General features: G+C 45.6%; 52 protein-coding genes (1 of these 52 cut by a window edge). 30 read left to right on the top strand and 22 right to left on the bottom strand.

Going from position 1 to position 57,671, the window contains the following annotated elements:
- Positions 1-434, top strand: the 3' end of a protein-coding gene (locus A596_RS15490) for a polysaccharide deacetylase family protein (protein ID WP_052417575.1). 487 nt of this gene lie to the left of the window's left edge; the window shows 434 of its 921 coding nt (coding positions 488-921); the start codon falls outside the window, past its left edge; it ends in the stop codon at positions 432-434.
- A 16-nt stretch (positions 435-450) separates the two neighbouring features.
- Complete coding sequence (locus A596_RS15485) at positions 451-1,329, top strand: alpha/beta hydrolase (RefSeq protein ID WP_052417574.1); 879 nt, start codon at positions 451-453, stop codon at positions 1,327-1,329.
- Between the two features lie 61 nt (positions 1,330-1,390).
- On the opposite strand, the gene A596_RS15480 is transcribed toward A596_RS15485, so the two are convergent.
- From A596_RS15480 to A596_RS15470, 3 genes are all read right to left on the bottom strand, one after another.
- Positions 1,391-2,116: a TrmH family RNA methyltransferase gene (locus A596_RS15480; protein WP_039916404.1), complete on the bottom strand. Its 726-nt coding sequence runs from the start codon at positions 2,114-2,116 to the stop codon at positions 1,391-1,393.
- A gap of 19 nt (positions 2,117-2,135) precedes the next feature.
- The gene (locus A596_RS15475; protein ID WP_039916402.1) at positions 2,136-3,764 is read right to left on the bottom strand and encodes an NAD(P)/FAD-dependent oxidoreductase; all 1,629 of its coding nucleotides are present in this window, start codon (positions 3,762-3,764) and stop codon (positions 2,136-2,138) included.
- Between the two features lie 105 nt (positions 3,765-3,869).
- Positions 3,870-4,799, bottom strand: a complete 930-nt coding sequence (locus A596_RS15470) for an NADP-dependent oxidoreductase (RefSeq protein WP_039916401.1) — start codon at positions 4,797-4,799, stop codon at positions 3,870-3,872.
- Between the two features lie 209 nt (positions 4,800-5,008).
- On the opposite strand from A596_RS15470, the gene A596_RS15465 reads away from it, so the two are divergent.
- Both A596_RS15465 and rlmE read left to right on the top strand, forming a co-directional pair.
- Positions 5,009-7,510 (top strand): esterase-like activity of phytase family protein, encoded by a 2,502-nt coding sequence (locus tag A596_RS15465; protein ID WP_084128427.1) that lies wholly within the window; start codon positions 5,009-5,011, stop codon positions 7,508-7,510.
- Between the two features lie 141 nt (positions 7,511-7,651).
- Positions 7,652-8,272 carry a 23S rRNA (uridine(2552)-2'-O)-methyltransferase RlmE gene (gene rlmE / locus A596_RS15460; protein WP_039916399.1) on the top strand — a complete coding sequence of 207 codons (621 nt, stop codon included), beginning with the start codon at positions 7,652-7,654 and terminating at the stop codon, positions 8,270-8,272.
- A gap of 382 nt (positions 8,273-8,654) precedes the next feature.
- Here the strand turns inward: rlmE and A596_RS15455 are convergent, their stop codons facing one another.
- Entirely contained in the window at positions 8,655-8,864 is a 210-nt protein-coding gene (locus tag A596_RS15455; protein ID WP_152600204.1) for a hypothetical protein, read from the bottom strand.
- A 637-nt stretch (positions 8,865-9,501) separates the two neighbouring features.
- On the opposite strand from A596_RS15455, the gene A596_RS15450 reads away from it, so the two are divergent.
- Entirely contained in the window at positions 9,502-10,017 is a 516-nt protein-coding gene (locus tag A596_RS15450; protein WP_039916396.1) for a DUF4142 domain-containing protein, read from the top strand.
- A gap of 47 nt (positions 10,018-10,064) precedes the next feature.
- Here the strand turns inward: A596_RS15450 and A596_RS15445 are convergent, their stop codons facing one another.
- Genes A596_RS15445 through A596_RS15435 form a run of 3 tightly spaced genes read right to left on the bottom strand, consistent with a single transcriptional unit; the run spans position 10,065 to position 12,284 of the window.
- Positions 10,065-10,379 carry a DUF3325 domain-containing protein gene (locus A596_RS15445; RefSeq protein WP_039916395.1) on the bottom strand — a complete coding sequence of 105 codons (315 nt, stop codon included), beginning with the start codon at positions 10,377-10,379 and terminating at the stop codon, positions 10,065-10,067.
- A gap of 1 nt (position 10,380) precedes the next feature.
- On the bottom strand, positions 10,381-11,973 hold the full coding sequence (locus tag A596_RS15440; RefSeq protein ID WP_052417573.1) for a PepSY-associated TM helix domain-containing protein: 1,593 nt from the start codon (positions 11,971-11,973) through the stop codon (positions 10,381-10,383).
- Positions 11,970-12,284 (bottom strand): hypothetical protein, encoded by a 315-nt coding sequence (locus tag A596_RS15435; RefSeq protein ID WP_052417572.1) that lies wholly within the window; start codon positions 12,282-12,284, stop codon positions 11,970-11,972. Before A596_RS15435 ends, A596_RS15440 begins: the two co-directional genes overlap by 4 nt.
- A gap of 698 nt (positions 12,285-12,982) precedes the next feature.
- Here A596_RS15435 and A596_RS15430 point away from each other — a divergent pair.
- The 6 genes from A596_RS15430 to A596_RS15405 all read left to right on the top strand — a co-directional run bounded on the left by A596_RS15430 (position 12,983) and on the right by A596_RS15405 (position 19,897).
- The gene (locus tag A596_RS15430) at positions 12,983-13,513 is read left to right on the top strand and encodes a Csu type fimbrial protein (protein WP_052417571.1); all 531 of its coding nucleotides are present in this window, start codon (positions 12,983-12,985) and stop codon (positions 13,511-13,513) included.
- A gap of 32 nt (positions 13,514-13,545) precedes the next feature.
- Positions 13,546-14,079 (top strand): Csu type fimbrial protein, encoded by a 534-nt coding sequence (locus A596_RS15425; protein ID WP_052417570.1) that lies wholly within the window; start codon positions 13,546-13,548, stop codon positions 14,077-14,079.
- Positions 14,080-14,212: 133 nt separating this feature from the next.
- Entirely contained in the window at positions 14,213-14,965 is a 753-nt protein-coding gene (locus tag A596_RS15420; protein ID WP_039916394.1) for a fimbrial biogenesis chaperone, read from the top strand.
- The gene (locus A596_RS15415) at positions 14,952-17,246 is read left to right on the top strand and encodes a fimbria/pilus outer membrane usher protein (RefSeq protein WP_039916392.1); all 2,295 of its coding nucleotides are present in this window, start codon (positions 14,952-14,954) and stop codon (positions 17,244-17,246) included. The genes A596_RS15420 and A596_RS15415 overlap by 14 nt, the downstream gene beginning before the upstream one ends.
- A gap of 2 nt (positions 17,247-17,248) precedes the next feature.
- Complete coding sequence (locus A596_RS15410; RefSeq protein ID WP_039916391.1) at positions 17,249-18,223, top strand: Csu type fimbrial protein; 975 nt, start codon at positions 17,249-17,251, stop codon at positions 18,221-18,223.
- Positions 18,224-18,361: 138 nt separating this feature from the next.
- Positions 18,362-19,897 carry a hypothetical protein gene (locus tag A596_RS15405; RefSeq protein ID WP_039916390.1) on the top strand — a complete coding sequence of 512 codons (1,536 nt, stop codon included), beginning with the start codon at positions 18,362-18,364 and terminating at the stop codon, positions 19,895-19,897.
- Between the two features lie 31 nt (positions 19,898-19,928).
- Here the strand turns inward: A596_RS15405 and A596_RS22215 are convergent, their stop codons facing one another.
- The 3 genes from A596_RS22215 to A596_RS15390 all read right to left on the bottom strand — a co-directional run bounded on the left by A596_RS22215 (position 19,929) and on the right by A596_RS15390 (position 21,616).
- Entirely contained in the window at positions 19,929-20,252 is a 324-nt protein-coding gene (locus A596_RS22215) for an antibiotic biosynthesis monooxygenase family protein (RefSeq protein ID WP_052417569.1), read from the bottom strand.
- A gap of 96 nt (positions 20,253-20,348) precedes the next feature.
- Entirely contained in the window at positions 20,349-21,158 is an 810-nt protein-coding gene (locus A596_RS15395; RefSeq protein WP_039916389.1) for a polysaccharide deacetylase family protein, read from the bottom strand.
- A gap of 86 nt (positions 21,159-21,244) precedes the next feature.
- Entirely contained in the window at positions 21,245-21,616 is a 372-nt protein-coding gene (locus A596_RS15390; protein WP_039916388.1) for a hypothetical protein, read from the bottom strand.
- A 447-nt stretch (positions 21,617-22,063) separates the two neighbouring features.
- Here A596_RS15390 and A596_RS15385 point away from each other — a divergent pair, with 447 nt between their 5' ends.
- Positions 22,064-22,393 carry a hypothetical protein gene (locus A596_RS15385; RefSeq protein WP_039916387.1) on the top strand — a complete coding sequence of 110 codons (330 nt, stop codon included), beginning with the start codon at positions 22,064-22,066 and terminating at the stop codon, positions 22,391-22,393.
- A gap of 9 nt (positions 22,394-22,402) precedes the next feature.
- On the opposite strand, the gene A596_RS15380 is transcribed toward A596_RS15385, so the two are convergent.
- The 5 genes from A596_RS15380 to A596_RS15360 form a co-directional block, all read right to left on the bottom strand.
- Positions 22,403-23,728, bottom strand: a complete 1,326-nt coding sequence (locus A596_RS15380; protein ID WP_039916386.1) for an MATE family efflux transporter — start codon at positions 23,726-23,728, stop codon at positions 22,403-22,405.
- A 16-nt stretch (positions 23,729-23,744) separates the two neighbouring features.
- Positions 23,745-24,155, bottom strand: a complete 411-nt coding sequence (locus A596_RS15375; RefSeq protein ID WP_039916385.1) for an ExbD/TolR family protein — start codon at positions 24,153-24,155, stop codon at positions 23,745-23,747.
- A gap of 3 nt (positions 24,156-24,158) precedes the next feature.
- Positions 24,159-24,875: a MotA/TolQ/ExbB proton channel family protein gene (locus A596_RS15370; RefSeq protein WP_039916384.1), complete on the bottom strand. Its 717-nt coding sequence runs from the start codon at positions 24,873-24,875 to the stop codon at positions 24,159-24,161.
- Positions 24,876-24,937: 62 nt separating this feature from the next.
- Entirely contained in the window at positions 24,938-25,627 is a 690-nt protein-coding gene (locus A596_RS15365; RefSeq protein ID WP_235425749.1) for an energy transducer TonB, read from the bottom strand.
- A gap of 71 nt (positions 25,628-25,698) precedes the next feature.
- Positions 25,699-26,502, bottom strand: a complete 804-nt coding sequence (locus tag A596_RS15360; RefSeq protein ID WP_039916383.1) for a PEP-CTERM/exosortase system-associated acyltransferase — start codon at positions 26,500-26,502, stop codon at positions 25,699-25,701.
- 240 nt (positions 26,503-26,742) lie between these two features.
- On the opposite strand from A596_RS15360, the gene A596_RS15355 reads away from it, so the two are divergent.
- The 10 genes from A596_RS15355 (at position 26,743) to A596_RS15310 (ending at position 40,295) form a co-directional block, all read left to right on the top strand.
- Complete coding sequence (locus A596_RS15355; protein WP_039916382.1) at positions 26,743-28,026, top strand: hemolysin family protein; 1,284 nt, start codon at positions 26,743-26,745, stop codon at positions 28,024-28,026.
- A 90-nt stretch (positions 28,027-28,116) separates the two neighbouring features.
- Positions 28,117-29,211: an acyltransferase family protein gene (locus tag A596_RS15350; protein WP_052417568.1), complete on the top strand. Its 1,095-nt coding sequence runs from the start codon at positions 28,117-28,119 to the stop codon at positions 29,209-29,211.
- 166 nt (positions 29,212-29,377) lie between these two features.
- Entirely contained in the window at positions 29,378-31,237 is a 1,860-nt protein-coding gene (locus tag A596_RS15345) for a hybrid sensor histidine kinase/response regulator (RefSeq protein WP_039916380.1), read from the top strand.
- Between the two features lie 130 nt (positions 31,238-31,367).
- The gene (locus A596_RS15340; protein ID WP_039916379.1) at positions 31,368-32,102 is read left to right on the top strand and encodes a hypothetical protein; all 735 of its coding nucleotides are present in this window, start codon (positions 31,368-31,370) and stop codon (positions 32,100-32,102) included.
- Positions 32,103-32,461: 359 nt separating this feature from the next.
- Positions 32,462-36,424 carry an ATP-dependent RNA helicase HrpA gene (gene hrpA / locus A596_RS15335; RefSeq protein WP_039916376.1) on the top strand — a complete coding sequence of 1,321 codons (3,963 nt, stop codon included), beginning with the start codon at positions 32,462-32,464 and terminating at the stop codon, positions 36,422-36,424.
- 70 nt (positions 36,425-36,494) lie between these two features.
- Positions 36,495-36,821, top strand: coding sequence for an HvfA family oxazolone/thioamide-modified RiPP metallophore (locus tag A596_RS15330; RefSeq protein ID WP_052417567.1), 327 nt, complete (start codon positions 36,495-36,497; stop codon positions 36,819-36,821).
- On the top strand, positions 36,821-37,663 hold the full coding sequence (locus A596_RS15325; protein ID WP_052417566.1) for an HvfB family MNIO-type RiPP peptide maturase: 843 nt from the start codon (positions 36,821-36,823) through the stop codon (positions 37,661-37,663). The genes A596_RS15330 and A596_RS15325 overlap by 1 nt, the downstream gene beginning before the upstream one ends.
- On the top strand, positions 37,660-38,400 hold the full coding sequence (locus A596_RS15320) for an HvfC family RiPP maturation protein (protein WP_039916373.1): 741 nt from the start codon (positions 37,660-37,662) through the stop codon (positions 38,398-38,400). The genes A596_RS15325 and A596_RS15320 overlap by 4 nt, the downstream gene beginning before the upstream one ends.
- Positions 38,401-38,693: 293 nt before the next feature.
- The gene (locus A596_RS15315) at positions 38,694-39,686 is read left to right on the top strand and encodes a porin (protein WP_039916372.1); all 993 of its coding nucleotides are present in this window, start codon (positions 38,694-38,696) and stop codon (positions 39,684-39,686) included.
- A 126-nt stretch (positions 39,687-39,812) separates the two neighbouring features.
- Positions 39,813-40,295, top strand: a complete 483-nt coding sequence (locus A596_RS15310) for a hypothetical protein (RefSeq protein WP_039916371.1) — start codon at positions 39,813-39,815, stop codon at positions 40,293-40,295.
- Between the two features lie 86 nt (positions 40,296-40,381).
- Here A596_RS15310 and A596_RS15305 read toward each other — a convergent pair whose 3' ends face one another.
- The 3 genes from A596_RS15305 to A596_RS15295 all read right to left on the bottom strand — a co-directional run bounded on the left by A596_RS15305 (position 40,382) and on the right by A596_RS15295 (position 46,040).
- Positions 40,382-41,107 (bottom strand): energy transducer TonB, encoded by a 726-nt coding sequence (locus tag A596_RS15305; protein WP_039916370.1) that lies wholly within the window; start codon positions 41,105-41,107, stop codon positions 40,382-40,384.
- A 452-nt stretch (positions 41,108-41,559) separates the two neighbouring features.
- Entirely contained in the window at positions 41,560-44,268 is a 2,709-nt protein-coding gene (locus tag A596_RS15300; protein WP_039916369.1) for a TonB-dependent receptor domain-containing protein, read from the bottom strand.
- Positions 44,269-44,372: 104 nt separating this feature from the next.
- On the bottom strand, positions 44,373-46,040 hold the full coding sequence (locus A596_RS15295) for a hypothetical protein (RefSeq protein WP_039916368.1): 1,668 nt from the start codon (positions 46,038-46,040) through the stop codon (positions 44,373-44,375).
- Between the two features lie 377 nt (positions 46,041-46,417).
- Between A596_RS15295 and A596_RS15290 the strand changes: the two genes are divergently transcribed.
- Positions 46,418-47,155 carry an MlaA family lipoprotein gene (locus tag A596_RS15290; protein ID WP_039916632.1) on the top strand — a complete coding sequence of 246 codons (738 nt, stop codon included), beginning with the start codon at positions 46,418-46,420 and terminating at the stop codon, positions 47,153-47,155.
- Between the two features lie 84 nt (positions 47,156-47,239).
- Here the strand turns inward: A596_RS15290 and A596_RS15285 are convergent, their stop codons facing one another.
- The 4 genes from A596_RS15285 to A596_RS15270 all read right to left on the bottom strand — a co-directional run bounded on the left by A596_RS15285 (position 47,240) and on the right by A596_RS15270 (position 52,095).
- On the bottom strand, positions 47,240-47,548 hold the full coding sequence (locus A596_RS15285; RefSeq protein WP_039916367.1) for a PilZ domain-containing protein: 309 nt from the start codon (positions 47,546-47,548) through the stop codon (positions 47,240-47,242).
- Positions 47,549-47,755: 207 nt separating this feature from the next.
- A complete protein-coding gene (fdxA, locus tag A596_RS15280; protein ID WP_039916366.1) occupies positions 47,756-48,079 on the bottom strand; it encodes a ferredoxin FdxA in 324 nt (107 codons plus the stop codon).
- A 228-nt stretch (positions 48,080-48,307) separates the two neighbouring features.
- The gene (gene mutS / locus A596_RS15275) at positions 48,308-50,968 is read right to left on the bottom strand and encodes a DNA mismatch repair protein MutS (protein ID WP_039916365.1); all 2,661 of its coding nucleotides are present in this window, start codon (positions 50,966-50,968) and stop codon (positions 48,308-48,310) included.
- Between the two features lie 161 nt (positions 50,969-51,129).
- A complete protein-coding gene (locus A596_RS15270) occupies positions 51,130-52,095 on the bottom strand; it encodes a sulfite exporter TauE/SafE family protein (RefSeq protein WP_039916364.1) in 966 nt (321 codons plus the stop codon).
- Positions 52,096-52,352: 257 nt separating this feature from the next.
- Here A596_RS15270 and A596_RS15265 point away from each other — a divergent pair, with 257 nt between their 5' ends.
- The 7 genes from A596_RS15265 (at position 52,353) to tadA (ending at position 57,645) form a co-directional block, all read left to right on the top strand.
- Positions 52,353-52,991, top strand: coding sequence for a peroxiredoxin (locus A596_RS15265; protein WP_039916363.1), 639 nt, complete (start codon positions 52,353-52,355; stop codon positions 52,989-52,991).
- Positions 52,992-53,109: 118 nt separating this feature from the next.
- On the top strand, positions 53,110-53,667 hold the full coding sequence (locus tag A596_RS15260) for a hypothetical protein (RefSeq protein WP_039916361.1): 558 nt from the start codon (positions 53,110-53,112) through the stop codon (positions 53,665-53,667).
- A 230-nt stretch (positions 53,668-53,897) separates the two neighbouring features.
- The gene (pdxH, locus tag A596_RS15255; protein WP_039916360.1) at positions 53,898-54,542 is read left to right on the top strand and encodes a pyridoxamine 5'-phosphate oxidase; all 645 of its coding nucleotides are present in this window, start codon (positions 53,898-53,900) and stop codon (positions 54,540-54,542) included.
- 102 nt (positions 54,543-54,644) lie between these two features.
- Entirely contained in the window at positions 54,645-55,631 is a 987-nt protein-coding gene (locus A596_RS15250; RefSeq protein ID WP_039916357.1) for an NAD(P)H-quinone oxidoreductase, read from the top strand.
- Between the two features lie 14 nt (positions 55,632-55,645).
- Positions 55,646-56,845 (top strand): CaiB/BaiF CoA transferase family protein, encoded by a 1,200-nt coding sequence (locus tag A596_RS15245; RefSeq protein ID WP_039916355.1) that lies wholly within the window; start codon positions 55,646-55,648, stop codon positions 56,843-56,845.
- Positions 56,846-57,115: a DUF1653 domain-containing protein gene (locus A596_RS15240; protein WP_039916353.1), complete on the top strand. Its 270-nt coding sequence runs from the start codon at positions 56,846-56,848 to the stop codon at positions 57,113-57,115.
- A complete protein-coding gene (tadA, locus tag A596_RS15235; RefSeq protein ID WP_459542206.1) occupies positions 57,112-57,645 on the top strand; it encodes a tRNA adenosine(34) deaminase TadA in 534 nt (177 codons plus the stop codon). The genes A596_RS15240 and tadA overlap by 4 nt, the downstream gene beginning before the upstream one ends.
- Positions 57,646-57,671: the final 26 nt, after the last annotated feature.

Genomic DNA, 57,671 nt, shown 5'->3' with positions numbered 1-57,671 from the left:
TTGATTGGTATATCAGTGCATTAATTACCAAAGCTGCAGAAGAAAAAAAACCAATCAATTATGAAAAGGCCCGCGATTTTTATGTTAACAGCCTTTATACATCGATTGAATTTTATGATGGAATTGCTAGGAAATCGTTGAAACGCTCACCGCGACATGTGCTGTTATTGCATGAAAATGATGCCGCCGCATTGTTTGTGGGTGATCTTATCCAGCACTTACGTAACAAGGGTTGGAAAATAATTTCGCCTCAGCAAGCCTATAAAGATCCCATCGCCAGGAATTTTCCCCAGGTAAGTTTTCATAAGCAGGGCAGGGTCGCGGCAATTGCTAATAGTAAGGGTATTCCTGAAGCTGAGTTGCGCCATCCATCGGAAAACGAAGATTATTTAAATCAGGCATTTGTTGCTGCACGTATTGTTGAAATTAAATAACAGGTAAGGAATTTAGATGTGTATTAAGAAAGGGTTTTTATTATATGTGTTATTTTTTATTGCCTGTTTCACGCATTACGTTTATGCAGAAGGGTTTCCCCCGTTTGGGTATCCGCAATTTGATACAGTTAATATTCATGCTAACAGCAACAATAAGGATTATGAGCTTTATATTCAGTTGCCTCCGTCCTACAAAGATACGAAAATTAACTACCCGGTAATCATCGTGAATGATTCGCGCTTTGCTTTTCCAATTACAAATGGCGCTATGGCATTGATGGGGAATAATGTAATTAAAGAAGCGATTGTGGTAGGAATTTCCTATGCGAAGGGTGAAGATCGCACGATTAGCCGTACCCGCGATTACACACCGACTTTTTCTCCTGCTGAATCAAATGGGCATTCATTAGCGGCCCGGAAAGCATCAGGGCATGCGAAAGAGTACGTCGCTTTTTTGGCAGACCAGGTAATTCCCTTACTGATAAAAAAGTACCGTGTAGATCCCAATCATAAAATATTTGTTGGTCACTCATTTGGTGGATTATTGGGTAGTTATATTTTGGTAAACAGGCCAGGCTTGTTTGATCACTATATTATTGGTAGTCCATCACTGTGGTATGACGAGAAAGTTATCTTCAAGATGGAAGAAACATACGCGAAAAATAATAAATCATTGAAGGCTCATGTCATGATTTATGTAGATGATAATAATGGCAGCGCGAAAGACCGGAAGATGGCTGATAATGTACTGCTGTTTGAGAAAATCCTGCGGTCACGCAACTATTCGGGACTAAAACTGGAGGTGGTTGTTATTGCGGACGAAAACCACTTTAGCGTTTTTCCCGGTTTGGTCGCGCGAGGGTTAATGGCCTCTATTCCTTTGAAAAACAAATAGGGCAAAATTTACGGCCTGTAGGTATCGGTTAGCGGTGGGCTTCAGATGAGCCAATTACATTTCATGAACGTTCCAATTCGTAAACACACATATTTACCGCGGAAGCCAGGTTCAGTGATTCAATAGCACCGCAACCGTGAATAGTAAATGGTTGAACGTTCATCGCGTGTAAATTTTCCCGCGGTACACCGCGCGCTTCATTACCAAATAAATAGCAATCAGCTTTTTTAAAACTGGCATCGCTAAGCGGCTTGCCTTGCATATCCAGTGTCGCAATTGAATTGAAGCGGGTATTTATGGATTCCAGTGGTACATCCAATTCCATGGGAACGTGAAAAATTGCACCCATACTTGAGCGAACCACTTTGGGATTGTAGGGATCTACTGATCCGGGGCTGAGTAAACAACGAAAATTACCGAACCAGGCGAGGCTGCGCAAAATGGTTCCCAAATTGCCCGGGTCTTGCACCTCATAAAGATAGATATTTTTTTCATTGGGGGATGCAACACTGCTTGCAGATACCAAGGGTGCTACCGCGATAATTCCTTGCGGTGATTTGGTGTCTGACAGCTGTGCCATGTGTTTTTCACTGACCAGGTGTTTTTTAAAGGAGCTGGAAAAATCTTTATATGATTCGGTGACATAGAGTTCGCAATTTTTTAATGCCGGATTAATCACCGCCGCTTTTTCCAGTTCCAAAACCAGATGTTCGCCCTCCACTAAAAAATGGCCAAATTCAGTGCGGTATTTTTTTTGGTGGAGTTTTTTTATATCGTCAGATTTCATCGCTAGTCGCTTGTATTGATCATGTATTTGTGGCGATTAGGTCTGCCAGCATCGCTTTAGCGACCGCCTCGGCAACTTTAATGCCATCAACTCCGGCAGAGAGGATGCCGCCCGCATAGCCCGCGCCTTCACCCGCCGGGTAGAGCCCACGCGTATTCAGGCTTTGTAATGATTCATGATCTCGTGTGATTCGCACTGGTGACGACGTGCGGGTTTCAATACCGGTGAGAATGGCATCGTTGCGATCAAACCCACGAATTTGTTTACCAAATTCCGGCAGCGCTTCGCGAATCGCCTCGATTACATAATCTGGTAATGATGGGGCCAAATCTCCGAGCAGTACGCCGGGTTTGTAAGAAGGTTCAACTTCACCAAATTCAGTTGAAGGCTTGCCGCGAATAAAATCACCGACTAACTGACCGGGTGCGCAGTAATCTTTGCCACCTAATATGTAGGCTTGCGATTCCAGTTTTTCTTGTAATTCCACACCCGCGAGAGGGCCGCCGGGGAAATCCTCTTCCGGGTTAATTCCTACTACTATGCCCGCGTTTGCATTGCGTTCATTGCGCGAATATTGGCTCATACCATTTGTTACAACACGTTCAGGTTCTGACGTGGCCGCAACCACCGTACCACCGGGACACATGCAAAAACTGTAAACTGCGCGGCCATTTTTTGCGTGATAAACCAGTTTATAATCTGCCGCGCCGAGTTCAGGGTGGCCTGCGTACTTCCCGAGCCGTGCGTGATCAATAAGGGATTGCGGATGTTCAATACGAAAGCCAACCGCAAATGGTTTTGCTTCGATATAGACACCGCGTTCATGCAATTTACGAAAGGTATCGCGCGAGCTATGACCGAGGGCAAGCACCACATAGCGGCTGCGTAATTCCTGTCCATCCGCCAGGGTAACGCCCTGGATGCGATCATTTTCGATAATAAAATCAGCCACTTTATTTTCAAAACGTACTTCACCACCGAGGGTTTTAATTTCTTCACGCATAGCTGCGACAACACCGGTTAACCGGAACGTCCCTATGTGCGGTTTACTCACATACATAATTTCTTCCGGCGCACCGGCACGCACAAATTCGTGCATGACTTTGCGGCCATAGAATTTTGGATCTTTAATCTGGCTATACAATTTCCCGTCGGAAAATAAACCTGCGCCGCCTTCGCCAAATTGCACGTTGGATTCCGGTGTTAATACTTTATTGCGCCACAGCGCCCAGGTATCTTTGGTGCGGCGACGAACATCTTTACCGCGCTCCAGCACAATGGGTTTGAAACCCATTTGCGCGAGTGAGAGTGCTGCAAATAAACCGCAAGGACCAAAGCCAATGACTAATGGTCGCTCGGTTAAATTTTCCGGTGCCTGTGCAACAGGGTAGTAATTAGTGTCGGGTGCGGGGCGAATATTTTTATCATCAGCAAAACGACTGAGGATTTTTTCTTCATTATTTGCTTGCAAATCGATGATATAAACAAACGTGATTTCGCTATTTTTTTTACGCGCATCGTAACTGCGTTTAAAAACAGTGAAATTGAGCAGGTCGGTATCTTTGATTTTAAGGCGTTTGACGATGGCATTACGCAAGTCGTCAGCGGGATGATCCAGCGGCAGCTGGAGTTCGTTAATACGGATCATAAAAGCTCCTGGCCAGTGACTTTCCGGCAAAGGGATGAATAACCTGCACATTTTACGCGGGTTTATGCCATCCAGCCAAGATCAAAAAGTTAGTGCAATAATTGATTACCGGTTATCCACTGCTATTTGCAACACGATCTTCCCACGCGTGCGCCGGGTTTCCGATAGATCCAGGGCCTGTTTAATCTCACTTAGGGGTAACACGGTGGCGATATGCGGAATTAATTGATTGTTATCCACTAACGCACTGATTGCTGCCAAATCTTCCGGATCGGATTTGCAGAATACGCGTGCAAGGCGATCGCCATACGTATTGCGCTGCTCCTCCGTGGGAAATTCGACGGCGGTGACAAAATAGCCGCCGGTTTTTAATGTTTTAAACGCATGTTGATAAGTTTCACCGCCCACCGTATCAAACACCACATCAACGTTATGCACAACTGTTGCGAAATCCTGGCGAGTGTAATCGACGAATTCATCAACACCGAGCTGCTTAACAAAGTTTCCATTATGACCAGACGCTGTACCAATCACATAGGCTCCTTTGGCTTTGGCAAGTTGGACGGCCAGTGAACCTACCCCACCGGATGCGCCAGTAATTAAAATTCGCTGTCCGCTAGTGAGCTTTGCCAAATCAAACATGGCTTGCCACGCAGTTAATGCGGCGAGTGGTATTGCGGCAGCGTGAATGAAATCCAATCGTTGTGGTTTGTGTGCTACCTCATCCTCACGGGCGATTGCATATTCCGCAAAACCGCCAGTGCGAATTTTTCCATAAACGGCATCACCAATAGTAAAGCGGGTTACCTCATCGCCCAGCTTTTCAATTGTCCCTGCGATTTCACTGCCGAGTGCAATAGGCAGTGTTAATCCAAAACGTGTGCCGGCCCCACTGCGAATTCTCCAATCGACGGGATTAACTCCCGCCGTTTTTACTTTTACTAAAACCTCGCGTGCGCCCGGTTGTGGAATTATTGCATCCACTAAATGTATTACATCGTTGTTGCCATATTCATTGATAACGACAGCTTTCATTGTTTTCTCCTGCGATGGCGCGATGAAGTAATTTTTATCGGGTGTGTGCCTTGTGAAGCGAAGAATAGTAGCTCCTGAAAACGGACTCAACGAAATTTCGTCATCCTATTGTCATTAAAGCTTCATAAATCAGCCATGATCCCGTCATAAATCGCCACCATGCTTGCGGGCCAATGTCTTCTTAATCAACCTTTTTGAAGGATAAGCCTATGCAATTTACAAAAAAAATATTGTCGCTGATGTTTGTGGCTTCATTGCCATTATTAATGACCGCCTGTGGTGGTGACGATGGCAAAAATGGCACTAACGGTACGAATGGTACTAACGGCAGCAACGGCACAAACGGAAGTAACGGTGCAAAAAGTTTGATTAGCCAAACTGTGCTGGCAGCGGGCAATGCACAATGTTTTAAAGGCGGCTTAAAAATTGAAAGCGGTGTTGATGCCAATAATGACAACACCTTACAAGCAACTGAAGTTTCGCAAACGACTTATCAATGCGATAAAAGTGTTATCAACACGCAACTGAATTTTAATCGCGTGGCTACCCTGCAAAGTTGCATGCAGGTTAATGCTACCTGTAATACCAACGATGAAACGGCCGCAGAAATTGTTGCTGCCAGCACTGATGGTATGACTCTGGTTTATACCGATGCATTGAAAAAACAGATTGGTTTTGTGGATATTGTGAATCCATCTCAACCAAAACCAACCGGTGTATTGGCGATGGGCGGCGAGCCAACATCGATAGCTGTTAAAGGTCCCAACGCATTGGTTGCGGTAAATACTTCTGCAGACTATGTCAACGTATCGGGCAAATTGACGATTGTTGATATCGCGACTAAAACAGTTGTTCACACGATTAACCTCGGCGGCCAACCGGATTCTGTTGCCGTTAGTCCCGATGGAAAATACGCGCTCGTTGTTATTGAAAATGAGCGCGATGAAACCTTGAATGGCGGTGTGCCACCACAATTGCCAGCAGGCAAACTGGTGATTGTCGACCTGACTGCCGCTGCACCTGCTGGCTGGACTACTCGCGATGTGGACTTAACCGGTATTGCAGCACTTTATCCATCAGATCCGGAACCGGAATTTGTTGATATTAATTCTGATAACATCGCCGTAGTAACACTGCAAGAAAATAATCACATTGCATTGGTTAACCTTGTGACTGGCACTATCGTTCGTCACTTCAGTGCTGGCAGTGTAGATCTGGTCAACGTCGATTTGACTGATGATCGCCCTGCGGTAATAAAACCTGTTGAAGTTCAAAAGGCGCGTTTGCGTGAGCCTGATGGTGTGTCCTGGATTAACAACGAATATTTCGCTACCGCCAACGAAGGTGATTTAAACGGTGGTACTCGTGGCTTCAGCATTTTCAATTCCCAAGGCGAAGTGGTATGGGATTCCGGTTGCGAATTGGATGATTTGGCTATTCGTTTTGGCCACTACCAGGATCGTCGTTCCGATGCGAAAGGTAATGAACCAGAAAATATTGAATTGGGAATTTTCGGCAAAGAGCGCTTCCTGTTTGTAAATTCCGAACGCTCCAGCCTGGTATTTGTGTATGACCTGGCTGATCCGAAAAAACCGGTATTCAAACAAGTGCTGCCAGCGAGTGCGGCACCGGAAGGTGGTTTGGCAATTCCATCGCGTAATTTGTTAGCTGTTGCGTCTGAAAGTGATTTACGTAATGTCGCTATTCGCGCGGGTATAAATTTGTATTCCTACAACACGCAAGCGCAACAATATCCAACGGTTCAATCCGTCAATCGACCGGATGGAAATCCAATTCCATGGAGCGCATTGTCAGCGTTATCGGCGGATGTAAACAACCCTAAAACCTTGTATTCGATTGAAGATAGTTTCTTCGGCCAGAATCGTATTTTTACTCTGGATGTAAGTACTAAACCGGCATTGGTTGTTAGCGAAACCAAAATTTGGGATAGCAAAAATGTTTTTGCAACGTCCGGAATTAATGCAGGCTTGCCAAGTTTCTCCAATGCGGAATTGGCGGCGATGATTAATGCGGATAAATCCGTGAACCTTGATCCTGAAGGTTTGGCGCAAGCATCTGACGGCGGCTTCTGGATTGCATCTGAAGGTTCGGGGGCAGCGGCAGATGCAAAATCCAGCAACCTGATTTTCAAAACTGACGCGTATGGTGTTATTCAATCTGTGATTGGTTTGCCTGCAAGTGTCAATGCATTGCAAACCAACAATGGTTTTGAAGGCATCGCGGAATACAATAATAGTTTGTATCTCGCTTTCCAGCGCGCCTGGGGTACTGAAGCCAATCCGCGTATTGGTATTTACGATCTGGCGAGCAAAACCTGGAAGTTTGTGTTCTATCCATTGGATGCATACAGCTCGCAATACGCCGGGGGCTGGGTAGGTTTGTCTGAAATTACATCAATTGGCAATGGCGAATTTATGGTGCTGGAGCGCGATAACCGCGGTGGTCCGGATGCAGCGATCAAACGTCTCTACAAAATTAATTTACAGACTGTTGCAGGCGGCGAAACTATTACCAAAACCCTGATCAAAGACATCAAACCAGTATTGGGTTCTACCACAGGTACCTTGCTGGAAAAAGTTGAGGGCACTGCGCTCATGTCAAATGGCGATGTTTACATCGTGACTGATAATGACGGTGTCAATGATCACAGTGGTGAAACTCAACTGATCAATCTGGGTAAATTGTTCTAATTAATAATTGTGTGCGCGCATTTTTGTGTGCGGAATACGACGGGGGAGCTTCGGCTCCCTTTTTTTATTGGTGCCGTTTTTGTCTTATAGCGATTAAACCTTTACAATATTTGGGTTTTCCGCATTCACATTGAGTTACCCATGGCCAGATCCAAAAGCAGCAACCGTTGGTTAGACGAACACGTCAACGATCCTTATGTTAAAAAAGCCCAGGTTGATGGCTATCGCGCGCGCGCGGCTTATAAGTTGATCGAGCTGAATGACAAGGACAAACTGATTCGCCCCGGTGCGCTGGTAGTTGATCTGGGTTCTGCGCCGGGAAGTTGGTCGCAAATTGCCGGGCGTTTAGTTGGTGTGAAGGGGCGGGTTGTTGCTTCGGATATTTTGCCGATGGATTCACTGGAGCATGTAGATTTTATCCAGGGCGATTTCACCGAAGAATCCGTATTCAACCAAATTATGGAAAAACTTGGCGAACGCAAAGCCGACGTAGTTATTTCCGATATGGCTCCGAATATCAGCGGTATCGATGCGGTTGATCAATCTTCATCGATTTATCTTGTTGAACTCGCGTTAGATATGGCGCGCCGCGTGTTAAAACCCAACGGTGATTTCGTCGCAAAAGTGTTCCAGGGAGAAGGCAGTGACGATTACATCAAAGATGTAAAATCCTCGTTTGAAAAAGTCATGATCCGCAAACCCAACGCATCGCGTCCGCGCTCACGCGAGGTTTATGTTGTTGCCAAAGGTTTTAAAGAATAATTAAAAATGTTAAGCCCTATAACCCGGGAGCGGATAATTTCAGTACTTTTTCAATTCCCCATCTTTTGTAGGCATTATATTGAATAGTATTTTCGATATATGTCAGTCTTATTTTCTGTAAAAAGTAAATCGGCTGGATTATTTTGCAGCTAAATTGATTGAATATGAAAATTTATTGGCGCGAAGGGAAGATATCTGGAATGGAAAGAACAAGAATAAATAAGAAAGAAAAATTCACAACAAAACATCAGGATTGAATGCACCAGCACATTGAGTGTAAAAGCAGGAGTTTGCGTCGAGGCAGATTCGCAGTCTACGAAAAAGCGTCTTATAAGTACTGCTGTCAATCACACCCAATGTGTTGGTGCACTCAATTTATCGCTTATGCAGCAGAGCGATTTCCATAAATGTTTTGTTGGAATGAAATACTTTCATCCAGTGCTTCGTACCAGCCGTCCCACCATTCAATAAGATGTTTTTTGCGCTCTTCTGCGGTGGCGTTTTTTATCCAGCAAGAAAATCCTGCGTCCAGGCTTGGTGCATTAATGCCAACAGTTTTGGCCCACTTTCCTAATTCTTTTGGTGTCATCATTGGATACCTTCTCTATTCCCGTGTTGATGGAAAATTTAATTTGTTGTCTGTCCTTAAGCAATCGATATGCCATGTTTTTAAAATCATATTTTTGCGTATTTATTAGCAACATAAATGTGACTTTCTTGGGATAAAAAGCAGGTTTGGTAACAGTGGAAATACCGGATTTTCTGTGTTGCACCTTATATAAAGGCGACAGAATCTTTATGGATAGTGATGCGGAAGGCGTGTTGTGAGTAACCGGTAGTTTTTAAATAAGGGAGGTAATAACCCCCAAATCAATCCCAAAATTAGCAATTGCGTTGTAAAAAGTATCTCGCGCCAGTTATAACCATTCCGTAGGGTAGGGAGATAATTAGATATTTATTGTTTGATGGATCAGCCTATCTACCTGACAAATAGCGTTAACCGTGGTTAAAACAGCATTTTTATTTCCTTAAGTACAATTTTGCCTCAAATTGCCCATAAAATATGATTAAAATTGCGCCAATATGGCGTGAAACTAATCTACAATGAGTTTGTAAACCCATTCATGTGTTGTCTTGAATGATACTTTTTACCTATTAATCGCGAGGGACTAAAGGATCGTTGTTTGTTGCTAAGTAGCCGGAGGCACTTGCTTTTTGAGCTTATTTCGATGCGTTATTTAAAGGTGTTGTTAGGGACTTTATTAGTTTTGATCGTGTTTGTTCCATTTGCTAACGCTCATACTGAAAAAGACCTGGATGCCCAATCTTTTATTGATATTGCAATACGTACTACGATTCTGGAAATTAAAACTGCAAAGCTGGCGTTGGTGAAGTCGAATTCAACCGAAGTTAAAGCCTACGCAGCACGGATGTTGAATGAACAACAAATGGTATTGGATAGTTTGAAAAATCTTGCCCGGGTAACTCAAATTACCCCCGTTAATGGTGCAGTATTGGATGATAAACAATTGCTCGCGGGCGGTGTTGCGCCCTGGCTGGAAGGCGAAAAATTTAACCAGGCGTATAGCAAGCGTCGATTGGAAGAACGTAAGAAACTGGTTGCGTTGTTGCAACAGGGCTTGAGGTCGAGTGACGTCAATGTCCGTAATTATGCAAAAGGTGCTTTACCCGTTTCATTACAACAACTTTATCTTGCCCAGCAGTTACCGGCAGGTAATTCATAAGTTTTTCGCCTGTAACCTGTTCGCAAGTGTTGCGAATACATTTGATATTAAAGTGTTAAACCCGCAGCGATGAACAGCACAGTTGTCGCAGGAACCCAACGCGCTGCATAGTTGAGTAAAAGTGCCAACACAAAAATAGCAGCGCTGAATATACCGGCTAAAACGGCCAGGCCAGTGCCAACCCCTTGTTGTTTCATACACAAGGCAGCGGTGATTACTAATAATAGCCAGCCGCTGCTTGCGAGTATTTTAGTACCTGTGGGGGGCAATTTTCGCTCCGGGAAAATCTGTGCGCCGTGGCGGTTCATTGCGATGCTGAACAATACGCAGGTGCAATATGCCAATGCAAAATTGATTAACATGTCAGTAAGCCTCGTTAACCTGGTTTTTCTTGTGGCGCACAGGCGTGGTTGCTTCCTGTTTTACGCGTTGTTGCAATCTGCTTGCGGCAAATGCAAACAGCAGGCCTACTGCAATAAATGTTAAATCCATACCTGCAAAAATCCAGTCGCTTTCTTTGATGCTATTTATTAAATGGCGATCTGTTGTCAGCGCATTTACAACAGGCAATAAGCAATAAATCGCCGCAGCCAGCCAGAGTAATTCATGCCAGCCTTTTTGAATGGGGCGCAGTAGCGGGCTGAGCAAACACATCAGCCACACAATAAACATGGAATGTATTTCCCACTGCGCACGATTTTCCAGATCGACAGGTAATAAACGATTCGCCCAGAAATAAGCAGCAACCGCAATGGGTAAACCGACAATCGTACCGAGGTTTAAACTTTCTACCAGGCGATAGCCAAAATCGGGACCATCGACTTTTTTCAATTGCGCGGGACGACGTTTAACCGACCAGAGAATCATGCCGGTTGCGATCATTGCTGTGCCCAGTAAACCGGAGAAAAAATACAACCAGCGCAAACCAATGTTGGCAAACAAGCCCTCATGTAAACCTAAAAAAGTATCGTATACCGTGTGCGGTACAGTGGTGGATGCTGATTTGCTATTGAGTAATTCGCCGGTCACTCCATTAAATACTAATTCCGGGCTTGAGCGCAGCGGCGAATCCATTTGGCGCGCGATAATTACTCGCGCATTGCTATCACCGGGGTGATTAATTTCCAGGTAGCGCACCTGGCCTTTTCCCCATTGCGCTTCCGCAATAGTAAACATCGCGCTCAGTTCGGCCAGATTGGCAGGTGTGCCGCTCGCATCAAGCGTGTCGGTTTCCGCAAAAAATTCATCGAAAAAAGTTTCCTGTGCCTCTCTACCAAAACCATAAGTGCCGGCAATGATTAATGACATATAAGTAGTCAGGAAAAATATCAAGCCGCTATAGGTAATCATGAAGTGAAATGGCAGGGCACTTACACTGAGCAGATTGTGCATATCCAGCCAGGAGCGCTGACCTTTTTGGCTGCGGAACGTAAAAATATCTTTAAAGATTTTTTTATGGATCACCACACCGGTAATAATCGCTATCAACATAAACATGCTGCAAATTCCCACAACCCAATAAGAAATATTGGCAGGAATGTAGTGCAGCGAATAATGCATGCGATATAAGGTTTGCCCTCCACCGGTAGCGCGACCGCTTAACAGCTCACCGGTTTTTGCATCCAGTGATTCATTGCCGCGCGCGCCGGGTTTGCCATCTGCCTGCTCTGGCATTTGCCAGAAAATACGTAAATTCGGTGTGTCGCGATTACCGGGCGGGCTGATAAACCAGCGCTCGGCGCCTTGGGCTTTTTCATCAAGGCGTTGTTTGGCTACCGAAATGGATTGCTCAATATTGGCAGTTTCCGCGGGGACTTCCGGTTTCATCCAGCGATCGATTTCAGTATCAAAATAACCGAGTGTTCCGGTGAGGAAAACGAAATACAAAATCCAGCCGACGCTTAAACCGCCCCAGGTGTGCAGCCATGACATGGATTGGCGAAAACCATTTTTCATGGTGTCACTCCCATCAGTTTTAACAAGGTAATCAGCGCCGTAAAAATAATGGCGGGAATCCAGATGCCCGCTAGCGCTTTGCGAAACGAGCGTTGGGAAAAAATCCACATGGCTGCACCCGCGTAAATTGCAAAGCTGGATAGCATAGCGGTAGTGACTGCATCGCTTTTGCCCATAGGCAATGCATAAGCCAGCAATATGCCGCTGGTGATTGTGAGTAAATAACCGCCAAAAATGGCAGTAATTACCCGGAATGTGATTTCCCAGCGGTAGCGGGTATCCGTAGAAAGGTTTTTTATTGTTCGCAGCATGATCTGTTTGGTCTTAACGAGGTTACTGGCGACATCTTACATGAAATAGACTTTCAAATGTAAATTAATCTTATTTGAGTGTTGGCGTCGATAGGGTTCATAGTAGCAATTGCCCATCCCCTCTTAAGGTCCAGTGCCAGTCTTAAGGGCCAATGCATCATTAGCAGGGGGCGCAATCTGGCCCGGGTTTGCTAATGGCCAGTTTCGCTGCGGTTTTTGCCAGGCGCGGTAGAACAGTGTTATGCCGGCAATTACAACGGCCACATCCGGCAGTAATAGCCAAGGGGCTTTGAACGTGAATGCAGGCTAATGGTAATCGCCTGGTTCTCTCATTGCGTATTAATTGTCGCGTAAATTTAAGAAGCTTATTTAAGGCGGCGCTTGGATTTTTTGTTTTATGAAAGGCTACATAGGAAGAAAGGATTTGTTTTTTTATTGATGAAAAATTTTAAGAAAATTTATTAATAGAATAATTTTTTTTAAAATTTACTGAATATTCACATTTTAAAATCAGGTTATAAAATTTCGTTATTCATTTTTAAATCCTATCTTGGATTTTGTATAAGCCATGGCAGGCAAAAAATCAATTGTTGTGTAATATCCATGTAATAGCGTTTATTTTTATAGCGACTATGATTATTTCAGGAATTATTTATTGGGTGGAGTGGCGTTCTCATTGGATGTGTGAGGAGTAAAAAATGAAATACCGTTCTTTATTTTTCTGCGTAATTTTTTCAGTTGCATCTCCTGTAACTTACAGTGCAACAGTTAACGGAACTTTAGGTGTCACTGCAGTTGTAGGCGTGGGTTGCTCTGTATCCAGCTCAAGTGTCACAGCCGGTGTTGTTAATTTTGGTTCACTGAATTTCGGTAATCTGGCCACGATAAATGCTTCGAATGTTGATGCACAAACAACAGGGGGCGGTAGTGGCAGCATTGTGATGAATTGTTCAACGGGTACTCCTTTTACAATTTCTTTTGACAACGGCCAACACTTTACCGGCGGCTCGCGCGCTATGGTTAATTCAACAGATCCCGCCGTTTTACTTTCCTATACGCTTTATCAAAATGCTGCACGTACAATTCCGTGGACGACAGCCAGCCCATTATCTACAACCGCAACCGGCGCGACGGATACTTTTAATGTATACGGACGTATTCCCGGTGGCCAAAGTGGCATCACGTCAGGCACTTATAACGACACTGTCCAGGTGGTCGTTAGCTGGTAGCTGGTGACGTTACAGTCAGTGGATGGAACTGCATGAACTCAAATTTGGCAAAAAATATTTCCCTTTTGCTATTGATGATTGTGCTGCCGGTATGGGCTGCTAATGATCAAACTAAAACATCATCTGCCACCTTAATTCGTATCGAGGTGGTGAATGGTTGTTTATTAAATAACACCAGCACTAATGGTTTGAGTTTGGGGGCACTCAACTTTGGCAATATTTACGCAACTACCGCACCGCTTAATGCAAATACTGCGACGGGTAGCGGCAGTATTCAATTGCGTTGTACGCCGGGCACTACTGCCAAAATTACTATTGGTGCAGGTTTGTATGGTACTGGTGTGAATGATCGCAAGATGCGTTTGGGAGTAGGAACCAGCACATTAAATTATCAGCTATATACCTCTGCCGCGCGCTCCACTGTGTGGGATGACGTTACCGGAGTTTCCATATTGTTGAGCGATGACACAACAAGAACATTTCCCGTGTATGGCCGCATTCCGGTGCAAGCAACACCGGCCAATGGCAATTACAGTGATCAGGTTTTAGTGACTCTCAGTTATTAGATTAATTGGCAACATCTGGTAAATGTGTCCATTAGTTCGAATCTGATCCGGGGCAGATTTTCTTAACGCTGTTGTATAAAGAGCCCCGGAAAATATACCAAAGCAAATTACCTGCAACCGATGGATTGATGTTATGCGTCGTTTGAAAATTGGATGGTTATTGTTAGTTTTTATTCCTGTTCATCTTGATGCTGCAAGCCTTGCTGTGTGGCCAATTAATCCCCGTATTGATGCACCTGCCTCTACCACCATGGTGTGGGTAAAAAATAATGATGTGGATGAAGAAATGGTATTGCAGGCCAGGGTGTTAACCTGGCGCCAACAAGATAATAAAGATCACTATGAGGCACAAAATGATCTGGTTGTCAGTCCGCCATTGGTCACGGTAAAGCCGGGTATGCAACAAGTATTTCGTGTAGTGAATCGTAAAGGAGCAGTAACAGCACTTCCACAAGAACTTAGTTATCGATTAATTATTGATGAAATTCCAGTGGCAACGAAACAGGATGGTTCCGTATTAAATTTCCAGATGCGCTATTCCCTACCGTTATTTGTAGGTGTTCCAATTGATTACGAAAATAAAAATTTCATTGATCGCCAAAATGCAATGGCAGAAGAATTGCGCTATCGATTGATTGAAGCACCACAAAAATCTATCGAAATAAGTAATAGCGGTAAAGCAAATGCCCGGTTGAGTAAAGTCAAAATTTTGCACACTAATAGTGCCGAGCCGACGCTCATCAGCGAAGGGTTGCTGGGTTATGTTTTAGTGGGTTCCAGTCGGCAGTGGCCTCTGGATCAAAAACAATGGGATGCACTGAAAAATCCCGATATACGAATTGTGTTTGAAGCGGAGCGACAGGAGTTGGAAATTGCCCCGCACTGACGTACGTTATCTTTGGTATTTATCCAGTGTGATTTTTTTATTGGCTGCATCGGTTTTTGCAGAGAATGTGCTGTATCTGGAAGTTGTTATCAATGGAAGGAATACCAGCAGTGTACTTGCCGTTGTGCAAAAAGATAATGATTGGGAAATACAGTCTTCTGAATTGCAGGCATTGGGGATCAAAATGGATTTTCCGCACGGCGAACGTTTCTTGTTGAGCGAATTCCCGGGGGCGAGTGGTATTTATGATGAAACCACACAGCGCCTGTTATTGACGTTGCCCGGCAGTGCATTACCCATGCAAACCAAGGCTGGTATGGGTACGTTAAAACCAGTGGGCGATGCACGCCGTGATAAGGGTGCCTTTCTCAATTACGATTTATTAATAATTGATGACAATACTGCTGGTAGCCAGGGCTCTTTATGGCACGAGCTTTATTGGTTCAGCCCGAATTTTTTTGCCGTCAATCGCGCCATTATGCGGGGTGGTGATGCTGTTGAAAACGCGCCATCCTATCTGCGTTTTGAAAGTTATTATCAGCGTGATCATGATGCGGGGTTGTGGGGGCTCACGTTGGGCGATGTCATTAATGCGACCCCCAACTGGGGTAGTAGTATTCGTATGGGTGGTATTCGTATTGCGCGTGATTATGAATTGGACCCCAATTTAATTACTTATCCGCTGCCAGAATTTTTTGGGGAATCTGCATTGCCAGGCAGTGTGGATTTGCTGATTAATGATCAACTGCGTTGGCGTGATGAAATCAATCCTGGTCCCTTTTCCATTAATACGCTGCCTTTTCTATCCGGTGCCGGTGTTGCCGAAGTTATTACTACTGATGTGCAGGGCCAGCAGGCGCGACAAAAAATAAATTTTTATATCACTAGCGAAATTTTATCACCCGGCTTACTGGATTATGATTTTACCCTGGGTGTACGTAGAAAAGATTTTGGTTTCTCATCGGATAAGTACGCCAATAACCCGGTTGTCAGTACCAGCATACGTTATGGTGCAACATCGATCTTCACTCCACAATTGTTGTTTCAGGCAGGCGAACATTTGCGGATGGGGGGCGCTGGTTTTTCACTGCTTGCGGGTAATTTGGGGGTGTTTGAAATTTCACATGCTGCCAGTGATTATTTTGATGAGCAGGGATATCAACAATCGTATGCGTACACATACAGCCAGCAGCGTTTTGGGATTAGTAGTCGCTATCTGCAACGCCATGGCACATATCGTGATTTAGGTAACCTGGATCAAAAGGTGTTGCGAGATTCGCAGTTACAAGCGGCCTTATCTTTTTATGATCGAATGCTCGGCTCTTTGAATCTGGGATATGTGCGTGTCAGCGATAAATTAGAGCGCAACGAATTCGCGACCTTGTCATGGAATCGTTATTTTGAATCCGGGTTAACAATTTTCACTAATATCAACCGGCAACTGCAGGGTGAAAAAGATACTTTTGTCAGTATTGCACTGAGTATTCCATTGGGGCGTACCGGGCAAGCCAGTATTGGTGCACAACGCGATGCAGATAATTCATGGCGCAATCAATTTCAGGCCATGAGTAACGCAGACTATTCCGGTGGTTTGGGCTGGCGTGTCGGGGGGGATGATTCGCCAGAGAAAAATGCGTATGCCGCCGTAGATTGGCGTAGCAAAAAATATGAAATGACCGCAAGTGTATTGCGCAATGGTGAAAATCGACAAACGTCTGGCGGGCTTACCGGTGCTCTAATCATGATGGATGATGCAGTGTATGCCAGCCGTTTTGTGGTGGATGCATTTGCGATAATTGATGTTGGGCAGGAGGGGGTCCCGGTCATGATTGGCAATCAATTGGTGGGTAATACTGATCAACACGGGAAATTATTAATTCCGGATTTATCCAGCCACCTGGAAAACCGCGTTGCAATTGATCCCGGCGGTTTGCCGGCGAATGCGGCCATTGAAGCAATTGAACAAATGATTGTGCCTAAACGTAAAGGCGGCGTTCACGTGAAATTTCCTGTGCGGCTTTTATCGTCGGTATTGATTGATGCTTATGATATTAATCAGCAGCCATTGCCGGTGGGGACAGTATTGGGCGCGGATATTACCGAGCGTGAATTTATCGTCGGGTGGAGTGGTGAGGTATATATCGAGCAATTATCAGAGCCAATGCGTTTGTACTGGGAAGAGGGCGATTGCGTGTTAACAATAAATCCACCCCAAAACACGCAAGAATCCTTACCGCGACTGGGAAAAATTATTTGCGAGCCGGTGGCTGGGGTGAATTAATAATGAAAAAAGGGAAACTATTTTTTTTGTTGGCAGTAATAAATATATTTTTTTCCAAACCCGTGTTAGCCGTTTGCAATGCAAGCGCGACAACAACGCCCGCGACTATTAATTACGGCAGCAATGCCAGCCAGGATGTACCCTCTGGTGGAATTTCACCCAATGGAAGCGCAGTTGATGCGCAATTTTCTGTTACCTGTTCAGTTGCATTGACATTGCAACTGCTTAGCCTCTCCAGTTGGTTGCGGTATACCGCACAACAACCATTAACCATGAGCAATGGCACTGACACTATTACCTACACACTGGGTAGCAACAATACCTATACACCGGGAATTACGACGCAAGGCCAAAGTGTGGGAGGTCCTACGGGATTTAACTTGCTGGCGTTGGCGATATTGACCAGTGGGCGAATCGACATTCCGCTCCATGTGAAAACCAATGCAACGACCCTCTGGCCGAGCGCAGGAACTTACACTGGAACCCAGACCCTGGCTGTGGATGGCAACATTTGCACTGGTGTCAGTGTCGCCGTTGTGTGTTTGGGGTACACACCCGTTAGCTCGACAGTCACTGTAGGGATGACGATGGTAGTGAGTAAAAGTTGTGAATTTATTAGCACTCCCACCCTGGTTGATTTTGGAACTGTCAGTTTTATAGAGAATGCTAGTACCAGTACACAACTGAGTGTAAGTATTCGTTGTACCAACCAGGAAGATTATTTGTTTTATGCAGACACAGGCAATAATTATTCGGGCGGAACTCGCCGTTTAAAATCGGTGGCGGGGCAGACCATTGCGTATGGGATTTTTCAGCCTGGTTCCAGCACCCAGGTTCTGAGTGTGACCAATCCATTGAACCGTATGGGAACCGGCATGAACGAGACAATAAATTTACCCGTCAGGATAACGACGGGGCAAGCGACACCAGTGGCCGGCGTTTATACTGATAATGTACGTATGGTGATTGAATATTGACGCTGCTTTTCATTTCAATCCTTTTTCCTTTGCGTCCTTTTGCACTTCTATGCTTTTGCATTACATCTTTTTACATTCAAACGACTAAATTTTTAGGTGTGGTTGCCGATAACAAATTCAGTGAAATGGAGAATTGTTATGCAAGTCACTGCGCCCTCTGTGTTTTTACCAACGAATACACCAGTAGCACCGACCAATAAGATCACGGAATTAAACGTTACAAACACCCCGCCTGTTGTGGTTGATACTACTACCGATAAAGTCAGTATCCAGCAATTCCGTGAACCACCAGTTACTTATGACTATACCCCGGTAGTTTTAAGCGGCTTGCGTGATAGCAAGCCTAAAGGCCAGGCTGCATCGGCTATTTCACAAAATTTATTAAGTTCATTGAACTCGTACGGTTCGGGAAAATCCCCATTAAGCATCAGCGGTATGTTGAATCAGGTTGGCTCCCTAAGTCGCGAAACGACAGAATTTCGTAATGAAGCCCGTCGGGTGCAAGTCTCCCGGGAGGTTGCGGTAAAAAGTCCATCACCAAATTTTGGTGTAAATACCACATCTGATAATCAATCCGCGCACCTGTCAATTAAAACCAAAGACGGCGACACAATTAACATCGAAATAAATCATCGCAAAATCGGGATGGATGGTTCGAGCCTGGAGTTTTCCTTTTCGGTGGATGGTTCACTTTCAGAGGCGGAACAAAAAGCACTGGGTGAGTTGGCCGAAAAATTAGGGCAAATGGGCGATGAATTTTTTCGTTCAGGTACAGCTGAATTGCGTAATCTGAAAGGCATTGATACCAGTGTAATCAGTGGATTCAATTTCACTTTGATGCGGCCCAATGAAAAAGGCGATTTTGTAGAACAAAGCTATGAGTTTAGTGTTGATGACACTAACCAGACACAAACTTTACGTGCGAGTGATGTGCGTGGTTATTCGGTAGATATCACCACCAACCTGGGCACGTTGGTAGAAACCAGCACCGCTGAAGCAAGCATACTGGAGCCTTACCTGGAATTAATTCGCCAGGCGACAGATGATGCCAGGACAGATAATAGATCGCGGCGGTTTATGCTGGATGCGTTTGAATCCATGTTTGAACAATTTATTACTGTCCAACCATCAAAAACATCTGACAGCGCGACAGAAACCACCCTAGCTGCATTCGATTCCGGCTTGCCGGATTTTACCGTTAGTATTCGTTCGAAAGTTGTTCACAATCGTGAATTTTATTCGCAGGCTTCGTCTCTGGTCTTAACCTTCTCACAAGAGACACGTATTGAATCCGATGCGGATGCGACATTGGTGAAGCAGGAATCACGTTATGAATTAACAAATAACCGGTTTGAGGGCATTTTTGATCTGGAAAATCCGAATATCACCAATCCCAATTATCGCTACATTACCGAGCATCGTGAGGGAAATGTCAGCCGTATGCTGTCGATGAAAGATGATAAGGTGAATAATTTGCTAGTAGAGCAAAATGTAAGTAGTGAAAAGGAAGTCAGTAAATTCAGTAACTATAAGCTGGTAGATAAAGACACTGATGAATATGCCGATCGCAAGCTGCAACAGTTCGCTGAAGTATTATCTACATTAAATAAAAACAAACAATTTTCAGCAGTTAACGAATTGCTTGATGATAGCAAAGATAATTTTTTTATTTGATATATAAAGTATGGCGATAATATTGCGGCCTTTAAGCGTTGTTATATTGAGTGTTGCTGAGTAAATCTACCTCAGTCATTAATTTGTAAAGCAGTGTTGGTTTCCCTTCCTTTAAGGTCGCGCGCATCCTGTCCCTGATTTGTAGTAGATGTGCCGGCCATGCGCCGGATTTTTCGTACACTTCATTATTTGGCCATTGCGCATAGGCGATGTAAGAACCATGTTCAGACTTATGCAGTCTGGAGCCGAGGCTGCCAAAATTTTCGTAGATGGCTTTGGTGCATTCAGTCCAGGCACTCACAAATTCTTGTTCTTTTCCATCAATAACATCAAATTCCAATACCACGGATAACATTGGGAGCATCCTTTTATCATTGTTTAATAAATATATTTCATAAAACAAACCCGGCCAAAGCCGGGTTTATTCAAACCATCGGATACGGACAGGAATTTATTTTTTCGCCTGCTGTTCCTTCACATATTTCATAATATTTATAAAAGTGTCCGTCCAATAAATATCTTTGTTATCGGCAAGATATTTCAACAGTTCTTCATGGGCTTCTTTGGAGGTTACCAGATGGTCGCCACCAATGCCGTGAAAGGTGAAGTTAGCCATGGTGCCTTTTGCGGCGGCTTCTTTGACTACGGCAATTAATTGCGCACCGGTGACATTAGACGGGAAGTCCACCCCTACGCGGTAGGGGTCCAGGGTTTTCATATCAGGTGTTACGCCGCCGCCGATTGCTTTGATCGCCACGAACTCGCTTTTTAATCCATCTACATAATTAGCGCCACCTGCATTTAAATCAATACAGGGAGGTGTATACGTACGTTCGGTTTTCCCATCCACTGCATGCAAAAAAGAATTGGCAACTTTAACTTGATCCTGCATTTGGGCAACGCTGACTTTATCCAGATCGCGATCTGCCGAAACCCATTCCCGCCCCGGGCCACTTTTTGCGCATTGATGGAAAATACTGTGATTACCCAATTCATGGCCCGCTTTGGCAACTTTGCGCCAATCTTCCAGGCGGGTATTCAGGGTAGGGCTGACCACATTCAGATAAAAAGTACCTTTCAGGTGGTATTTGTTCAGCGCTGGAATGGCGATATCCAGCTGGCTATCCAGGGCATCGTCATAGGCCAGGTTTACGGCTGCCTTGGCGCCGTTGGGCCATTTAAAGCCGGCATCGGCCGCATACACCTGGGTGCCCATGCCTAGTACCAGGCCAATAGTCAGGGAAAGGGATTTGAACTTCATAGTGGTTAACTCGAGTGGAGGTTATTGTCAGTTTATTTTTGTTCTCAGGATACTAGTCAACCGTGCCAATCCCGGCCAGTGCCTTTTCAAAAATTAAATAAACTCTTTTCAGTATGGCCAATAAGCTCTCCACCACAGTACATGCATTTTTTATGGTTAACAGCGTTCTGCATTTTGCATTTGATACAGGTGAGCCTGGTTTCTTCGCGGGTTTTGCGCGCGTGCACAACCTCCTGAATACTGGCTGCCAGATCTTCATTGGTTAGTTTTGTGCGTTTATTCAGTAGCGACCACAGTGCCTCAGTCACCAGTGATAAATTGGCGAGCTTATCTTCCAGTTTACGGATCCGGTCACCGTTATCGTCGGTCTCATTTTGAGTCTCACGCAATAGCTTGCGGGTTTCCATATCGAGGGTGGGGAGTTCAAAATTACCCGCACCAGAAAAATTATCATTCATCGTTATAGTTCCTGTTTAAAAACCGGGAAGACTATAACGGTTGCCAGTTAGATCGGGAAGTGGTCAGGAGCACTGAGTATGAGGAATGAGACACATATGGATATTACACTAACCAGATACACCAACAGCCAGGATACAGTGTCAGAATCTATTAATAAATGAAGTCGATCATGCAAATGCAATTGATAGAAAACACGCGATAAAAACTTCATGATTCCCTCCTTGTTAATTTCACTACTCCACCCATTCAGGTTTGATACAGATAACGGGAGCTAAGGTTTTTTTACAGGTTCAGTGTATGGCCGGATTATTTTTTTTGTTGTATCGGTTGGCACAGAATTTGTGTGAAAAATTCACACCCAAATGAGTGTTACCCCATTGGCGTAACAGGTAATTGGGCTACACTCAAAAGTGAGGGTGAAACTGGTAACCATACTGAGGTGTTTTATGTATTTGAAACAATTGGTTGAGCATTGGGAAAACCACGCAAATGGAAACCTGACTAAAGAATCCTACCAAGTACGGCTGACTGTAGAGGATGCAGCAAAACTTGATGCACTTGCAGAAATGTATCCCAAACGTTCCAGGGAACAAATTATTAGCGAATTAATATCCGCATCTTTAGGGCAACTAGAGGCCAGCTTTCCTTACATTCAAGGTACCAAAGTCGTTGAGACTGATGAACTTGGCGATGCAATTTATGAGGATATCGGACCAACACCGCGTTACTTGTCGTTGGCCAAAAAATATTTGGCACAGCACAAAGCTGCTAGTTAAAGACAATGCTCAGGTGATATTGCGGCGTAGTTCCGGAAGATAAATACCGAGCGCAATTGCCCGGGCAATGACATAAATTACAAAGGCTATCCAAAGTCCATGGTTATTGCCTTCGGGTATTAATAGCACGGCGCTGGCAACAAAAATTATCAATGCATAAAATGATGCATTGCGCATGGCGCGACTATAGGTCGCGCCAATAAATATGCCGTCTAATTGAAAAGCTACAAATGATGCCAGCACATAAATTGCTGCGTAGGGTAAAAAGTTTTTAGCTTCGGCCTGTATGTCTGTGACAGATGTCAGCGCTGCAACACCAGTAACGCCACCAAGCAAAATAATAAGCATTAAAAGCACTGCAGTACCTGCTGCAATCTGTGTAGAAATTGCAACTACCTTGTCAAAGAAATCGCGATTGCGTGCTCCTTTTGCTTTTCCCACCAATGATTCCACTGCGAAAGCAAAACCATCCAGAAAAAATGCCGAGAAGGAAATAAATTGCAGCAATATATGATTAGCGGCGAGTGTAGTATCACCAAAGCGAGCACCCTGATTCGCAAAAAATGCAAACCCGGCTAACAGAAATAAGGTTCGCAACATGATATCGATATTGGTATTGAGCGTATTGCAAATCGCCGTGCGATTCAGCAGCCGCTTCCATTGCCAGAAATGTTCATTTTTTGGATGTAAATGTTTTAGCACCACTATTAAACCGGCGCATGCGCAACTCCATTCAGCAATCAATGTGCCCCATGCGATACCACGCACACCCCAATCAAATCCGGTGACAAATAAAACATCGAGCAATAAATTTATCGCATTCAAAAACAATTGCAGCCATAACAGCTGGCGGGTTTTCCCCAAGCCGATAAGTGTGCCCATAATTGCATAGCTGGCAAGGGTGGCGGGTGCGGCCCAAATGCGAATATCCCAATAGGTTTTTACCTGCGTTTCTACTGTTTCACTGCCATCCAGCAACCAGAGTGCGCCATGAATAATTGGATATTGCGCAATAATTAATAGCAGGCCAATTCCACTGCCGAGTAAAAATGCGCGACCAAATGCAGCGCGCACTTCAGTGTAATCACCGGCACCGAAAGCCTGGGCGGTAAAACCGGTGGTGCCCATACGTAAAAAGCCGAAGGCCCAGTACACAAAATTAAATACCAGTGAGCCCAATGCAATAGCGCCGAGCGCACTCGCATCACCTGTATGGCCAATCACTGCGGTATCAACCAATCCCAGAAGTGGTGCTGCCATATTGGCGAGGATAATGGGAGCCGCCAAATGTATTATGTAGCTGTGAGTGATAGCTGGATGCGGATGATTGTTCATAAATAAAAAACCCGGCTTAACTGCCGGGTTCTGTTACAAATCCTAATTTTAAAATTCCCGACCGCTGCACAGCAGCCATGGTTTTGATCACATGCTCATAGGGTACCGCTTTGTCACCACGGATATGTACTTCAGGTTGCGGTTGTTTACTGGATTCGAGATTCAAACGTGCTTCCAATTCTTCAAAGGTGATTTGACCTTCGTTCCAGAAAATATTGCCTTCAGCATTTACGGAAAGATTGATGGTTTCCGGTTTTATTTCGTTCGGGGTGTTATCTATGCGCGGCAAATCGATTTTTACCGAATGTGTTAACACCGGAACAGTGATGATAAAAATAATCAGCAGTACCAACATAACGTCCACAAGGGGCGTCATGTTAATTTCACTGATGTCGGCTTCTTCTTCGAGTCCACCACCAAAGGCCATGGTTTATACCTCTTTGCGCGGAGTCAATTTGGTAATGGCGCCTTTATTTTGCATAGGGCGACCGGTAATGAAATAAGCGTGTAACTGGTGTGCAAAGCGATTGAGTTTATTAAGTACACCTTTATTCGCACGATTGAGTGCGTTGTAACCCAATACCGCAGGAATGGCTACTGCCAAACCAAACGCAGTCATAATCAATGCTTCACCGACCGGGCCTGCCACCTTATCAATACTCGCCTGACCGCTCACACCAATACCTACCAGCGCATGGTAAATACCCCAGACAGTACCGAATAATCCTACGAACGGGGCGGTTGAACCAACTGATGCCAGGATTGCGAGGCCGCGTTGCAAGCGTTCGGCGCTTTCATCTATCGATGCGCGCAGGCACGCAGTCATCCATTCGGCTAATGGCAGGTGACCGTGCAAATCAGTTTTATGGTTAGTATGGTGATCCAGCGCCGCCTGGCCTTCTTCAGCCAGATGCCGGAATGGTGTATTGCGATCATCACCCAGTGTGCGCAAACCTTCAGCGTAACTCTGCGCATGCCAGAAATCATTCAGGCCTTGCGCGGGCTTGCGCAAACGCCATAAGCCCCAGGCGCGAATCACAATTACCCACCAACTGGCGATGGACATGATCAACAAAATAATCGCAACACTTTTAATCAGAAAATCGCCTTGTGACCAAATAGAAGCGATACCGTATGGTGAATCCATAACAACCTCGTTGTTTTTCAATAAGTTTTCAATGAGTAACGTCGTAGTCCGGTGTTAGCTGTTTATCGTTGACGAAAGCCAAACTCAAACGGAATTTCATACCAGTAATCTATTGCTATGCCTGCCTGGCTCGCTGGAATAAATTTCCATTTTTTGATCGCATTAATGGCCGCATCATCCAGGCGTTTGTAACCACTCGAACTCTTCATTTTCACTTCGCCAACAGTGCCGTTGGCCTTTACCAGAATTTCCAGCACCACAGTGCCTTTTTCGCCCAAACGCCTGGAGAGATTAGGGTAAGCAGGCGCCGGATTATTTAACTGGCTGGCATCCGCATTCGGTGGTAATACTGGCGCCGGTGTCGGTTCCGCTTCCTTGGCCGGTTGAATTGGTTGCTCTACCGGTTGTGGTGGTGGAGGCTCCGGTGCTTTTACCGCTCGTTCCGATGGTGGTGCTTTAGGCGGCGGTTTGGGAGTTGGTTTGGGCTCCGGTTTTGGTTCCGGTGGTAGTGGAGGTGGCGGCTCTGGTGGTGGTGGCGCCTCTTGCGGTGCCGCAATCAATACTCCCTGAATCGTTGGTTGCACGATAATGTCGGGTTTGGGAGCGGCGGGTGCCAGAACCATTGCTGCCAATAAACTGGCATGAATACCGATCACCAGTAATAAGGCATTTAATGAGGCGTGTTTGGATTGCATTGCGGCAGTTATGATTCGAATAGCGTGAAATTGGATGCCAATGATAATTCTTCTCATTAGCAAACGCAATAAAAATGCCTGTTTATCCCCATTGTTATAATTTAACGATAATCGCCGTGCCGCTGTGGCTATGGATTAAATAACGCCGTTTGAACAATTGCCAATAGCTTGCGATAACCGTCCGAGAGTTCTGCTTTTATAGTGCGCGAATCGATATAGAAGGGGGCACGTTGACCGTGATAATCGATACAGGGACCAATGGGTTGGAAGTGGATGCCAACAAAATTCAGGCTCCGCGCAAGGCGTGGTTCCATCATGACAAACGTATGGAATCGGCGTGTCTTATATGTCATTGCAATCGCTGCCATATATAAGCTGATCGCGATGTAAGGAAAAAAGCGCAGTTCCTGCACCGAAAAGGTAGATTCATTGATTGCCCCGGTTGCCACGCCCGCAAACTGGTCAGTTTGGCGTTTGCGAAATGCCGCAGGCACGGCGAGGCGCGAAATCTCACAGATTTGGCGTGGTAAAAAGTTTCGGGGATGCAATTCCGGATGAGTTAGCGCGGTGCGGCAAAACTTTTGTAGCGGCAATAGCTCGTTGTCATTGTTGGTAGTTATCAGGCGCAAGGTACCCGCGAGTTGTTGGGAGCCCAAATGGCGAATGCAGCAATGGATTGCTCGCGCATCAAATTCATCACATTCAATATGATCCGGTTTTTCATCCTCGAAATGTAACTCCTCGCAATAAACCTGATGGCGTAAACCATAGACTTCTTGTTTGTGCTCATTGGTGAGGGCAATTTGTGGTTGCAGGTATTGGGCAAAGTGCTTGCTTATTGCCAGGGCCTCATCGCTGGCAAGGCTGGATCGCCCTGCCGGTGAGCTGGCAATTTTCCGGGGTTCAGGCATAAATAGCGGGTCTGCTTTCATAAAGTCCTTTCGTCCTTTGCAATTTGTTTCCGAAGTAATGTTATGGTGGCTTGAGGGCGCAATTGACGGCTCAGTCCACCTGTAAATTTTAGAACCCGGGACAAAAAATCGGCAGGATTAAATACTTCTATGAAAAAAAGCGGTTATTAAGATTACCAAAGCTTAACCTTGCCAGGTCTTTGCGTACGCGGTTGGAGTGGTATACTCAGGCCCCCTTATTGATGAAGTCCACAGGAATTCATGGAAATTTTTATATTGTTGGGTCTGATTTTGCTCAATGGCTTATTTGCCATGTCGGAAATCGCCATTGTTACTGCTAAAAAGTCCCGCCTCCAAATTCTTGCTGACAAAGGCAGCAAATCGGCGCAAATAGCGCTCAAGCTGGCTGAAGATCCCACCCAATTCCTGTCCACTGTGCAAATTGGCATCACTTCCATTGGCATCATGAATGGTATTTTTGGTGAATCCATTTTGGCCGAGCCATTTGCACTCTGGCTGCAAACGTTTGGTGTGCCCACCCACTTTAGCGATAACTTCGCCACGATTCTGGTGGTTGTGGTAGTGACTTACTTATCTATTGTTGTGGGGGAATTGGTGCCCAAGCGTATCGGGCAGTTAAGTGCCGAGCGCATCGCATGTACAGTGGCCAAGCCGATGCAACTGCTGGCGGTATGCACCAAACCATTTGTACATTTGCTTTCTACTTCTACGCGCACCTTGATGCGTTTATTGGGATTTCATCACAATCAAAACCAACAAGTTACAGAAGAAGATATTCACGCAATCCTCGATGAAGGTTCCAGCTCTGGCATTCTCGAAGAGCAGGAACATACCATGGTGAAAAACGTGTTGCGTCTCGAAGATCGCAACATCGTGTCATTGATGGTTCCGCGTTCGGATATGATTTATCTGGATACCGCACTTTCTACCGAAGAAAACTATCTTCGTGTTATGCAATCGCCGCATTCGCGTTTTCCGGTGTGCACTAAACAAAATGACAATTTGATTGGTGTTATTAACGCAAAAGAATTATTGGCAGCAGCTATTCGTGGCGATAATGTGAACCTTGCCGAACTGGCCAAACCTTGCCAGGCGGTTCCTGAAACCTTGACTGCCATGGAGCTGTTGGATTTCTTCCGTCGCTCGCGCACGCAAATGGTATTTGTGGTAGATGAGTACGGTGAATTGCGCGGCCTGGTTACCTTGCAAGATTTGCTGGAAGCATTAACTGGCGAATTTATCGGTGAAGAAGGTGAGGATGCTTACATCGTGCGCCGTGATGATGGTTCTTTGCTGCTGGATGGCATGCTGTCAATTGTCGATTTTAAAGATCGTTTGCACATTGATGGTTTACCGGAAGAGGGCAGTTATCAAACCCTTAATGGATTAATGATGCTGGTGATGGGCCGTGTACCGGCTACTGGCGATAAAATCCAATTGCAAGGTTGGGAGTTTGAAATTGTCGATATGGATGGTCGCCGTGTTGATAAAGTATTAGCCACGAACTTGACTGACGAAGAATAAAAGTGCGCGCGCGCTGAATCCATCAACGCTAAAACTGCATCAAAGCAATTAATTGCGGATTTGCATTTTAGCTTTGGGGATATAGAAATAATGACAGCATCAGCGCAGCGGCAAGCCCATTTTGATCACCTGCGAATTCTTTTAACCTTTTTGGTTGTCTTGCACCACGCTGCAATTACCTACGGCGGTTCCGGTGGCTGGTATTGGCGCGAACTTCCCAATGCCAGCGTTGTTCCCCTGATTATGCTCAATGCGATTGACCAATCCTTTTTTATGGGATTTTTCTTTTTGCTATCCGGCTATTTTATGGTCGCGTCATTAGAGCGTAAAACAACAGCGAGTTTTTTAATCGATAGATGTGTGCGCCTGGGAATTCCGTTGCTGTTTTATTTCTTTCTGTTATCCCCGTTAACCATTGCATTGGCGCACGACTCTCCAGCAAATATTGCGGAAAAATATTGGCTAATGATCAAAGAACAACAATTTGGCCCCGGGCCTTTATGGTTTGCCGAAGCCTTATTGATTTTCGCCGTGGTGTATTTGTTAGTTAACAAATTCGTTGATGTAACACGCTGGAGTCCTGCGCGTTTGCCGGGGTTTATCTCGCTCCTGTTAATAGCACTTGGATTGGGTATTATTTCTTTTATCGTACGCTTGAAAATCCCGGTTGGTCATGAAGTGCTTTGGTTGCAATTAGGCTTTTTCCCTTGTTATGTATTTTTATTTTTTGCCGGTTGTGCCGCTTACAAACATCAATTGCTGGACAAAGTGAATGGCAAATACGTCATGCCCTGGGTAATTATTTCTCTTACCGCTATTTCCACCTTGCCTTTTGCGCTTGCGCACTTGTTGGGCACTGGTGCATTTGAAGGTGGATGGAACACCAATGCTGTTTATTATGCATTTTGGGATCCGCTAACAGCCTGGGGAATTATTCTGGGATTGTTATGGTACTTTCGCCATTTTCTGTCAGTACCAACGCCATTATCGCAATGGACTGCACGCAGGGTTTACGGCGTCTTTATTTTTCATGCGCCTGTTTTGGTGGCTATTTCTGTAATGTTGGGTCCCTTTGCAATAAACCCGTACATCAAATTTATTGTTGCCAGCTTATTAACATTCGTGTCGGGTTTACTTCTTACCAGTCTTTTCCTGCGGTTTCCCGGTGTGAGAAAAATCCTCTAATGAGCGTTAACTATCCGTGTGGCACCTAAAGCATCTGTGAACCCTATCACGTGCCACAAGTAATAAGATCATATATCCATTTCTGCTGCGGTTTTTTAACGGTAAAAAGCGTCGATGGATGAATCTACTGCTAGAATTTCCCTGAGAATTTACGGGGGAATCGGGTGTGGGGCCATTAGAAACATTGCTGTGGGTATATCCACTGTTGCTATTGCTGAATGGCTTTGTCGCTATTGCGTTGTGGACAATTTACCGCCGCTACATTTTTGGTTTGTTGGTGGGCGTATGGGCTAGTACTTTATTAAATTTCGCTGCCCAGGGGGCGCTGATTGATTCACCCTTGTCCGGTGCTTTGGCTTTTTCCTCCTACATCGTAACGGCGTGGTTTCTGGTTTACATTCTTTGTTGCATTACGCACCAGCCTTTTTCATTTCTTCGCTACTGGGTGATTTATCTTCTTGCACTGTGTGTCAGTGTTAGTGCCTATCTATTTGGTGCCGGGTTCGCCTGGGTTGCATTACCGCTGGCAATTGCAGTAGCGCTTCCACAAGTCAATGTTGCATTCAAAACCCTGACAAATAATCACCTGCACAGCCTTGTCCGTATTTTTGCCATAGTGCTGCTTGTTAATGGGCTGCATTTTATTGATTATCCTTTTTTGCGGCCCATTCCCGAGGCGGCGATATTTGGTTACAGCCTGGTGATTGCTACCAGTATGCTCTTTGGGGTGCTGCTGCCGTGCATTATTAATAATTTTCTGGCTGATGAACTGACCCAACAATTACGCGATGAAGTCAATAATCATCAAAAAACTGCTATGGAGCTTGAACAAGCGTTGGATGTAGCCGAACAGGCATTAAGTGCGAAGGCCGTATTTTTGGCAAATGTAAGCCATCATTTACGTACACCGATTAACGGTATTATGGGATTAAATGATCTCTTGCTGGATTCGCCTCTGGACCCTGCCCAGAAAAACCTGGTGCGACATGTCCGAGCTTCCAGCAGCGAATTATTGGGAATGGTTGACAATGTATTGACTATCTCGCTGCTTGAATCCGAAAAGGTCAAGCTCTATCCCAAAGCCATCTGTATCCAGCAGTTGATCAACGATATCTTTGATCACTATGCCGCCTGCGGCCCATTGCCCTTACGTTTAACCAACCGGCCCGATCCAACCCATACGCACTGGATCTATGCGGATGTTTTAAAAATTCGCCAGATTCTTTTCAATATTATTGATAACGCGTTAAAACACAGTAATGGAACTTATGCGCTTATCGATGTGTCATTGAAGAACGAATGCCTACATATCACGCTCATGGATGATGGAATTGGCGTGACGCCGGACCAATTGGAAAACCTGGCATTACCATTCAAGCAAGAGGCTCAGTCCATCCATACCGGGATGGGGTTGGGTCTGAGTATCGTGCGTGAACTGGTTACCCTGCTCGAGGGAAAATTGCAGCTTGAATCCGGGCTTGATGAAGGTTTTAGGGTGCATTGTGAAATACCGGTGCAGATAATTGAAGGAGAAGTGGTTGCCCCTTCAGCTGCTGCCAGTAAAGCAAATGAACAGGTTTCCCGTTCACAGCAAACTGATGCACTACAATCGCCAGACGTTGTTTTAAAAAATACACCCTTGGAAAAAACGACGCAGTTGGTATTGGTAGTTGAAGATAATCCAGTAAATCGGATGGTAATCAGCGGAATGCTGAAGAAGTTAGCTGTTGCTTTCTGCATGGCAGAAGACGGTGCCCAGGCAATGGCTATGTATCATGAGCATCAGAATAACCTGGCTTGCATATTAATGGATGTCCAATTACCGGATGCAAATGGTTTGGATTTGGTTGAACAAATTCGCGCGCAAGGCGACCATGTTCCGGTATTGGTGATCAGTGCCTTTACGTTTGGTAATGATGAAGCTCGGGCATTGGAAGTGGGTGCTGATGCTTATTTACGTAAACCTTATCATTTTGACGAGTTCAAAAATGCGCTGGGTGATCTCGGCGTTTCCGCTAAGAAGTAAAATTGTTTGGCCAATCACAAAATTTTATAAAAAAACATTGAAGTTGGAAGGAGTTTTGCTGTTAGAGAAAAGTGTGTCTTTTTTGTTCAAAAAAATGACACTTCCCAATAACAGACAAGGAATATCTCCAATGAACAATATTTTTGAATTGATTGAAAATCATAAAAATCAATTAGCCAACCATTCGTTTTGCCAGCGTTTGCGAAACGCCGAAAATCCGGATAAATCCATTTTTAATTTTGTTCCCCACATGACTTTTTTTGTGTTGGGATTCAGGGATTTACTCGAATATTTGCGCGTTCCGTTCCCCAGTAATCCAGTGGAGTTTATGTTGAATGAGCATTGCAGTGAAGACAGTGATCATTGGCTATGGTTTTTACAGGACCTGGAAAAATTGCAGTTATCTGCACAGGCGTGGGGCGGGCACCGTATTGCTGATGCGATGGAATTAATCTGGGCGCCACAAAATGCTGCCATTCGTCGTCAAATATATGACATTGTCGTTTTGATAAACCATTGTAAAAATGCGCAAGAAAAATTGATCATTGTTGAATGCCTGGAAGCTGCATTTGCCGCGTTTATTGAGAGCCTGAATATTTTAACCAAGCGTTTGGGGATTTATCACCAACTGGTTTATTTTGGCGAGCATCATTACGACAAAGAGTCTGAGCACACCATGGGTAGTTGGTTAGAATCAGACGTACCTAAAAAGCAAAAATCGCAACAAGCTAAAAATGTTATCCGTTATCCCGTAATGGAACAAATGGTTGATGACATCTTTAGCGGTTTTGAAACTATGTTCAGCTGCTGGGAAAAAGCGATGGGGAAAACCACTGAGCCTTTAGCATTGGCTAGTCGTAATTAATGAGTGAATGGAATTGTGGTGTTTGGAAAGGATTGGATTGCCGAACGTGTGTGGAGTGTTGATAGTGTATACCAAGAGCAGCCGTGGCTGGTTTATCCGGTCACGGCTTTTTAGTTATTAGCGTCCGTAACCTGTCAGTTAATGGATGGTTTGTAGTCACGCCAATTACGGGCCCGGTTAATTAACCGGTTAAACTGTTAGCCCTTATCCTGCAATAACGTTAAGAACAAAAAGCCTTCACAAAAACTCACTTGCAGGTGCTGGCCGTGTTACCTATCATCCACGGCCAATTTATTTGCTTGTAAAAGCCCCAAGGCTCGTGGTTGATCTACAACTAACGGGCTGCTAGTTGAGTTTATATGTCAAATCCCTGGTCAAGTTACAAACAATCCATTACCCACGTGATGGGGCGCGATTACCACAAGCTATCCCGTCGTTTGAGCGAGATAGAAAAACTGGCGCGTACAGGTAAACCCCACGATCAAGCGCTGGAAAAATGGCAACAGCAATTGTTGCAGTCACAGGCTGAGGTGATGCGCCGCCAGCAATTAGTTCCAGCGGTGATTGAGTTTCCCGCTTTGCCTGTGTGCGAAAAACGCGAAGAAATCGCGCAAATTATTGCGGATAATCAGGTAGTAGTTCTTGCGGGGGAGACTGGTTCCGGTAAAACCACGCAAATCCCCAAAATTTGTTTGAGTATTGGCCGTGGTGTGAAAGGCTTGATTGGGCACACACAACCGCGCCGTATTGCTGCAAATACAGTTGCCAATCGAATTGCGGAAGAATTGAAAACGACACTGGGCGAAAAGGTTGGTTATCAAGTCAGGTTTAGCGATCAATCCAATGAAAACACCTTAATTAAGGTGATGACAGACGGGATATTGCTGGCAGAAATCCAGAACGATCCGTTTTTAAATAAATACGACACATTGATTATTGATGAAGCACATGAGCGCAGTTTAAATATTGATTTCCTGCTGGGTTATTTAAAACAGCTGCTGCCGAAACGCCCGGATTTAAAATTAATTATCACCTCAGCAACCATTGATCTGGAGCGTTTCTCGCAACATTTTAATAATGCCCCGATTATCGAAGTGTCCGGCCGCACTTATCCGGTTGAAGTCTGGTATCGCCCGCTTTACGAATTTGAAAATGATGATGGAGAGGATGCTGACCCGGATCAATATGCCGCAATTGTGGATGCGGTGCGTGAAATTGAATCACACGAAAAAACCGGTTCCGGCGTCCGCGGCGGCGACATTCTGGTGTTTTTAAGTGGGGAGCGGGAAATCCGCGAAACCGCAGAAGCTTTACGTAAAGCGCAGTTTGCCCATATGGAAGTGATTCCGTTTTATGCACGCCTGAGTTTGGCTGAACAGCAGAAGGTATTTGCACCGCATACGGGGCGCCGAATTGTATTGGCAACCAACGTTGCAGAAACGTCTATTACTGTCCCCGGAATTCGCTACGTGATTGATCCGGGATTTGCGCGTATCAGCCGTTACTCTTATCGCACTAAAGTGCAACGCCTGCCGATTGAACCTGTTTCCCAAGCCAGTGCTAACCAGCGTAAAGGCCGCTGTGGCCGTGTGGCCGAAGGTATTTGTATTCGCTTGTACAGTGAAGAGGATTTTAGCTCGCGCCCCGAGTTTACTGATGCAGAAATTTTGCGCACCAATCTCGCCGCTGTTATTTTGCAAATGCTGCAATTACGGATGGGGGATATCCATAAATTTCCCTTTATTGATGCCCCGGATCATCGCCTGATCAGTGATGGTTTCAAATTGCTGGAAGAACTCCATGCGGTAAATACCAAAAATCAGTTAACACCGGTTGGGCAGCAACTTGCAAAATTACCGTTGGACCCGCGCCTTGCTCGTATGGTGCTGGCAGCGCAGGAACAATCCTGCTTGCGCGAATTATTAATTATCGTCAGCGCGCTTTCAGTACAAGATCCGCGCGAGCGCCCGGCCGAGAAACAACAAGCGGCTGATCAAATGCATCGCCGTTTTTGGGTAGACCATTCAGATTTTCTCGGATATGTAAATTTATGGGATTATTTTGAAACCCAACGGCAAGAGCTATCGCAAAACCAATTACGAAAATTATGCAAAAAGGAGTTTTTGTCCTATTTGCGTTTGCGGGAGTGGCGCGATGTGCACCATCAATTATGCATAGCCATTAAAGATTTGGGTTTGCGCATTAATAGCGAACCCGCCAATTTCGAAGCAGTGCATAAAGCCTTGTTAACGGGCTTGCTGGGTAATCTAGGTTTCAACCACGAAGAGCGGGAATACCTTGGTGCGCGCAATCGTAAGTTCGCGATTTTTCCCGGTTCATCGCTCGCTAAAAAAACACCTAAATGGTTGATGGCAGCAGAGTTGATTGAAACTTCAAAATTATTTGCGCATACAGTTGCCAAAATAGAACCGGAGTGGGTGATTGCAGCGGCGGAGCATTTAATCAAGCGCCAGCATTTTGAACCGCATTACGATTCGCGTGCAGGGCAGGTGATGGCTTATGAAAAAATCACGCTCTATGGATTAACGATTGTTGAGAAAAAATCGGTTAATTACAGTCATATTGATCCTGCGCAATCGCGCGAAGTATTTATTCGCGCAGCGTTGGTGGAGGGGCAATACGCGCAGCATCCCAAGCGTAAACATTTGCAGCAACAGGCGGGCTTTAAGGATTTTTATACGCATCAGCAACAATTGTTGTTGGCACTTGAAGAGTTGGAAGCGAAATCCCGTCGGCGCGATATTGTTGTAGATGAACAAGTGATTTTTGATTTTTATAATGAACGTATCCCGTCGCACATAACCAACCTCGCTGGATTTGAATCCTGGCGTAAAAAGGCGGAACAAACGAATCCGCAATTGCTCTATATCACGCGCGAAACGTTGATGCGCCATGGAGCAGGGGATATCACTGAAGCGCAATTCCCCAATGAACTTGAATGGCGCGGCATGGTGTTTCCTCTCAGTTATCATTTTGAGCCCAATCATGCGTTTGATGGTGTCAGCATTCATGTACCGATGAGTGTGTTACATCAGGTTCCCGAGCAACGCCTTGAATGGTTGGTGCCGGGAATGCTACGCGATAAATGCATCGGCCTGATTAAATCCCTGCCTAAAAATTTGCGCAAACATTTTGTACCGGTACCGGATGTAGTGGATAAATTATTGGCGACATTAACACCCGATAATAAACCCCTGACCGAGGCTATGGGCTTGCAATTAAAACGCCTCACCGGTGTGGATATTCCCAAAGAGGCCTGGCTGGAAACCAGCGTGGATGATTATTATCGCTTTAACATCCATGTGGTGGATGACAAGGGAAAAATCATCGCCAGTGGGCGCGATTTAAATCCGCTGCGCGAAAAATACCGCGAAAAAGTGCAACAAAATATTCAGTCGGCGGCAACCAATATTGAGCGCGATAATATTACCAGTTGGGATTTTGATACGTTGCCTCACGCTATCCAGTTGCCTCGTGGTGGAATCAGTATCCGTGCCTATCCCGCCCTGGTTGATAAACACACCTCTGTTGCATTGCAGGTGTTGGACAATCCCCTGCAAGCATTGGCTTTGACCCAGCGCGGATTAACGCGTTTGGTGTATTTGTCGTTGGCACAAACTGTTAAGTATTTGCAAAAAGAATTGCTAAAAGGACAAGACGTTGCGTTAACGCTTGCGGGCATTGGTAATCGCGAACAGGTGGCCGACGATTTAATTATGGCGGCAATAAAACAATTAGCGGTGCCGGATCAACAACAATTATTGCGCACCAAAACGGCGTTTGATGAGCAGATTAATCAGATAAAGGACAAGCTGATTGCGCACGCACAGGAGCTTGCCAATCATCTGGTGAGTAGCCTGAAGTTATTGGTTGATGTGAAAAAGCAGTTAAAGCAACAAAAAAATGCACTGATGCTGGCGTTTACCCTTAGCGATATTAACCAGCAATTAACGCAATTGTTTTATCCCGGGTTGGTGTATAAAACCCCACCGCAATGGCTACAGCAATATCCAAAATATATGCGCGGTATCTTGCAGCGATTGGAAAAAGCCGCACTCAATCCGCAAAAAGATAAATTGCAGCTTGCTGAAGTTGCACCCCATTGGCAGCGGTTAATGGATTATTTGGCGAAAGAGGGTGATTATCGTTTAACGCAAAACCTGGCGTTACTTGAATACCGTTGGTGGATTGAGGAGTTGCGTATTTCATTATTTGCCCAAACGCTCAAAACCCAGGTGCCGGTATCGGATAAACGTATGGATAAACAGTGGGAACAAGCCATGTTGGATGCTCAAGGTTGAGTATGGTATGTTAGTTTTCACCCTGATTTAAACGATCCACCAACACTTAACCAACACGCTGGAGTTTATGATGAATAATAAAATGTCCTCTATGTCTGCTTTGCTCGGCGCCGCTTTTGTTGCGTCTGCTGCGCTGGCTCCCGTTGCATCCGCTGCAGACGCGACTTTTGCAGCGACACAATTGAATGCCGGGTATACCCTGGCAGACAACCACGCAACCAAATCGGAAGGCGAGCACAAATGTGGCGAAGGTAAGTGTGCTGCTGAACATAAGGAGTCAAAAGGCGATAAGAAAGCTGAAGGTGAGCAAAAGTGTGGCGAAGGTAAATGCGGTGCAGATAAGGAAAAAACCAAAGACGCAACCAAGGATACTAAAGAAGAGAAAAAAGCAGAATAATGCTCGTTAATCCTCTTATGGATTATATTGCAGACGTTTCCGGTGCAGGCTTGGGCTTGCGCCGGAGTTTACTTGATACACTTCAACATTTAACGGACGACGATATTCAGTTTCTGGAAGTTGCCCCGGAAAACTGGATTAATATTGGCGGACGCCTGGGCAAAAAATTTCGCTCATACACTGAACGTTTTCCGTTTGTTTGTCATGGCTTGTCTTTATCGATAGGCTCACCCGCCCCGCTTAACACTGATTTATTAAGCTCCATAAAAACATTCATGCGTGAACATGGAATTCGTTATTACAGCGAACATTTAAGTTATTGCAGTGACCAGGGCCAGCTTTACGATTTATTACCCATTCCATTTACCGAAGAAGCGGTTGACTATGTTGCTGAGCGTATCCTGCAGGCCCAGGATATTTTAGGGCAACGTATCGCGATCGAAAATTCCTCTTACTACTATGCTCCGCAGCAGGAAATGAGTGAAAGCGAATTTATTAATGCAGTGATTGCTAAAGCAGATTGTGCTTTGTTACTGGACGTTAACAATATTTACGTCAACAGTATTAACCACGGTTATAACCCATACGAATTTCTTGCCAGCATGCCCGGTGAACGTATTGCCTATACTCATATCGCCGGACATTATGAGGAAGCGGAAGATTTGCGCGTGGATACCCATGGCACTGCGGTAATTCATCCTGTGTGGCAATTGCTGGAAAAAACCTACGAATTATTTGGTGTGAAACCTACTTTGCTGGAACGGGATTTCAATATTCCGCCGCTGCCAGAATTAATAGCGGAAATTACTGAAATTAAAATTCGCCAGCAAAATAGCCGATGAAAACATTTCAACAAATCCAATTAGAACTCACCGCTTACCTGCGCTCGCCGGAGCAAAGCCCGGCCCCTGCGAATGTTGAAACTCGTCGGCTGCATATTTACCGCGATCTGGTTTACAACAATATTGAAAACTTTATTGCTAATGTATTTCCTGTAACCTGTTCCATATTGGGCGATAATTCATGGCATAAATTGGTTCGCGAATTTATTCAGAACCATGACTGCCAAACGCCGTATTTCGTGCAGATCAGTGATGAGTTTGTGCAATATACATTGCAAGTGCGAGGGTTGCGCGACGGCGATCCAGCATATCTTTTAGAGTTGATTCATTATGAATGGATTGAACTGGCATTGGATGTCAGCACGGATGTAATTCCGGATGCCGGGGTTTTTCCAACGGATGTGGAAAATTCCCGGCCGCGTGTTTCCCCGGTTGCTGTTTGCCTGACCTACCAATACCCGGTCCATAAAGTGTCTGCGGCTTTCCCGCATTGGCAGGTGGAGCCTACCCAATTGTTGGTTTATCGCAATCGCAGGGATGTTGTATGTTTTAGCGCAGCTAACTTGCTCACTGCGCGATTATTATTTTTATTGCAGTCTGATGACCAACCGTTAAATAACCACTTGGAAACCATCGCAGCGGAATTGCAATATTCCGATGTTACTATGCTTAAAAAACAGGCATTTATACTATTGGAAGGGTTGTATAGAGATAGCGTTATCAGTCATTTTGAGTGATTTATATCTTCTACTGCACTTTTACGGATGATATTTATGTCTTTAATAGGACCAAAAGTGCAAAAATAGTGCAAATTGATAGTGTTTTTGACTTAAAAACTGGTTTTATCACAAAACTCAGGTTATTTTCTTTATATAATCCGTCCCCGTCATAAGACATGCTGGTTGTCATATTTCTGTAACCCTATAGTCACACAATGGCAACCCAGTAGACATAAAAATGTCACTTTTAAAAACCTGACTCACCGATGTTCATTCCGTGCATCACACACACATTTCCAGGAGATAACTCCATGAAAAAAACTTTATTGGCCGTGGCATTGGCATCCCTTTTCCCTGTAGTTGCATTTGCTGACGTAGTTGTTTACGGCAAAGCAAACGTTTCTGTTCAAAATGCTGATGAAGCTGCATTGGACGATAGCCGTGTAGAATTGGTTAGCAATGCTTCGCGTATCGGCGTGAAAGGTGGCGAAGAAGTTAACTCCAGCCTCAAGGTTATTTACCAATTTGAATACCAAACCGAAGTTGACGACGGTAATGGATCAAATAACCAAACCTTTGCACCACGTAATATTTATTTGGGTTTGCAAGGTGTAGCGGGCACTATCATGGGCGGTCATTTTGATACCCCGACTAAAGTTGCCCAGGAAAAAGTTGATTTGTTCAACGATCTGGAAGGTGATCTCACCACCATCTTCAAAGGCGAAATCCGTGCAAGTAACGTTGTTCAATACACCACTCCAACTTTTGGTGGCGGTTTCGCGGGTTCTGTTGCTTATGTGACGGAAGAAAATGACGGTACTTTCAAACAAAATAACCCGGCAGGTACTGAGCCTGGCAATGGTATTTCTGCATCTTTCGGCTATACCAGCGCGATGTTCTATGCTGCTGTTGCAATGGATCAGGATGTTGAAGCGGAAGGCGTTGACCTGGTTCGTGCGGTTGCGCGCGTAACTCTGGGCCCGGTGCAATTGGGTGTATTGGGTGAGCAATACGAAAATGACAACACTGGTGTTGATGAAGACGGCGTATTGGCTTCTGTTCTCTGGAATATTACTGACAAGTGGGCACTGAAAGGACAGTATGGTCAATCTGATGTACGCGTGACTGAAGGTGAGACTGCGAGTATTGGTTTGGATTATAAAATGACCAAAGCGGCTACCCTGTTCTCCTATGCGACCAAAGTGGAAAATGGCCTGTCACCTATGATTAATACTCCGGCGGTTATTAACCCAAATTATCGTGATGATACCTACGTTGGTGTTGGTGTAGACTTCAAATTCTAATTCACACAACTGAATTGGTTTTTGCTAACAAAGGGTGCTTATGCACCCTTTGTTATTTGAGTGATTAATTATTTGAAGTGTTTTTTAAATTCTTTTTGGTTCCAGACATTCGGGAGAAATCAATCGATGAAACCTTTCGCTATCATCATGCTGTTGGTTGCAGTTTCGGCATATGCTGATGAAAACCCTGGCAAAGACTGTGTAACAGCAGTAGATGCTGCAGACTCTATGAATGTGAATCAAAAAGATTGCGACTACAGTGACGAAGGCTTGAATGGATTTTTACAAAAAGCCTTTAAAAAAGGCGATGACGGGGCAGTTTTGGAAACTAATACCAAAAGCGAAAAAAATAATACAGCCGAAAAAAATAGCACTACTGTAAAAAACCCTTCAGTGTTACAAGCAAATAAGGTAACTGCAACTAATGAGAATGTGTTTACGCTAAGCGTTGAGATTGATCAATGGGCAAATCTACCGCTTGCCAGGGGGCGATTATTGCCGAAAGCGCTGGAACGGTGTGGTGAAGGTTTTGCAATAGTGGGTGAGCATTACCGCAGTTTAAAACTGGGAAGGATTGAACTCGAGTTAAGTTTTCTCTGCGACAAATAACGCTAATCGTATTAGAGATTACTTTTATCCAGTAAAAAAAGGCCGCATTTTATGCGGCCTTTTTACTTTAAGATTAAATGCCGTAATTATTTTTGATAATTAACTACAGCAATGTAGTGCATGGCAGTTGGTTTGTTTTCTACAAAACCAGGAATGAATTTCGATTTTTTCAGCGAGTTTTCAATGCTGGTTGCATCGGCTTGCTTGCGCAAGGCAGCTTCCAAAGTGCTAACAGTTTCTACTCTGCCATCGGCCTCAATATTGGCCATTACACGTGTGGTTTTTCCTTCCGCGAAAAATAATTTTCCATCGCCACGTTCTTTTGTTGTGTAATTGGCATACCAGTCATTGGTATCCAGTCGCTCTTGCGGAGCATAGTAGTAAGTACCGTACTGCGCTTGCAAGGTGCCGAGGTTAGGTAGCAACACAATCGGTGCTTGTGTTCCACCCAGTGAATAAACCACGCGCAATTGCATTCTTACCGGTACCGCTTTGCCATCGATTGTGGCGGGTTCAAATGTTGAAGATTTGAGTGCGGATTCAGTAGTTTTTTGCATGGAAACCAATGGACTATTTTCATAGCAGGTAACCGCATTGATATTCCCGCTCGTCAATACATCTGCCTGACAATAGACCGATACCGTTTTAACGCCTTCACCAAAAGATGCGGGCAGGGTAATTTGCTTGCTCAGGGTGTCAGCTGCATTACCAAATTTTGCGGGCGTATAAGCGGTAGCGTAACTCGCAAGCGGGGTGACGGCTGCTAGAATTGCCAGTGAGCGAAAGTATTTTTTTAAGATGTTGTTAGTCATATTGTGCTCCTCGTGAATCAAAAAATGGCAATCTGCACCCTAATGGGTCATGGATTCCCGACTTCATTGTCAGATTAGCACTCGCCATAACACACTATTGTGAATAGTTTGTGACAAAACCGGATTTAAGCTCGAAAAAGTTAACTTTTTTTAGTTATTTACGAAAATTTTACTATTACAGTAATTCCCTTAATTTGGGCTTGCCGCACTAAAGTATTTTTATGTCGACATAGTGCAAGATGAATTTCCAGGGGAATTCATTATCACTGATTAATGCAATATCTCCGGTTTAAGCGAGAAGGAATTTAAAAAATTTTCAGGAGGCTGCCCGGAAAATTAACACTGAATTTAATATTGCTGTTTTGGTGGAGGGTCGCAAAAGCAAGTCGCCTTTTTAAAATAAAAAAGCCACCCGAAGGCGGCTAATTTGGTAACACAATTATTGCTAATCCTTAATAGGTATACTTCACATCCAGGCTGAAGCTGGTTCCTACTTTTTGTTTTAAGATTTCGACATTTCTACCTTGATCGTTCATTTGTTCAAACACGCGTTCCTCATTGAGGATATTCCCCAGCTTCACTTTGGTGGTGAGCGTATCGGTAGGGAACCAGGAATAAGTCAGGTCCAGTGAGTTAAATGGTTGCTCATATGCATCCTGATGGTTGCCAATATTTCGGGCGGCGAAGAACAAACGTTCACCAAACAGGTTATAAACTAATGAGGCACTGTGCTTGCCATCTTCCGAATCGAATCCGAGTTGTGTGTTAAGTACATACTCTGATTGTCCGGTCATTGGACGTATGGCGTTGGTGTAGCCTACACCTTCCGGTGACACAATTTCAGAATCGCTAAGTGTGAGGTTGGATGAGGTGAAGAATCCAGCTCCAATATTGTACAGGCCCTCCAATTCCAAACCGTAAATTTCACCGCTCAACGCATTTTCGAAGGTGAGGATTACGTCATCATCAGAGCCGGGTGTGCGAGTACTTTCGATAGGGTTGGCAATATCTTTATAAAACAGTGTTGCAGTGAGATTGTTGCCGCTTTCAAAGAACCATTCTGCGCGCAGGTCGTAGTGAGTTAATTCAGAAAACTCCAGTGTTGAATTACCTTTTACGCGCATGCCGAGTTCGGTATCAATATAAACCACATCCGACATTTCACGTAGATCAGGACGCACTACCGTTTCACTCGCACTCAAACGGACCTGAAATGCCTCGGTATTCATGAAGCCTTCATTCATATAGGTGATAGCGAGAGATGGGTACCAATCATCCTGGGTGAAACCATAGCGTTGACCGGGATTATTGATAATTTCATCAATAATTTTATTCAGGCTATTGCCGGTGTAGTCCAGCAAGTCGATAGGCAACAGGCCTTGCTTGAACGTTTCATAACGCGCACCGCCGGTTACGCGCCAGGTATCATCCCAGTTCGCATCAAACATACCGTAAGCACCTTCGGTAATTTGACCGGCAACATAACTTTCAGTACCGAAGCCGCCCCCCGCCGTTACCTCAAATTTATTATTGAGGTCATTAATGCGATTGCTATTCAACACATCATTCACGTTACCGCTCAGTACAGCACTTTGATTGCCTGAACCATTAACGTTGATTGTATAGCCATAATATTCACGTGATTTTTCGTTGTAATTAAAACCACCCGACAGGGTTAATTTCAACGTATCAAATAGCAACGGAACTTTGGCATTCCATCCGTTGCTAATAACATTATCTTCCAGGTTCAGGAATTCAAATGCAGCCATTGCCGGGCGTGGCGACAATTGAGTGCTGATCACTTCTGCTGTGAGGGGATTAATTGTGTTATCACCTGCAACAGTGGTGTGATTCGGAATATCGGTTTTGACGGTTGAGTCGGAATAAAACCAATCAATCACCAGTGTGTCCAAATGATCGGAGTTGAATTGATCAAATTTGTGTTCACCAGAGAGTTGACCTACTTCCAATTCACGATTTTCCAGGCGCGTATCATAAATAATATATTGGCTACCATCAGCGAGCCTGTAAATACTGTTGTCGTAACCTGTTTTAACGCGCGCTTCATCGTGGATATTTTCAATGTGATAGAAACTGGCTTGCAGATTGTGCATGTCCTGGTAATTCAAACCAACGTTGGTGGACATAACCTGGCGGGTTTCTTCACTGGTGCGTTCTGTTTTTGAGTTGCGTTCATCAGGTGAGCCGATTTCTTCCCGCTCCTGATCTTTGTTACGCCATTTGGTGTCTTGCGAAAAGTTAACGACCGCACCTAATGAAAAATCATCATTGAGTTGCCAATTGTTACCCAACGCCAGGCTGCCTGAAAAATCGACGGGTAAATTTTTCTTGTAGATTTCTACATCGCGATTTAAAGACAATAGTAAGTCGCGATTGGTTTTTGTTCCAAATGCGCTGCTTTCCGTGGTTGTTGCCGATGGGTTTGCGTTCCGATAAGTATCGGTAATATTTTGAATGCCCAGTTTGCCGCGATAGGTATCTAACGCATTATCAATTACCGCAGGCATATGGTTTTTTTCTCCATGGTTTGCATGGGTCCAACCGTCGTCGCTGTCAAAATTTAATCCGGTACCCATGGATACGCTGAACACAAATTTATCGGGAACACCTTTGGTGCGGATATCGACACTGCCACCACCAAAGTTGGCGGGCAGTTCAGGGGAATAAGCTTTCTGGATTTTTAACGTCTCAACAATGCTGGATGGAATTAAATCCAGCGGCAAGACGTTGCGAGTAAGTTCAGGGGAGGGAACTGCTGCACCGTTTAAGGTTGTGCTTGAGTAACGCTCACCGAGGCTGCGTACGTAAACATATTTTCCATCCAGAACTGTTACACCGGGGATACGGCTCAGGGCGATAGCAACGGTGGAGTCACCGGTGCGTGATAATTGATCTGAACTCATTAAATCGGCAGCGAATGGATCTTCCAGTCGTTCGGTAATTACTGCTTGTGCAGCGGTTTGCTGACGGCCGGTAATTAACATCTCTTCAACAACGGGTGCATCGATAACTTCTGCATTTGCATCAATAGGTGCTTCATTGGTTTCCGCTTCTTGTGCAGCAGCGAGATTGCAAAATCCCAGCGTAGCGGCGGTGATCGCCAGAAAAAGCTGGCGGCGCTTGGTCGTTAGTGTCTGCATGGTGTAAACCTTGTATCTGCGAGGCAATGGGAGAGGGCTTCTTGTGACAAAGGCGCCCGTAGGCGCCTCTGTCGGGATCACAGCGAATTAATGTGTGAACTCAATTAAAGGCCAACGGTCCAGCCAGCAACCCAATCGTTGGTTTCAGACGCAGCACCGAGGTGAGTCGGGTTAACAAAGAAGGTGCTGGTTCCGGTAGCAGGTACAGCGCCAGCCTGGAAGCTATCTGCCAACTTGCTTACGTCGAACAGTGCAACTGGGACTGCTGCTGTAGATGCGTCGGTGATAGCAGCAAGGGTCAAGTACGCTTTATCGTTGGTGGCGGAGCCTTTCAACACGTTAACTGGTAATTGGTTTGCAGCAGTAATTACAGTGTTGTTGCTGTTGATGGCGGTGTTAGCCAACCATGCAGCCGTAGTGAAAGTGCCATTCGCCGGATCTACTTTAGATTGGGCTACACCACCGGTTCCTGCGAACAGGTTGCTTTTGGCAACAGACCAACCATCATTTGCACCTTTGATAGTTTGTGGGCCTTCAGTATCGTTGAAAGTGAACAACGCTTTTGACGCTGCGCCAGTAGCGTTGGAAGTGATTACGCTGTTGTACAACTCGATGAAAAAACCTTCACGAATCAGCAGGCCCAACGAGTCGCCGTCCGGTGATGGGGTAGTACCCTGGTTTTTTGCCACGTTATTGGTAACGCAAGTCAAGTTGGAAACACGTACTTTGGTTAACGGCGTTATATCGTCAGCACGGCCAGTACCCGTGTTATCTGCTTCGATACAGTTGTTGCCACCTACACCGGTCGGGTGCACGGACAGCGCGAACTGAATGTTACCTACATAGCCATCGGTGAAGTCGAACGCATCATCCGAAGTACCAACAGCAACCAGGTGTTTAGCGTTTACAGCACCGCCGAACCATTCGAATGCATCGTCCTGGGCAGCGTAAGATTGAACGTAGTCAAGGATAGTTTTTGAACCAACTGCGTTCAGGGTGATTGCATTTAGTTCGTTACCTTCAACAACTTTGTAACCAGCATGTTTAACAATGACATACTTCAAAACGCCTGAGCTTTCTGCGTTGTTGTTACCGCCGTAAGTTCCTGGCAAACCTTCAGAAGTGATGTGGCAACCATGTACGTTATTAGCGGTTGGTTGACGTTGGATATCGGTACACTTATTGGTTTTACCGTTGCCGTTAATCTGGATTCCGCCCCACAATCCGCGGTCAGAAATAGTCGCAGCGTTATCACGCAAATCTTTTACACCAGAGAAAATGATAGGTTTGTCCTTGGTGCCTTCCGCAATAATTTTTGAACCGCGGGCGATACGTAAATAGTCTTCACCGCGCTCGAAGCCGATTTTTGCACCGGCAGCAACAGTAAGCGTTGCTCCTTCACCTTCTTGTGGAATGCGCTTACCTGCAGATGCAACGTTATTGTCCACATCTTCACCGATAAATAACGAACCCTGGAAAATATGCGCACCGCCATCCGCCAGTTCAGGGATAAAGAGGCTGACTTTTAATTGCTTGGCACTGGAAGCAAACGTCGTGTTATACACACAGTTCTTGCCACTGACAGTACCTTGCAGTTTCTGGCCATCTTGCTCGTACTGAGCACAAGGATTGGTGGTTGGCGTTGGGTTCGCGGGGTTGTTAACGATGTTATCGCCAACGGTTGTGCTTGGATTCAAGTTAACATCGCCACCACCGCAGGCTACGAGCGCAGCAGCCATCACATTCATTGCAAAAATATTTTTCAGTTTCATGAGGTCACTCTCTTCTCAAGTTCACGGGATCAAAAAAGGGGAAATATGTGAACGCGCGGCTTTTGTGAATCGCATCCGCTTTTGCGTTTGTGGCGTCATTTTTGATGACAAATGTGAAGTTTGGACGACAGTTGTATGAAGCTTTTGTTGCGAAAAAATGTCAGTAATGTGTCAGCACAAGTTTGTTGCAATTTGTAACCGGGGAAGGCTTGCGAGGGTAAAGATGGTTGTTGAGCAGATATTGATTCGTTACAGTGTCGGACTACTTGACCGTTACTATTGGTGACGCATGTTTAAAATGTCGCTGCCTATTAACGATAGCGATGTATATCCAGGCTGACAGTATTTCACTGGTCGCCAACCATTCCAGGGATTTTATGAAACCTATCACCAAACCTATGTTATTGGCGTTAAGCTTCAGCCTTTTGGCTCCGCTTTCCAGTTTTGCCCAAGAGGAAAAACCTGCAGCTAACCCGGATCCGTGGCAGGGTTTTAATCGAGCCATGTTTAGTTTTAACGATACGCTGGACCGCTGGTTTCTGAAGCCACTGGCGAAAGGTTATAAAGCCGTAATGCCAGATCCATTGGAAACCGGCGTGGCCAATATTTTTTCCAATGTCCTTGAAGTACCCAATGTCATAAATGGTGTTCTGCAAGGTGACTTTAAAGGCGCAGGCCATGACACTGGCCGTTTGCTCGTTAATACCACGCTGGGAATTGGTGGCTTGCTGGATGTTGCCAAGTACATGAACCTGCCTGCGGATGAGCGCGAGGACTTTGGCCAGACACTGGCAGTTTGGGGAGTAGGGCAAGGGCCTTATCTGGTGTTGCCACTTTTAGGGCCAAGTACGGTACGCGATGGTTTTGGCAAGCCTATCGATTGGTATACCGATCCCACTAACTATATCGACCATGTACCCACTGACAACACGGTTAAAGGTATTTCCTTGTTGAATATCCGTGCACAACTGTTGCCACTTGAGAAAAACCTTACTGGTGACAAATATGTATTTATCCGCGATGTCTATTTGCAGCGCCGCGCTTATCTGATTAATAACGGCAGCGTTAACGATGATTTTGGTACGGAAGAGTTTGAGGAAGGGGATTTCGAATAATTTCGTAGCATCGAACCAGTGTTTACGGGAGACTCGTCCAGCAACGGCTACTGAATAGTAGCCGTTTTGCTTTTTGAACGATGATCAGGCCAGTATCTGGATAATTTCCAAGCCTAATACATGGTCGCCGGCGTCATTCACCGCTACACGGACAACACGTGTTTTGGCGCGTAAGGTAGGGTTGTGGCCATGGGCTGAGGATACCTCCACTTCGGCTTCTGTGCCCACCGCCAGGGGTTGTTTGGTTTCAACTTGCAAGCCGCCGCCACTCAGATCCAGGCATAAACCTTCAATAGTCTGTGACGCCGCTGCCAATTTGGCATTCAGGGGTGCGCCGATTTTCATCCGGATAAAATCGCGCTTTTCGCTGTAAGGCTTATCGTTAATCCCCATAGCTTACTCCTCGTTATTGATTGTTGTGCTCATTATCAGCCCTGCATTGCAATGCAGATTTCAAGGTCAATTTAAAACCTTTCTGAGTGTAGCACAGGGGACAAAATAGCCAGTGATCGGTTGGTCATTTCGGTAAGCCTGCGGCGAAGCAGCGAAAAACAGGCAAAAAAACCGCGCATTTTGCGCGGTTTTGGTATTCGAAGGTGATTAACGCTCCAGGTATTGCAGTTTGCCAGTAACACCATCCCACTCGGCATGGTCGGCAGGGGCCTCTTTCATCTCGGTGATATTAGGCCATACCTGGGCCAGTTCGGCGTTCAGCTCCAGAAATACCGCCTGATCTTCCGGAAGCTCGTCTTCCGAGAAAATGGCGCCTACCGGGCACTCGGGTTCGCACAGGGCGCAATCAATACATTCGTCCGGGTGAATCACCAGAAAATTGGGGCCTTCGTAGAAGCAATCTACCGGGCACACTTCCACACAGTCAGTGTGTTTACATTTGATGCAATTTTCCCCAACTACAAACGTCATAGGAGACTCCCACAAGTAACAGAATTCGATAGTCAATGCGCACTGGTATACGGCACAGCGCAAGAGCGCGCATTCTAAACAGCCCGGCCCGGTTTGGGTAGGCTTTTTGCCGTGAATAACCCGAGAAAAGCACTTCAAATTGCAGCGAAAAATCTGTAATTGAGAATATTTCTATTTAAGTGCTGATTTATCCGGGTATCTATCTGTGTGCACGCTTTTCCGTGCGTATTATTTTCCACGTGAATAAAGTTCTTTCAAACGATATAACTGCTCGAGTGCTTCGCGTGGAGAAAGGTTGTCAGGATTAATTTTTCGCAACGCATCCATTGCAGGATTCGGCAAGGTATCGAATAAACCTGATTGCAATGGTGATTCGGCTGCAACCGGTATTGCCGGATTTTCCGAAGCAGTTAGTACAGATTGCGTGAAAGCAGTTTGTTCGACGACGGGTGCAGCCACCGATTTAATCGAATGCGGGTGCTCACCATTTTCCAACAGATGTAATTGCTGCCGCGCTTCTTCTAATACAACCGTTGGAATGCCCGCTAATTTTGCTACCTGCAAACCATAACTTTTGCTCGCAGGACCTTCCTGCACTTTATGCAGGAACACAATATTATCTTTATGTTCGGTCGCATTTAAATGCACGTTTACAATGCCGGACACTGTTTCGGGCAGCGTCGTAATTTCAAAATAGTGTGTTGCAAATAATGTAAACGCCCGCACTTTTTCCGCGAGATGTTTTGCACAAGCCCACGCCAAAGACAAACCATCAAAGGTACTGGTGCCGCGACCAATTTCATCCATCAACACCAAACTGCGCGCAGTGGCGTTATGCAAAATATTGGCAGTCTCGGTCATCTCCACCATAAACGTCGAGCGACCACCGGCGAGATCATCTGATGAACCTATACGTGTGAAAATGCGATCAACAATTCCAATGTCTGCTGCTTGTGCCGGCACAAAACTGCCGATGTGCGCGAGCAGGGTAATTAGCGCCGCTTGCCGCATGTAAGTCGATTTACCGCCCATGTTCGGACCGGTGATGATCAACATATGGCGCTGCGGATTAAATTCCAGATCATTGGGAACAAACGGCGCGCTGGTCACTTGTTCTACTACCGGATGGCGTCCACCGGTGATATGAATTCCTGCGGTGAGCGATAATGCCGGTTTACAAAAACCAAGCGCATCGGCGCGTTCGGACAGTGTTGCAATCACATCCAATTCTGCAACGGCGTTAGCGGAATCTTGTAATGGAATTAATTCTGCATTCAATGTGTCAATCAATGCTTCATAAAGTGCCTTCTCACGTGCAAGCGCGCGGCTCTGGGCGGAAAGTGCCTTATCTTCAAATTCTTTTAATTCGGGTGTGATGTAACGCTCGGCATTTTTAAGCGTCTGGCGGCGAATATAATCTGCGGGTGCTTTTTCTGATTGTGCGGAAGTCAATTCAATAAAATAACCATGCACACGGTTGTAACCCACTTTTAATGTAGGAATACCGGTGCGTTCGCGCTCGCGAGTTTCCAGGTCCAATAAATATTGGCCGGCGTTAGTGCTGATGTTGCGCAAGTCATCCAACTCGGCATCGTAACCTTCTGCAATAACGCCACCATCGCGGATCACCACCGGTGGGTTTTCAATAATCGCGCGCGAGAGCAAACCAACCAAATCCGGAAATGTCGAAATTTGTTGTGCAAGATTTTTTAACTGCGACGATTTTTTACTGGCTAATTCATTTTGTAATTCAGGATAAGTTGCAATCGACATCAACAAACGCGATAAATCGCGCGGGCGCGCCGAGCGTAACGCAAGTCGCCCCAAAATACGTTCCATATCGCCGACGCGTTTTAAAATTCCATTAAATACTTCAAACGCATAATTGTGTTGTAATTCGGCAATTGCGTCCTGGCGGCCAATCAATAAATCCAGATCGCGCAACGGGCGATTCAACCAGCGACGCAACAGGCGGCTGCCCATACTCGTTGCAGCGCGATTTAATACCGAAAATAACGTGTGCTCATCGCCGCCATTTAAATTGGTATCCAATTCCAGGTTGCGGCGCGTAGCTGCATCCATAATTACTGCTTCATCACGATTTTCATGGGCGAGGCTGCGCACATGGGGCAGGGCTGTGCGTTGGGTTTCGCGCGCATAACTCAATAAACAACCGGCGGCGCAAATGGCAGTTTTTAAATGATCGCAACCAAAACCCGCAAGGTCTTTGGTCGCAAATTGCTGGATCAATAAACGCTCGGCTGTTTCCAGATCAAATTCCCACGGGCCGCGGCGGCGTAGACCTTTACGATTTTCTACGAGTGATGGCGTGGTGATGTGATCGCTAATTAATAATTCTGCCGGACTCAAGCGCTGCAACTCACCTAACGCCGATTCGAGCCCTTCCACTTCCAATACCAGGAAGCGGCCACTTGCCATATCTAACGAAGCGATACCAAATGTCTCGCCGGATTGATGTAGCGCCACCAATAAATTATCGCGACGTGAATCGAGCAACGCTTCATCGCTCACCGTACCCGGTGTAACGATACGCATGACTTTGCGTTCAACGGGGCCTTTGCTGGTGGCCGGGTCACCCACTTGCTCACAGATAGCAACAGACACGCCGGCCTTCACCAGTTTGGCCAGGTAGCCATCGGCGGCATGGAACGGAATTCCCGCCATGGGAATCGGTTCGCCATTCGATTTGCCGCGCGCGGTCAGGGTGACATCCAGAAGCTCCGACGCCTTTTTGGCATCGTCAAAAAACAGCTCATAAAAGTCCCCCATGCGATAAAAAACCAGCTCATCTTTATGCTGGGCTTTGATACGCAAGTATTGCTGCATCATGGGGGTATGGCTGTCATTGGCTTCGAGGGTATTGGACATAGGTGTAAACCGGGTAATCGTGGGTCAAAAAGAGGTCGTATTCTACGGGAAATCGGAGGAGGGTAAAGGCTGGAATTTAACGGGTTGTTTTGTGTACGGGAATGAAAAAATCAGGCAGCCTGGTGCTGCCTGATTTTTGAAATCGAGTGGGAAACCGGTTATCAACCGGCTAATGCTTTATACAAATTAAAAATCGAAATTCCGCTAATCAATAATCCCACCAAAATCAGCAAGGTTCTGGTCGAGAACTTTTTGCACGCATACGCGGCGAAAGGCGCAGCAAACAAGCCGCCAATGATCAGACCTGCAACCACATGCCAGATGGTTTCATCGACCAGGATGAATAAAGAAGCTGCACTGGTGAGCGTCAGGAAAAATTCGGCAAAGTTTACCGAGCCAATGGTGGTGCGCGGATCGTGACCTGTTCCTACCAGGGTTGTTGTAACAACCGGGCCCCAACCGCCGCCGCCAGAGGTATCCACAAAACCGCCGAGCAATGCCAGCTTGGCGACGTGTTTGGGTTCGCCTTTGCGGGTAGCGATATGCTTGCGGAAGGCTTTGCTCAATACATAAACGCCCATCAGTAATAAATAGACGGTGATAAACGGCTTGAGGGTTTTGCCATCAATTTGGGTAACCAGCAGTGCGCCGAGCAAGCCGCCGATAATCCCGGGAATCAACAGGCGCAAGAAAAGCTTTTTATCTACATTGCCAAATTTGGCGTGGGATATTCCGGATACGCCGGTCGTAAATACTTCTGCCATATGGACAGACGCGCTGGCTAATGCGGGTGATGCCCCGGTGGCCAACAGGAAACTGGTTGAGGTCAGGCCGTAAGCCATTCCGAGTGCACCATCGACAATTTGCGCTAATAAACCGACGAGCAATGCGTTCCAGAACATGGAATCGTCAAGGGTAGTTTTGATGCTGTCCACGCCTTCTTGCCAGCTGCCGCCAAAGAGATGGAACAAGCCCAGTACAACCAACCCGACCAGGGTAAGTGAAGCGAACCATACGGCGGTGCGGATGACAGGATGGAGCGGGATTTGTTCTACGGGAGGAAGGCCGAGGGCTTCATGCTCCTGGTTTACAGGGCTATCGGATAAATCGAGATCGCGGATTTTCATTATAAGGTCCAGTTGTCTGGTTTTTCATGCTCTTGCTTGGGCGCTTTGTTAGCGTGCTCGCATCCTAACCAGTCGCTTTAATCATTGGAAATACTAAGTTTTTATGTACTTATAACTTTTGGTGTGAGCGCATTTGGTTCTAAGCAAAGTCCAAAAAAATCCTTTTCGATCTTTGGCGGGCCGCCTACCATTAGCCCTCACTTACAAGTTGTTATTTCAACAGATTATCTGTCAATAAAAAGCCAAAGGAGGCGAGAATGAGCTTACGTTTAGGTGATGAAGCACCGGATTTTGTTCAGGAGTCCACTCAGGGCCCGATTAGTTTTCACCAATGGCTTGGCGATAGCTGGGGTGTGTTGTTTTCTCACCCGGCGGATTTCACCCCGGTGTGCACCACCGAATTGGGCCTGACTGCCAAACTGAAAGACGAATTTACCAAGCGCAATGTAAAAGCGATCGCGCTGAGCGTTGACCCGGTGGATTCCCATAACAAGTGGATCAATGACATTAATGAAACCCAATTGACCCAGGTGAACTTCCCGATTCTTGCGGACGCGGATCGCAAAGTCTCCAGCCTTTACGACATGATCCATCCGAATGCCAACGCGACCTTGACGGTACGTTCGCTGTTTATCATTGATCCCGCGAAAAAAATCCGTTTGATCATTACTTACCCTGCAAGTACCGGTCGTAACTTTGACGAAATCCTGCGCGTGATTGATTCCCTGCAATTAACCGAGCATCACAAAGTAGCAACTCCGGGCAACTGGAAGCCGGGCGAAGATGTGGTGATTGTCCCTGCGCTGCAAGATGCGGATGAAATCGCGCGCCGTTTCCCCAAAGGTTATAAAGCAGTCAAGCCATACCTGCGACTCACTCCCGACCCGCGTGGATAAACGTCGCGGTCATGCGCAAATTTCTATCTGTCACGGATAGAAAAATACATCGTTAAAAAACAAGGGCGCCGGATGCGCCCTTGTTTTTTCTGTTGGATTTTTTTTTTGGAAAAAACTGATGACAACAAAATACGTGGTAGATGCCAATTACCGTTTTATTGCCGCCTATCAGGAAGTGAATGCGCGTATTAACCAGCGACAGCAAGCGCTCGCACTCTATGTGACCTTAGTGGTGAGTTTGTTGGCAGCATTGGTCGCGCTCAAGCCCAGTGAAAGTAATGCGCAGGTGCCTATTGAATGGCTGTTGGCCGGTTTTCCGGTGGCTTCTATTTGCCTCGCATTTTTAAATTACAAGGCGGAGCGGGCGATATCCAATTTGCGCCGGTTTTTATCGGCACTCGAACAATTGAATGATGCCCATGAGCAGTTGCCGAGTTATAACACCCATGAGAAATGGTCCCAGAGTGCAAATAAAGCGCGGCGTTTCCACGACTATGCAGCAATTATCCTGGTAATTGGCGGTAATGTGATTGGCCTGGGTGCTGCTGCAAAAATATACCCTGAGCGTATTAGTGAAATGTCGATTGCATTGTGGCTTTCAATAGCGGCGGCGGTGATATCAGTTTTGCTGCTATTAATTACGCCTAAATGGAGCTACAAGCCGGATATTTCCTGAAACCTGTTGATTCCCTGTCCTCACGGTAGTCTGCTGCGATTTTAGCCATGCGCTGAAATACAGTACTATATGCACCTGAGCCTGAGTCCGTTGTTGAGTGCTAACAGTTAAGTACAAACACGCCGGATTCAGGCTTTCTTATTTTTTATCCCATACTGTTTGATAGCAGCGCAGAAAAGAATCGCCTTATATCTGCGTCTATTCACTGATCAATGTGGCGGGGCCGCGTTATGGAATTAAAACTCGAAGATTTTCGGCGCGAATATACGCAAGGTGGTTTGGACTTTGCAGATCTAGCGGCAAACCCGTTTGCACAATTCAACCTCTGGATGGAGCAAACCATAAAATCCGGCATTCCTGACCCCAATGCGATGACCATTGCAACGGTGGATGCAACAGGCCAGCCTTCGCAACGTATTGTGTTGTTGAAGCATATGGATGAAAAAGGTTTTGTGTTTTACACCAACCTGAATAGCCGTAAAGCGCAGGATTTAAAACAAAACCCGAAAATCAGTTTGCATTTCCCATGGTATTTCCTGGAGCGCCAGGTAAAAGTGTGTGGCGTGGCAGAGCAATTATCGACCGCGGAAGTGTTGAAATATTTTGTGACGCGCCCGCGCGATAGCCAGCTAGGTGCATGGGCATCACAACAAAGTAAACCTATTTCATCGCGCGCATTATTAATGCAACAATTCGAATCGATGAAAAATAAATTTGCCAAAGGCGAAGTTCCTCTGCCCGATTTTTGGGGCGGCTTCCGCGTGAAGCCCCATCAAATTGAATTCTGGCAGGGTGGTGCCGCACGTTTGCACGACCGCTTCGAATACAAATTGCAACAAGACCGCACCTGGTTAATCCAGCGCCTCGAACCCTGAGTAACACTAACGTAGGTTGGGTTAGGAACGAGTACAACGAGTTACGTAACCCAACAAGCAACGCATAACTTTTGCTAAATAAATTACCGTTAATTCGCAACCATGAAACACATAGCCACCCAAAATCCCGGTGATGCATCACAACTTTTTATCAGCGAAGGTGATGTTCCATTGCCATCAGCGAACAACGTTTTAATCCGCGTTCACGCCGCCGGTATTAATCGCCCGGACATTTTGCAGCGCCAGGGGTTGTATCCACCTCCGGCTGATGCATCGCCCATATTAGGGTTAGAAGTTGCCGGTGAAATTGTTGCCTGCGGTGCGAAAGTAACACGTTGGCAAAAAGGCGATAAAATTTGCGCGTTGGTCAATGGCGGCGGTTACGCAGAATATGTGGTGGCCCCGGAAACCCAGTGTTTGCCCTTACCTGAAGGTTTTTCTTACGTCGAAGCGGCAGCACTTCCGGAAACTTTTTTCACTGTCTGGCATAACTTATTTCAGCGCGCGCAATTAAAAACAGGTGAAACCTTATTAATTCACGGTGGTGCCAGCGGTATCGGCACCAGCGCCATTCAGTTGGCTCGCGCTTTTGGTGTAAATGTAGTTGCTACTGCGGGCTCGACTGAAAAATGCCGGGCGATAGAAAATCTGGATGCGACAGCCATTAATTATCGCGAACAGGATTTTGTGGCGGCGATAAAAGAATTAACCGCAGGTCAGGGCGCTAATGTGATTCTGGATATGGTCGGTGGTGATTACATTCAGCGTAATTTTTCAGCGGCGGCAAAAGAGGGGCGTATCATTAATATTGCGTTTTTAACGGGTAGTAAAGTTACTATTGATTTAATGCCATTGATGTTGAAACGTTTGACCCTGACTGGATCTACCTTGCGGGCACAATCAACGGAAGCCAAAGCGCGCATTGCGCAAGAATTGGAAGAACAGGTTTGGCCGTTATTAAATTCGAAAAAAATTAAACCGGTGATTGATTCAATGTTCCCGTTTGCTGAAGTGGTAAACGCGCATGAACGCATGGAATCGAATCGGCATATCGGCAAAATAATCCTGACTGTTAATTCGCCTCTTTGAAAGAGAAATTATGTATGAGTAATGCCCGTCGCCCCTTGGATGGTATTCGTGTTATTGAAATTGGCCAATTACTCGCCGGGCCTTTTGCCGGTTGTATGCTCGGTTATTTCGGTGCTGAAGTTATTAAAATTGAACCGCCTGAAGGCGATCCAATTCGCGGCTGGCGGGTATTGGAAAATGGCACTTCGCATTGGTGGCGCAGTATTGGCCGCAATAAAAAAAGCATCACTCTGGATTTAAAAAAGCCGGAAGCCCAAACAATCGCACGACAATTAATTGATAGTGCTGACGTTGTGATTGAAAATTTTCGCCCGGGCGTTATGGAGGCTTGGGGATTAGGGCCGGAAGAAATTAAAAAAACCAATCCCGGCATTATTTATGCGCGCATTTCCGGTTATGGCCAAACAGGCCCTTATGCGAGCAAACCCGGTTTTGCGTCAGTGTGTGAAGGTATGAGCGGATTTCGCTATGTAAATGGTTTCCCGGATCAAGCACCGGTGCGCCCCAATTTAAGTATTGGCGATACTATTTCCGGTATTCACGCTGCACTCGGGATTGCATTGGCGTTGCTGGAGCGCGAAAAAAATACTGACGGTACAGGGCAGGTGGTCGATGTGGCTTTGTACGAATCCATGTTTAATTTAATGGAGGCGGTAGTACCGGAATTTTCTGGTGCGGGTGTGGTGCGCGAGCCATCGGGAACTACGGTGACGGGGATTGTTCCTACCAATACCTATCGCTGCAAAAATGGAAAGTATGTAGTGATTGGTGGTAATGGCGATTCCATTTTCCAGCGCTTGATGGAAGTTGCCGGTCATCCGGAAATGGCGCGTGACCCGCGCATGGCCAATAACGCCGGACGTGTGCAACATGAATTGGAAATTGATAATGCACTTGCAGCCTGGTGTATGAGCAAAAACGCTGATGAGATTTTGCAATTGCTGGAAACGGCGCGCGTGCCTGCCGGGCCCATTTATAATGTGCAGGATATGTTTGCCGATCCGCATTTTAATGCGCGCGGTATGTTCGAACAGGTGGAGATCAATGGCAAGCCGTTGAAGATCCCGGCGATCCTGCCAAAACTTTCTGATACTCCCGGCCGCACTGATTGGCCCGGCGTGGATGTTGGTAGCCATACGCAAGAAATTTTACAGTCGGTATTACATTTATCGCCGGAAAAAATTCAGGAATTAAAAACATCAGGTGTTATTTAAATGGGTTTGAAACCGGGTTTATATCGCCATTACAAAGGTAATGATTATTTTGTGTTTCAAGTGGCAACGCACAGTGAAACGCGGGAGCCGTTAGTATTTTATCGCTGCTTGTACGGCGATTATTCCTGGTGGGTTCGACCACTGGAGATGTTCACCGAGTCGGTAGAAATTGCCGGTGAAACCATCCCCCGTTTTCGGTTGGTGCGAGAGCTTACAGCGGCAGAACAGGTAAATTATTTAGCTTCTGTGGTAGAAGAGAAAAGTTCGTGAGTAGTGATGAACAAAATATTGTTGTAAGTCCGGCACCGGAATTCCCGGCGGCAGATATTCGCTGGATGGAATATGCGATCAGTTTGGCGGCGAAAGGCGAGGCATTGGGTGAGGTGCCAGTGGGGGCTGTGATTGTAAAAGACGGCGCAATTCTGGGAGAAGGTTTTAACCAACCGATTACCGCCAATGATCCTACTGCGCATGCGGAAATTGTTGCTTTGCGGCAGGCGGCCAATCACATCCGGAATTATCGCTTAATTGATTCCACTATTTATGTAACCCTGGAGCCGTGCACTATGTGTGTTGGGGCTTTGGTGCATGCGCGTATTGCGCGGTTAGTATTTGGTACAACCGAACCAAAAGCCGGAGCGGTTGTGAGTAAATCACAATTATTAGATAACGATTATTTCAATCATCGCGTGGATTATTCCAACGGCCTGTTGGCTTCTCGATGCCAGCATCAGCTGAGTGAGTTTTTTGCATTGCGGCGCGCACAAAAACGGAAAGAAAAATTGGCGGGGCGCGAGTAGTTAAAAATTTTTCTTATCAGATAATT

It is taken from the genome of Cellvibrio mixtus subsp. mixtus J3-8, from assembly GCF_000766945.1.
Lineage (GTDB): Bacteria > Pseudomonadota > Gammaproteobacteria > Pseudomonadales > Cellvibrionaceae > Cellvibrio > Cellvibrio mixtus_A.
Note: the sequence above shows the minus strand (reverse complement) of the source record. Positions and strands in the feature narration are given on the sequence as shown.

Bases quoted from the DNA above. Each gene is read 5' to 3' on its own strand.
- A596_RS15300 (WP_039916369.1), bottom strand. From the start codon at position 44,268: ATGCAGACACTAACGACCAAGCGCCGCCAGCTTTTTCTGGCGATCACC.
- A596_RS15440 (WP_052417573.1), bottom strand. From the start codon at position 11,973: ATGAAAAATGGTTTTCGCCAATCCATGTCATGGCTGCACACCTGGGGC.
- A596_RS15265 (WP_039916363.1), top strand. From the start codon at position 52,353: ATGAGCTTACGTTTAGGTGATGAAGCACCGGATTTTGTTCAGGAGTCC.
- mutS (WP_039916365.1), bottom strand. From the start codon at position 50,968: ATGTCCAATACCCTCGAAGCCAATGACAGCCATACCCCCATGATGCAG.
- A596_RS15365 (WP_235425749.1), bottom strand. From the start codon at position 25,627: ATGAGAAGAATTATCATTGGCATCCAATTTCACGCTATTCGAATCATA.
- fdxA (WP_039916366.1), bottom strand. From the start codon at position 48,079: ATGACGTTTGTAGTTGGGGAAAATTGCATCAAATGTAAACACACTGAC.
- A596_RS15485 (WP_052417574.1), top strand. From the start codon at position 451: ATGTGTATTAAGAAAGGGTTTTTATTATATGTGTTATTTTTTATTGCC.
- A596_RS15430 (WP_052417571.1), top strand. From the start codon at position 12,983: ATGAAATACCGTTCTTTATTTTTCTGCGTAATTTTTTCAGTTGCATCT.
- A596_RS15330 (WP_052417567.1), top strand. From the start codon at position 36,495: ATGAATAATAAAATGTCCTCTATGTCTGCTTTGCTCGGCGCCGCTTTT.
- A596_RS15260 (WP_039916361.1), top strand. From the start codon at position 53,110: ATGACAACAAAATACGTGGTAGATGCCAATTACCGTTTTATTGCCGCC.
- A596_RS15285 (WP_039916367.1), bottom strand. From the start codon at position 47,548: ATGGGGATTAACGATAAGCCTTACAGCGAAAAGCGCGATTTTATCCGG.
- A596_RS15240 (WP_039916353.1), top strand. From the start codon at position 56,846: ATGGGTTTGAAACCGGGTTTATATCGCCATTACAAAGGTAATGATTAT.
- A596_RS15380 (WP_039916386.1), bottom strand. From the start codon at position 23,728: ATGAACAATCATCCGCATCCAGCTATCACTCACAGCTACATAATACAT.
- A596_RS15480 (WP_039916404.1), bottom strand. From the start codon at position 2,116: ATGAAATCTGACGATATAAAAAAACTCCACCAAAAAAAATACCGCACT.
- A596_RS15425 (WP_052417570.1), top strand. From the start codon at position 13,546: ATGAACTCAAATTTGGCAAAAAATATTTCCCTTTTGCTATTGATGATT.
- A596_RS15450 (WP_039916396.1), top strand. From the start codon at position 9,502: ATGCGTTATTTAAAGGTGTTGTTAGGGACTTTATTAGTTTTGATCGTG.
- A596_RS15370 (WP_039916384.1), bottom strand. From the start codon at position 24,875: ATGGATTCACCATACGGTATCGCTTCTATTTGGTCACAAGGCGATTTT.
- pdxH (WP_039916360.1), top strand. From the start codon at position 53,898: ATGGAATTAAAACTCGAAGATTTTCGGCGCGAATATACGCAAGGTGGT.
- A596_RS15390 (WP_039916388.1), bottom strand. From the start codon at position 21,616: ATGAATGATAATTTTTCTGGTGCGGGTAATTTTGAACTCCCCACCCTC.
- A596_RS15355 (WP_039916382.1), top strand. From the start codon at position 26,743: ATGGAAATTTTTATATTGTTGGGTCTGATTTTGCTCAATGGCTTATTT.
- A596_RS15290 (WP_039916632.1), top strand. From the start codon at position 46,418: ATGAAACCTATCACCAAACCTATGTTATTGGCGTTAAGCTTCAGCCTT.
- A596_RS15320 (WP_039916373.1), top strand. From the start codon at position 37,660: ATGAAAACATTTCAACAAATCCAATTAGAACTCACCGCTTACCTGCGC.
- A596_RS15385 (WP_039916387.1), top strand. From the start codon at position 22,064: ATGTATTTGAAACAATTGGTTGAGCATTGGGAAAACCACGCAAATGGA.
- A596_RS15310 (WP_039916371.1), top strand. From the start codon at position 39,813: ATGAAACCTTTCGCTATCATCATGCTGTTGGTTGCAGTTTCGGCATAT.
- A596_RS15435 (WP_052417572.1), bottom strand. From the start codon at position 12,284: ATGCTGCGAACAATAAAAAACCTTTCTACGGATACCCGCTACCGCTGG.
- A596_RS15465 (WP_084128427.1), top strand. From the start codon at position 5,009: ATGCAATTTACAAAAAAAATATTGTCGCTGATGTTTGTGGCTTCATTG.
- A596_RS15410 (WP_039916391.1), top strand. From the start codon at position 17,249: ATGAAAAAAGGGAAACTATTTTTTTTGTTGGCAGTAATAAATATATTT.
- A596_RS15340 (WP_039916379.1), top strand. From the start codon at position 31,368: ATGAACAATATTTTTGAATTGATTGAAAATCATAAAAATCAATTAGCC.
- A596_RS15470 (WP_039916401.1), bottom strand. From the start codon at position 4,799: ATGAAAGCTGTCGTTATCAATGAATATGGCAACAACGATGTAATACAT.
- A596_RS15305 (WP_039916370.1), bottom strand. From the start codon at position 41,107: ATGACTAACAACATCTTAAAAAAATACTTTCGCTCACTGGCAATTCTA.
- A596_RS15420 (WP_039916394.1), top strand. From the start codon at position 14,213: ATGCGTCGTTTGAAAATTGGATGGTTATTGTTAGTTTTTATTCCTGTT.
- A596_RS15350 (WP_052417568.1), top strand. From the start codon at position 28,117: ATGACAGCATCAGCGCAGCGGCAAGCCCATTTTGATCACCTGCGAATT.
- A596_RS15455 (WP_152600204.1), bottom strand. From the start codon at position 8,864: ATGATGACACCAAAAGAATTAGGAAAGTGGGCCAAAACTGTTGGCATT.
- A596_RS15325 (WP_052417566.1), top strand. From the start codon at position 36,821: ATGCTCGTTAATCCTCTTATGGATTATATTGCAGACGTTTCCGGTGCA.
- A596_RS22215 (WP_052417569.1), bottom strand. From the start codon at position 20,252: ATGTTATCCGTGGTATTGGAATTTGATGTTATTGATGGAAAAGAACAA.
- rlmE (WP_039916399.1), top strand. From the start codon at position 7,652: ATGGCCAGATCCAAAAGCAGCAACCGTTGGTTAGACGAACACGTCAAC.
- A596_RS15245 (WP_039916355.1), top strand. From the start codon at position 55,646: ATGAGTAATGCCCGTCGCCCCTTGGATGGTATTCGTGTTATTGAAATT.
- A596_RS15315 (WP_039916372.1), top strand. From the start codon at position 38,694: ATGAAAAAAACTTTATTGGCCGTGGCATTGGCATCCCTTTTCCCTGTA.
- A596_RS15445 (WP_039916395.1), bottom strand. From the start codon at position 10,379: ATGTTAATCAATTTTGCATTGGCATATTGCACCTGCGTATTGTTCAGC.
- A596_RS15395 (WP_039916389.1), bottom strand. From the start codon at position 21,158: ATGAAGTTCAAATCCCTTTCCCTGACTATTGGCCTGGTACTAGGCATG.
- A596_RS15405 (WP_039916390.1), top strand. From the start codon at position 18,362: ATGCAAGTCACTGCGCCCTCTGTGTTTTTACCAACGAATACACCAGTA.
- A596_RS15295 (WP_039916368.1), bottom strand. From the start codon at position 46,040: ATGAAACTGAAAAATATTTTTGCAATGAATGTGATGGCTGCTGCGCTC.
- A596_RS15475 (WP_039916402.1), bottom strand. From the start codon at position 3,764: ATGATCCGTATTAACGAACTCCAGCTGCCGCTGGATCATCCCGCTGAC.
- A596_RS15270 (WP_039916364.1), bottom strand. From the start codon at position 52,095: ATGAAAATCCGCGATCTCGATTTATCCGATAGCCCTGTAAACCAGGAG.
- hrpA (WP_039916376.1), top strand. From the start codon at position 32,462: ATGTCAAATCCCTGGTCAAGTTACAAACAATCCATTACCCACGTGATG.
- A596_RS15375 (WP_039916385.1), bottom strand. From the start codon at position 24,155: ATGGCCTTTGGTGGTGGACTCGAAGAAGAAGCCGACATCAGTGAAATT.
- A596_RS15250 (WP_039916357.1), top strand. From the start codon at position 54,645: ATGAAACACATAGCCACCCAAAATCCCGGTGATGCATCACAACTTTTT.
- A596_RS15360 (WP_039916383.1), bottom strand. From the start codon at position 26,502: ATGAAAGCAGACCCGCTATTTATGCCTGAACCCCGGAAAATTGCCAGC.